47 protein-coding genes are annotated in these 56942 nt (G+C 69.3%); 20 read left to right on the top strand and 27 right to left on the bottom strand.

All coding sequences use genetic code 11. The features are described 5' to 3' along the window. Positions 1 to 43 precede the first annotated feature (43 nt). Both RUR49_RS05350 and RUR49_RS05345 read left to right on the top strand, forming a co-directional pair. Complete coding sequence (locus RUR49_RS05350; RefSeq protein ID WP_409145340.1) at positions 44 to 220, top strand: hypothetical protein; 177 nt, start codon at positions 44 to 46, stop codon at positions 218 to 220. A gap of 295 nt (positions 221 to 515) precedes the next feature. Beyond that, a complete protein-coding gene (locus tag RUR49_RS05345; protein WP_409145339.1) occupies positions 516 to 1760 on the top strand; it encodes a lytic murein transglycosylase in 1245 nt (414 codons plus the stop codon). 45 nt (positions 1761 to 1805) lie between these two features. On the opposite strand, the gene RUR49_RS05340 is transcribed toward RUR49_RS05345, so the two are convergent. Together RUR49_RS05340 and RUR49_RS05335 are read right to left on the bottom strand one after the other, a co-directional pair. After that, on the bottom strand, positions 1806 to 2585 hold the full coding sequence (locus tag RUR49_RS05340; RefSeq protein WP_409145338.1) for an alpha/beta fold hydrolase: 780 nt from the start codon (positions 2583 to 2585) through the stop codon (positions 1806 to 1808). 52 nt (positions 2586 to 2637) lie between these two features. Then, entirely contained in the window at positions 2638 to 3126 is a 489-nt protein-coding gene (locus RUR49_RS05335) for a YaiI/YqxD family protein (RefSeq protein WP_409145337.1), read from the bottom strand. A gap of 167 nt (positions 3127 to 3293) precedes the next feature. Here RUR49_RS05335 and RUR49_RS05330 point away from each other — a divergent pair, with 167 nt between their 5' ends. After that, the gene (locus RUR49_RS05330; protein WP_409145336.1) at positions 3294 to 4586 is read left to right on the top strand and encodes an NAD(P)/FAD-dependent oxidoreductase; all 1293 of its coding nucleotides are present in this window, start codon (positions 3294 to 3296) and stop codon (positions 4584 to 4586) included. A 206-nt stretch (positions 4587 to 4792) separates the two neighbouring features. Here RUR49_RS05330 and RUR49_RS05325 read toward each other — a convergent pair whose 3' ends face one another. The 6 genes from RUR49_RS05325 to RUR49_RS05300 all read right to left on the bottom strand — a co-directional run bounded on the left by RUR49_RS05325 (position 4793) and on the right by RUR49_RS05300 (position 15120). Further along, positions 4793 to 5101 (bottom strand): HlyU family transcriptional regulator, encoded by a 309-nt coding sequence (locus tag RUR49_RS05325; protein WP_409145335.1) that lies wholly within the window; start codon positions 5099 to 5101, stop codon positions 4793 to 4795. A gap of 49 nt (positions 5102 to 5150) precedes the next feature. Continuing rightward, positions 5151 to 7118, bottom strand: coding sequence for an RNA polymerase sigma factor RpoD (gene rpoD / locus RUR49_RS05320; RefSeq protein ID WP_409145334.1), 1968 nt, complete (start codon positions 7116 to 7118; stop codon positions 5151 to 5153). A gap of 432 nt (positions 7119 to 7550) precedes the next feature. Beyond that, on the bottom strand, positions 7551 to 10349 hold the full coding sequence (gene ppc, locus RUR49_RS05315) for a phosphoenolpyruvate carboxylase (protein WP_409145333.1): 2799 nt from the start codon (positions 10347 to 10349) through the stop codon (positions 7551 to 7553). A 281-nt stretch (positions 10350 to 10630) separates the two neighbouring features. Beyond that, positions 10631 to 12466 (bottom strand): caspase domain-containing protein, encoded by a 1836-nt coding sequence (locus tag RUR49_RS05310; RefSeq protein WP_409145332.1) that lies wholly within the window; start codon positions 12464 to 12466, stop codon positions 10631 to 10633. A gap of 144 nt (positions 12467 to 12610) precedes the next feature. After that, positions 12611 to 14572 (bottom strand): DNA primase, encoded by a 1962-nt coding sequence (gene dnaG, locus RUR49_RS05305; protein ID WP_409145331.1) that lies wholly within the window; start codon positions 14570 to 14572, stop codon positions 12611 to 12613. 98 nt (positions 14573 to 14670) lie between these two features. Then, positions 14671 to 15120, bottom strand: a complete 450-nt coding sequence (locus RUR49_RS05300) for a GatB/YqeY domain-containing protein (protein WP_409145330.1) — start codon at positions 15118 to 15120, stop codon at positions 14671 to 14673. Between the two features lie 324 nt (positions 15121 to 15444). Here RUR49_RS05300 and carA point away from each other — a divergent pair, with 324 nt between their 5' ends. Then, positions 15445 to 16659, top strand: a complete 1215-nt coding sequence (gene carA, locus RUR49_RS05295; RefSeq protein WP_409145329.1) for a glutamine-hydrolyzing carbamoyl-phosphate synthase small subunit — start codon at positions 15445 to 15447, stop codon at positions 16657 to 16659. Positions 16660 to 16682: 23 nt separating this feature from the next. On the opposite strand, the gene RUR49_RS05290 is transcribed toward carA, so the two are convergent. The 3 genes from RUR49_RS05290 to RUR49_RS05280 all read right to left on the bottom strand — a co-directional run bounded on the left by RUR49_RS05290 (position 16683) and on the right by RUR49_RS05280 (position 18684). Next, complete coding sequence (locus tag RUR49_RS05290; protein WP_409145328.1) at positions 16683 to 17237, bottom strand: DUF1003 domain-containing protein; 555 nt, start codon at positions 17235 to 17237, stop codon at positions 16683 to 16685. Positions 17238 to 17328: 91 nt separating this feature from the next. Next, on the bottom strand, positions 17329 to 18327 hold the full coding sequence (locus RUR49_RS05285; protein ID WP_409145327.1) for a neutral zinc metallopeptidase: 999 nt from the start codon (positions 18325 to 18327) through the stop codon (positions 17329 to 17331). Positions 18328 to 18546: 219 nt separating this feature from the next. Continuing rightward, positions 18547 to 18684: a hypothetical protein gene (locus RUR49_RS05280; RefSeq protein WP_409145326.1), complete on the bottom strand. Its 138-nt coding sequence runs from the start codon at positions 18682 to 18684 to the stop codon at positions 18547 to 18549. A 261-nt stretch (positions 18685 to 18945) separates the two neighbouring features. Here RUR49_RS05280 and RUR49_RS05275 point away from each other — a divergent pair, with 261 nt between their 5' ends. From RUR49_RS05275 to greA, 3 genes are all read left to right on the top strand, one after another. Next, on the top strand, positions 18946 to 19254 hold the full coding sequence (locus RUR49_RS05275) for a helix-turn-helix domain-containing protein (protein ID WP_409145325.1): 309 nt from the start codon (positions 18946 to 18948) through the stop codon (positions 19252 to 19254). A gap of 150 nt (positions 19255 to 19404) precedes the next feature. After that, positions 19405 to 22737: a carbamoyl-phosphate synthase large subunit gene (carB, locus tag RUR49_RS05270; protein WP_409145324.1), complete on the top strand. Its 3333-nt coding sequence runs from the start codon at positions 19405 to 19407 to the stop codon at positions 22735 to 22737. Positions 22738 to 22833: 96 nt separating this feature from the next. Continuing rightward, positions 22834 to 23319, top strand: a complete 486-nt coding sequence (gene greA, locus RUR49_RS05265; RefSeq protein ID WP_409145323.1) for a transcription elongation factor GreA — start codon at positions 22834 to 22836, stop codon at positions 23317 to 23319. Positions 23320 to 23493: 174 nt separating this feature from the next. Here greA and RUR49_RS05260 read toward each other — a convergent pair whose 3' ends face one another. Continuing rightward, positions 23494 to 24366, bottom strand: coding sequence for an EAL domain-containing protein (locus RUR49_RS05260; RefSeq protein WP_409145322.1), 873 nt, complete (start codon positions 24364 to 24366; stop codon positions 23494 to 23496). 323 nt (positions 24367 to 24689) lie between these two features. Then, entirely contained in the window at positions 24690 to 25166 is a 477-nt protein-coding gene (locus RUR49_RS05255) for an Lrp/AsnC family transcriptional regulator (RefSeq protein ID WP_409145321.1), read from the bottom strand. A 210-nt stretch (positions 25167 to 25376) separates the two neighbouring features. Here RUR49_RS05255 and RUR49_RS05250 point away from each other — a divergent pair, with 210 nt between their 5' ends. The 3 genes from RUR49_RS05250 to RUR49_RS05240 all read left to right on the top strand — a co-directional run bounded on the left by RUR49_RS05250 (position 25377) and on the right by RUR49_RS05240 (position 28391). Continuing rightward, the gene (locus tag RUR49_RS05250; protein WP_409145320.1) at positions 25377 to 26408 is read left to right on the top strand and encodes a mitochondrial fission ELM1 family protein; all 1032 of its coding nucleotides are present in this window, start codon (positions 25377 to 25379) and stop codon (positions 26406 to 26408) included. A gap of 86 nt (positions 26409 to 26494) precedes the next feature. Next, positions 26495 to 27184: a 2OG-Fe(II) oxygenase gene (locus tag RUR49_RS05245; RefSeq protein WP_409145319.1), complete on the top strand. Its 690-nt coding sequence runs from the start codon at positions 26495 to 26497 to the stop codon at positions 27182 to 27184. A gap of 34 nt (positions 27185 to 27218) precedes the next feature. After that, the gene (locus RUR49_RS05240; RefSeq protein ID WP_409145318.1) at positions 27219 to 28391 is read left to right on the top strand and encodes a 2OG-Fe(II) oxygenase; all 1173 of its coding nucleotides are present in this window, start codon (positions 27219 to 27221) and stop codon (positions 28389 to 28391) included. 40 nt (positions 28392 to 28431) lie between these two features. Here the strand turns inward: RUR49_RS05240 and RUR49_RS05235 are convergent, their stop codons facing one another. The 3 genes from RUR49_RS05235 to RUR49_RS05225 all read right to left on the bottom strand — a co-directional run bounded on the left by RUR49_RS05235 (position 28432) and on the right by RUR49_RS05225 (position 30616). Further along, positions 28432 to 29094 (bottom strand): hypothetical protein, encoded by a 663-nt coding sequence (locus RUR49_RS05235; RefSeq protein WP_409145317.1) that lies wholly within the window; start codon positions 29092 to 29094, stop codon positions 28432 to 28434. A 266-nt stretch (positions 29095 to 29360) separates the two neighbouring features. Next, the gene (locus tag RUR49_RS05230; RefSeq protein WP_409145316.1) at positions 29361 to 29777 is read right to left on the bottom strand and encodes a hypothetical protein; all 417 of its coding nucleotides are present in this window, start codon (positions 29775 to 29777) and stop codon (positions 29361 to 29363) included. Positions 29778 to 29938: 161 nt separating this feature from the next. Next, positions 29939 to 30616: a 2OG-Fe(II) oxygenase gene (locus tag RUR49_RS05225; RefSeq protein WP_409145315.1), complete on the bottom strand. Its 678-nt coding sequence runs from the start codon at positions 30614 to 30616 to the stop codon at positions 29939 to 29941. A gap of 384 nt (positions 30617 to 31000) precedes the next feature. Between RUR49_RS05225 and trxB the strand changes: the two genes are divergently transcribed. Then, on the top strand, positions 31001 to 31966 hold the full coding sequence (trxB, locus tag RUR49_RS05220) for a thioredoxin-disulfide reductase (protein WP_409145314.1): 966 nt from the start codon (positions 31001 to 31003) through the stop codon (positions 31964 to 31966). A gap of 27 nt (positions 31967 to 31993) precedes the next feature. After that, positions 31994 to 32884, top strand: coding sequence for a LysR family transcriptional regulator (locus RUR49_RS05215; protein ID WP_409145313.1), 891 nt, complete (start codon positions 31994 to 31996; stop codon positions 32882 to 32884). A 741-nt stretch (positions 32885 to 33625) separates the two neighbouring features. On the opposite strand, the gene RUR49_RS05210 is transcribed toward RUR49_RS05215, so the two are convergent. Next, positions 33626 to 35626: a tyramine oxidase gene (locus RUR49_RS05210; RefSeq protein WP_409145312.1), complete on the bottom strand. Its 2001-nt coding sequence runs from the start codon at positions 35624 to 35626 to the stop codon at positions 33626 to 33628. Positions 35627 to 35834: 208 nt separating this feature from the next. Here RUR49_RS05210 and RUR49_RS05205 point away from each other — a divergent pair, with 208 nt between their 5' ends. Further along, positions 35835 to 36737 carry a helix-turn-helix domain-containing protein gene (locus tag RUR49_RS05205; RefSeq protein WP_409145311.1) on the top strand — a complete coding sequence of 301 codons (903 nt, stop codon included), beginning with the start codon at positions 35835 to 35837 and terminating at the stop codon, positions 36735 to 36737. A 253-nt stretch (positions 36738 to 36990) separates the two neighbouring features. Then, positions 36991 to 37995 (top strand): hypothetical protein, encoded by a 1005-nt coding sequence (locus RUR49_RS05200; protein ID WP_409145310.1) that lies wholly within the window; start codon positions 36991 to 36993, stop codon positions 37993 to 37995. Positions 37996 to 38178: 183 nt separating this feature from the next. Here RUR49_RS05200 and RUR49_RS05195 read toward each other — a convergent pair whose 3' ends face one another. The 7 genes from RUR49_RS05195 to RUR49_RS05165 all read right to left on the bottom strand — a co-directional run bounded on the left by RUR49_RS05195 (position 38179) and on the right by RUR49_RS05165 (position 46691). Next, a complete protein-coding gene (locus RUR49_RS05195) occupies positions 38179 to 39000 on the bottom strand; it encodes an ABC transporter permease (protein WP_409145309.1) in 822 nt (273 codons plus the stop codon). After that, a complete protein-coding gene (locus RUR49_RS05190) occupies positions 38997 to 39962 on the bottom strand; it encodes an ABC transporter permease subunit (protein WP_409145308.1) in 966 nt (321 codons plus the stop codon). Before RUR49_RS05190 ends, RUR49_RS05195 begins: the two co-directional genes overlap by 4 nt. A gap of 53 nt (positions 39963 to 40015) precedes the next feature. Further along, on the bottom strand, positions 40016 to 41170 hold the full coding sequence (locus RUR49_RS05185; RefSeq protein ID WP_409145307.1) for an ABC transporter ATP-binding protein: 1155 nt from the start codon (positions 41168 to 41170) through the stop codon (positions 40016 to 40018). Between the two features lie 72 nt (positions 41171 to 41242). Then, entirely contained in the window at positions 41243 to 42352 is a 1110-nt protein-coding gene (locus tag RUR49_RS05180) for a polyamine ABC transporter substrate-binding protein (protein ID WP_409145306.1), read from the bottom strand. Positions 42353 to 42522: 170 nt separating this feature from the next. Further along, complete coding sequence (locus RUR49_RS05175; protein WP_409145305.1) at positions 42523 to 43824, bottom strand: NAD(P)/FAD-dependent oxidoreductase; 1302 nt, start codon at positions 43822 to 43824, stop codon at positions 42523 to 42525. Then, a complete protein-coding gene (locus tag RUR49_RS05170; protein WP_409145304.1) occupies positions 43821 to 45206 on the bottom strand; it encodes an aspartate aminotransferase family protein in 1386 nt (461 codons plus the stop codon). The genes RUR49_RS05175 and RUR49_RS05170 overlap by 4 nt, the downstream gene beginning before the upstream one ends. 87 nt (positions 45207 to 45293) lie before the next feature. Next, the gene (locus RUR49_RS05165; RefSeq protein ID WP_409145303.1) at positions 45294 to 46691 is read right to left on the bottom strand and encodes a glutamine synthetase family protein; all 1398 of its coding nucleotides are present in this window, start codon (positions 46689 to 46691) and stop codon (positions 45294 to 45296) included. 391 nt (positions 46692 to 47082) lie between these two features. On the opposite strand from RUR49_RS05165, the gene RUR49_RS05160 reads away from it, so the two are divergent. Then, positions 47083 to 49299: a hypothetical protein gene (locus RUR49_RS05160; protein ID WP_409145302.1), complete on the top strand. Its 2217-nt coding sequence runs from the start codon at positions 47083 to 47085 to the stop codon at positions 49297 to 49299. Positions 49300 to 49712: 413 nt separating this feature from the next. Then, on the top strand, positions 49713 to 50180 hold the full coding sequence (locus RUR49_RS05155) for a hypothetical protein (RefSeq protein WP_409145301.1): 468 nt from the start codon (positions 49713 to 49715) through the stop codon (positions 50178 to 50180). A gap of 122 nt (positions 50181 to 50302) precedes the next feature. Here the strand turns inward: RUR49_RS05155 and RUR49_RS05150 are convergent, their stop codons facing one another. After that, complete coding sequence (locus RUR49_RS05150; RefSeq protein WP_409145300.1) at positions 50303 to 50968, bottom strand: peroxiredoxin-like family protein; 666 nt, start codon at positions 50966 to 50968, stop codon at positions 50303 to 50305. Between the two features lie 110 nt (positions 50969 to 51078). Here RUR49_RS05150 and RUR49_RS05145 point away from each other — a divergent pair, with 110 nt between their 5' ends. Further along, positions 51079 to 51975, top strand: coding sequence for a LysR substrate-binding domain-containing protein (locus RUR49_RS05145; RefSeq protein WP_409145298.1), 897 nt, complete (start codon positions 51079 to 51081; stop codon positions 51973 to 51975). A 4-nt stretch (positions 51976 to 51979) separates the two neighbouring features. Here RUR49_RS05145 and RUR49_RS05140 read toward each other — a convergent pair whose 3' ends face one another. Next, positions 51980 to 52885, bottom strand: coding sequence for a hypothetical protein (locus RUR49_RS05140; protein WP_409145296.1), 906 nt, complete (start codon positions 52883 to 52885; stop codon positions 51980 to 51982). After that, a complete protein-coding gene (locus tag RUR49_RS05135; RefSeq protein ID WP_409145294.1) occupies positions 52882 to 53391 on the bottom strand; it encodes an ABA4-like family protein in 510 nt (169 codons plus the stop codon). Before RUR49_RS05135 ends, RUR49_RS05140 begins: the two co-directional genes overlap by 4 nt. Before the next feature lie 505 nt (positions 53392 to 53896). Here RUR49_RS05135 and RUR49_RS05130 point away from each other — a divergent pair. The 3 genes from RUR49_RS05130 (at position 53897) to RUR49_RS05120 (ending at position 56570) form a co-directional block, all read left to right on the top strand. Next, positions 53897 to 54637, top strand: coding sequence for a TetR/AcrR family transcriptional regulator (locus RUR49_RS05130; protein ID WP_409145292.1), 741 nt, complete (start codon positions 53897 to 53899; stop codon positions 54635 to 54637). Between the two features lie 105 nt (positions 54638 to 54742). Then, positions 54743 to 55477 (top strand): TIGR02594 family protein, encoded by a 735-nt coding sequence (locus tag RUR49_RS05125; RefSeq protein WP_409145290.1) that lies wholly within the window; start codon positions 54743 to 54745, stop codon positions 55475 to 55477. 103 nt (positions 55478 to 55580) lie between these two features. Beyond that, positions 55581 to 56570: an alpha/beta fold hydrolase gene (locus tag RUR49_RS05120; RefSeq protein WP_409145288.1), complete on the top strand. Its 990-nt coding sequence runs from the start codon at positions 55581 to 55583 to the stop codon at positions 56568 to 56570. Positions 56571 to 56942: the final 372 nt, after the last annotated feature.

The raw sequence follows: 56942 nt of genomic DNA, 5'->3' as shown, positions 1-56942 counted from the left end.
GGCATCCTCGCAGCCTAGACATTGATAGCGCTGAGGCAAGCCGATGTCCCCGATCCTCGCCGCCGTGCTCGCCCTGATCGCCCCGCATCGCCGGGAGCCCGAGTCCGCGAGCCGCCCCACCCGCCTCGATCCCGACCGCCTGTCGCCCCACCTCCGCCGCGACCTCGGCCTCGCCGACGGCCGGGACCGCCCGGACCTTGGTGAGCGGAGAGGTTTTTGAGGGGCGTGGGCCTGGCCCCTGACGCACGGCAGGACGCGTCCCTCCCCTGCCAGGGGGAGGGACAGGCGACCGCAGGTCGCCAGGGTGGGGCCCGTCAATCCGAAGTGCGGCGCCGGCGAAGTCGAGACCCTGATTCACGGGCCCCACCCTGACCGCTGCGCGGTCTGTCCCTCCCCCTGGCAGGGGAGGGACGAGGCGGCCGCCGTCCCGCCCACCCTACTGCCTGCCTCACCCCGCCCTTGCCCTCCCCCACCCCAACCGCGACACTGGCGGCCCCGCAACCGCTCGGATCGCCATGCTCGCCGCTCTTCGCACCGCCTTGCTCCTTCTCGCCGTCGCCCTCCCGGCCGTCGCGACGCCCGCCCTCGCCCAGTCGAAGGCGGCCGCCGAGGCCGCCTTCCGCGACTGGCAGCAGGCGACGGTCTGGCCGCTGGCGCGCCAGAAAGGCGTCTCCGAGGCGACCTTCCGGGCGGCCTTCGCCGGCGTCACCCTCGACTGGACGCTGCCCGACCTCGTGCCGCCCGGCACCACGCCGAAGCCACCGCAGGTGCAGTGGCAGGCGGAGTTCCAGAGCCCCGGTCGCTATCTCTCCGAGGACAAGATCGCCCCGCTCGTGAAGGGTGGCCGCGCGCTCGTGCGGGAGTGGGGCAAGACGCTCGCGGCGATCGAGAGCCGCTACGGCGTGCCGAAGGAGATCGTCGTCGCCATCTGGGGCCGCGAATCGGCCTATGGCCGCGCCGCGATCCCGAAGAACGCCGTCCAGACGCTCGCCACCAAGGGCTTCATGGCGACGCGGCGCGACATGTTCCTGCCGGAACTCGTCGCGGCGCTGGAAATCCTCGAGGGCGACCACATCCCGCTCGCCGAGATGAAGAGCTCGGTCGCCGGCGCCCTCGGCCAGCCGCAGTTCCTGCCCTCGAAGTACCTCGCCTATGCCGTCGACTTCGACGGCGACGGCCGCCGTGACATCTGGCGCTCGGTGCCCGACACGCTCGCCTCGATCGCCAACTACCTGAAGGCGCACGGCTGGCGGTCGGGCGAGGCGTGGGGCGTCGAGGCGGTGGTGCCTGCGGCCGTCACCTGCGCGCTGGAAGGCCCCGAGCAGGGCCATCCGCTGTCGGCCTGGACGAAGGCGGGCGTCACGCGGGTGGATGGCGCAGCACCCCCCGGCAAGGCCGGCGACACCCGCTTCCTGATGATGCCGGCCGGCCGGCTCGGCCCAGCCTTCCTCGTCTCGCAGAACTTCTACGTCCTGAAGACCTACAACGAGTCCGACCTCTACGCCCTGTTCGTCGGCCACCTCGCCGACCGGCTCGCCGCAGACGGCCGCATCCGCGGCGCCTGGGGCACCAAGGCCGGCTTCAGCCGCGGCGACGTGCGGGCGATGCAGCAGCGCCTCGAAAAGCTCGGCTACGACGTCGGCGGTGCCGACGGCCTCGTCGGCTTCAAGACCCGCACCGCGATCGGCGCCTGGCAGGCGAAGAACGGCCAGACCGCCACCTGCTTCCCCGACACCGGCCTGATCAAGACGATCCGCTGATCCGCCACGGATCCGTAGGCGCCGGCCTTTTCCGTCGGAGCCGCCTCAGCGGCACGCCGCGGTGTCGGCGCCGGCCGACTCGAGCACGGCGAGGACGGCGTCAACGACGGTCTCCGGCTGGTCATCCTGCACGGCGTGGCCGCTGCCCTCCGCGATCACCAGCCGCTCCTGTGGCGACAGCGCCGCCGTCCGCCGCTGCACGTCCTGCCAAAGCCTCTCCCGCTCCGGCGTGTCGGCATGGTCGGTCGCCGCGATCACCACGAGCGGCACGTCCGGGAACGGCGGTCCGGCGAGCATCGCCGCCTGGCTCGGCGCGACGCCGGCCTCCTCCGCCGCTTCGGCGGTGCCCGGCACCGGCGGGATGGTGGAGACGAAGACGCCCGGCGGCTCGAGCGGGCTCGCGCCGTCAACCAGCACCGCGCCGGCCGTCTCCGTCGGGTGGGCTCGCGCGAATGCCTGCACATACAGGGCCCCGAGCGAGTGGCCGACCAGCACGAAGGGCGGCGCCAGCCGCAGGGCCGAGAGCAGCGCGGCAAGGTCGCCGGCCGCGGCCTCCGCCATCACCGGCGCCACCGGCACGGGCCGGCTGTCCCCGATGCCGGGCCGGTCGTAGCGCAGCACGCGGCTGCAGGGGACGAGCCGTGGCACCACCGCCGCCCAGTCGGCACGACCCTCGCCGAGCCCGGAGACGAGCACGACGACCGGCGCGCCGGCCGCGCCCTCGAGCGTCACCGCGATCTCCGCCACGCCGCCGACAGAGGGCGCCGCGATGCGCACCGTCTCGGCGGCGACCGCGATCCCGCTCGCGAGCCCGGCGGACAGCACGGCCGCCGTAAAGCCGACGCGACACCGCGAGGGCCGTGCCGCCGCCAAGGCCTCAGGCACCGAAGCCGGCGCGCTTCAGGCGCACGATCGCGAGGTCGAGGGCGGAGAGGAAGGCGGAGCGGTCGCGCGGGGCGAACGGCTTCGGCCCGCCCGTCACCTCGCCAGCGGAACGCAGGTCGTCCAGCAGGTTGCGCGTGGCGAGCGCCATGCCGATCGAGGCCTCGGTGAAGGCGCGGCCCGTCGGCGAGATCACCGATGCGCCGGCCTTCACGCAGCGGTCGGCGAGCGGCACGTCGGCGGTGACGACGACGTCACCCTTCCCCGCCCGCTCGGCGATCCAGTCGTCGGCCACGTCCGGGCCGCCGCCGACGTGGACGCGGGTGATCCAGTCCTCCCGCGGCACCGCGATCGGCTGGTTCGCCACCACAAAGACCGGCAGCCGGTGGCGCTCGGCGACACGGTAGATCTCCGCCTTCACCGGACAGGCGTCCGCGTCGACATAGATCGTGATCGGGCGGGCGGGGGCGGGTTCGTCGGGCATGCGGCCATGCCGATGCCAGAGGGGCGGCGCGGATGCAAGCAGTGCCCGGTCCGCCGCGCCGGGGCGGCGGGCGGAACCCGGGGCGGCCGCGCGACGTTCGGTGCCCGGTGCGTCGCGCTCCCGGCAAGGGCCGATCCGGGCACGCGGTGACAACGGGGACATATCCGATGCGCGAAGACTTCCTCGCCGGCGCGGCAACCGCCGGCGCTCCCGACGTGGCTCACTCTCTCGAAACCCACGACGATGTCCGCCTGCTGCGCTCGGGCACGCCACCGTGGGCGATCGATCGCTTCCCGCTGCCGCACGAACCGCTTTCGGAGGATTGTCGCGTCGACGTCGTGGTCGTCGGCGCCGGCATTACCGGCTCGCTCGTCGCCGAGGCGGTGACGGCCACCGGCGCCTCGGTCATGGTGATCGACCGCGCCCTGCCCGGCCGCGGCAGCACCGCCGCGAGCACCGCGATGCTGCAGTGGGAGATCGACACCTCGCTCGTCGAGCTCGCCGGCCTCTATGGCTACGAGCGCGCAGCGCGCATCTACCGGCGCAGCCACGAGGCGGCCAGCGACCTCGGCCGGCTGGCCGCGGCGCTGCGCATAGACTGCGGCTTCGTCCCGCGCGCCACGCTCTACGTGGGCGGCGACGACGTCGGGTACGATGCTCTCGCCGAGGAACACGCGCTGCGGGAACGCGCCGGACTGCCCGGCGCCCTGCTCGATGCCGCGACGCTCGAGGAGCGCTTCGGCATTCGCCGCCCCGCCGCGCTGGTGTCGCCCGGCTCCGCCGAGGCCGACCCGGTGCGGCTGTCGCTGGGCGTGCTGCGCACCGCGCTGGAGCGTGGCGCCCGGCTCGTCGAGGATGACGTCGTCGCCTATGACAGCACGGCGGGCGCCGTCCACCTGGCGCTCGCGAGCGGTCGCCACGTCGAGGCTGGCCACGTCGTGCTGGCGACCGGCTACGCGATGCCCTCGTTCGTGCCGAGCGACCTGCACAAGGTCGTGTCGAGCTGGTGCATCGCCACCGCGCCGCAGCGCGAGGAGGACCTCTGGCCCGGCCGCTGCCTGATCTGGGAGGCCTCCGAGCCCTACCTCTACGTCCGCACCACCGGCGACGGCCGCATCATCGCCGGCGGCGAGGACGCCAGGACGGCAGACGCCGCCGAGCGCGAACGGCTGATGGCGGAGAAGATCGAGCGCATCGTCAAGAAGCTGCGGACGCTCTGGCCGCACGGCCACGGCCGCGTCTCGCACGCCTGGTCGGCCGAGTTCGGCGAGACCACCGACGGCCTGCCGCTGATCGGCGCCGTGCCCGGCCAGCCGCGCCTGCTCGCCGCCTACGGTTACGGCGGCAACGGCATCACCTACAGCTACATGGCCTCCCGCATGCTGGCCGCCGAGATCGCCGGCGAGCGTCGCGAGTGGTTCGACGATTTCGCGCTCGACCGAGACGGCCCGAAGGGATGACAGTCCCCGCGCCGGCGCGGGTCGGAGTTTCGGCAGGTCGTAGAAGTCGAAGTCGCGGTGGCGCCGCCGTCGGCTCCAGCCGGTCGCGGGCGCGATCGTCGCGGACGAGGGCATAGCCTGGTTCACGGCGCAGGGGACACAGGGACGGCAGGCCGCGCGGCGGCGCAGCGACGGTCTGTCGGAGCCTTTCGCCGCGTCTCCGACCCTCACCCTTCGCGGGTGAAGATCTTCTCGCCCTGCTCGTCGATGATCTGGCGGCCTTTCGCCAGCGCCACGTCGGCGGCGGCGTCGATCGAGCCGAAGCGGTCGGCGCGGATGAAGCGGTGCTCGCGCTCCACCCCGTCGACCACCTTCACGATGGCGCCGGCCGTCTGGTACTGGCCGCCCTCCTGGAAGGGCGCGGCGCGCACGGTGAAGCCCTTGTGCTCGATCTCCTTGACGGCCTTGGCGGCCGCCGGCTCGCCGGCGCTCTCGCTCTTAGCCCCGAGCCCGAACAGGGATTTCAGGAAGGACATCGTCGCTCCGCTAAAGCTGTGGCGCCGCCCGCTCGAGGCGGGCAGGCGCTCAGTTGTCGAGGAAGCTGCGCAGCTTGCGCGAGCGGCTCGGGTGCTTGAGCTTCCTGAGCGCCTTCGCCTCGATCTGGCGGATGCGCTCGCGCGTCACCGAGAACTGCTGGCCGACCTCTTCGAGCGTGTGGTCGGTGTTCATGCCGATGCCGAAGCGCATGCGCAGCACGCGCTCCTCGCGCGGGGTGAGCGAGGCGAGCACCCGCGTCGTCGTCTCGCGCAGGTTCGACTGGATCGCCGCGTCGATCGGCAGGATCGCGTTCTTGTCCTCGATGAAGTCGCCGAGGTGCGAATCCTCCTCGTCGCCGATCGGCGTCTCGAGGCTGATCGGCTCCTTGGCGATCTTCAGGACCTTGCGCACCTTCTCGAGCGGCATCGCGAGCTTCTCGGCCAGCTCCTCCGGCGTCGGCTCGCGGCCGATCTCGTGCAGCATCTGGCGCGAGGTGCGGACGATCTTGTTGATCGTCTCGATCATGTGCACCGGGATGCGGATGGTGCGGGCCTGGTCGGCGATCGAGCGGGTGATCGCCTGCCGGATCCACCACGTCGCATAGGTCGAGAACTTGTAGCCGCGACGGTACTCGAACTTGTCCACGGCCTTCATCAGGCCGATGTTGCCCTCCTGGATGAGGTCCAGGAACTGCAGGCCGCGGTTCGTGTACTTCTTGGCGATGGAGATGACGAGGCGGAGGTTCGCCTCCACCATCTCCTTCTTCGCCTGCCGGGCCTCGCGCTCGCCCTTCTGCACCATGTGGACGATGCGGCGGAACTCGATGATCTCGAGGCCGGTCTCGGTCGCCTGGCTCTGGATCTCCTGGCGCAGCTCGCGGATGCGGTTCGCCTCGCGGGAGACGAACTCGCGCCAGCCGCGGGCGGACAGGTTCGCCACCCGCCGCGTCCAGTTCGGATCGAGCTCCGAGCCCTGGTACTCGCGCAGGAAGCTGTCGCGCGACACGCCGTAGGATTCGGCGAGGCGCAAGAGCCGGCCCTCGTGCCCCATCAGCCGCCGGTTGATGTCGTAGAGCTGCTCGACCAGCGCGTCGATCCGGTGCTGGTTGAGCGATAGCTCCTTCAGCTCGGCGACGATGTCGTCGCGGAACTTCTTGAAGCGCCGCTCCTGGCTCGGCGATAAGAGCTTGCTCTGCAGGCGCTGCTCGACGTTCTGGTCCTGCAGGCGCCGCAGCTTCTTGTAGTTCTCGGCGATGACGTCGAAGGTGGCGAGCACCTTCGGCTTCAGCTCCGTCTCCATCGCCGCGAGCGACACGTTCGACTCGTAGTCGTCCTCGCCGTCGTCGCTGTCCTCGGGCGTCGGCACCGGCGCCTCGCCGTCCTCGCCCTCCGCCTCGCCGTCGGCCTTCGGCTCGACGTCCGGGCCGGCATAGGAGGCCTCGAGGTCGATGATGTCGCGGAGGAGGATCTTCCCTTCGATCAGCTCGTCGCGCCAGATGATGATCGCCTGGAAGGTCAGCGGGCTCTCGCACAGCCCGGCGATCATCGCCTCGCGGCCGGCCTCGATCCGCTTGGCGATGGCGATCTCGCCCTCGCGCGACAACAGCTCGACCGAGCCCATCTCACGCAGGTACATGCGGACCGGGTCGTCGGTGCGCTCGGAGGGCTCGCGGGTGGTCGTCGCGCGCACCACCGCGGTCGGCTGCGCTTCGACGAGCTCGCCGCCCTCTTCCTCGGCGCCGCCGGCGTCCGCCTGCTCGGCCTCCTCGGCCTCCTCGGCGTCGATGACGTTGATGCCCATGTCGTTGAGCATCGCCATCGTGTCCTCGATCTGCTCGGAGGTGACCTCCTCGGAGGGGAGCACCTCGTTCAGCTCGTCATAGGTCACGTAGCCGCGCTTCTTGGCGGCCTTGATCATCCGCTTGACGGCGGCGTCCGAAAGATCGAGCAGCGGCCCGTCAGACGTCTCGGCTGCGGGCTCCGGGGCTTCCTCGGTTTCGGTCGCCTTGGCTGCCATGTTCTGCTCCAGGTCGTCTTTGTCGTTTCAATGCGTCACGGCGGTCCGGGGCGACCGGTCCCGTCGGCGGCCGCTTTGACCCGGCCGCACCAGCCTCGCGCCATTCTCCCGACCTACAGGTAGGGTGCCACGCCCTTCCCCGCCATGCGGGGCCGGCCGTCCCAGTGGGGGGCTGGCCGGAAAAACGGGTCGCGGCGACGCAGGATCGCCAAACAATAAATGCGCCGAGGCGTTACCGCCCCGTCGCGCCTCGATCTCCCGCTCCGCCCCCGCACGCCGCCGGCGATTGAAGCCCGGGCCTTCGCGGCCTCTTGCGAACCAGGCCGAAACCTGTCTCGGGCCACGGTCGGCCGGGTCGCTTAGATAGCGTCTCGCCGCAAAACTGCAAGCTGTTCCAGAATGTCGCCGCGCGAGACGGGTCGGAGCGACCCGTCAGCCGGTGTTGCGCAGCCCGGCGGCGATGCCATTGATCGAGATCAGGATGCCGCGCTGCGCCTTCTCGTCGACCTGGCCCGCCCGCCAGCGCCGCAGCAGTTCCACCTGCAGATGGTTGAGCGGCGCGATGTAGGCGGAGCGGTGGGCGATCGAGCGGGCGAGCGTCGGGTTGTCGGCGAGGCGCTCGCTGGTGCCGGTGATGGCGTCGAGCGCCTTCACGGTGCGGTCGAACTCCGCCTCGATCGCCGCGAAGATGCGCTCCGCCAGCGCCTTGTCGGCGACAAGGTCGGCATAGCGGCGGGCGACGCCGAGGTCCGCCTTCGCCAGCACCATGTCCATGTTGGACAGCAACGCCTGGAAGAACGGCCACGAGGCCCCCATCCGCTTCAGGAGCAGGAGCCGCTCCGCCGGGTCGCCGGCGAGGAAGCCTTCGACGGCCGAGCCGAAGCCGTACCAGCCGGGCAGCGCCACCCGGCTCTGGCCCCACGAGAAGCTCCACGGAATGGCGCGCAGGTCCTCGATGCGGCGGTTCGCCTTCCGCGAGGCGGGGCGGGAGCCGATGTTGAGCTCGGCGATCTCGGCGATCGGCGTCGCCGCGAAGAAATAGTCGGTGAAGCCCTCCGTCTCGTAGACGAGGCCGCGATAGGCCCGCATCGACAGCTCCGACAGCGCCGCCGCCGCCTGCAGGAACTCCGGCGGCGCCGCCTCGCCGGGGGCGAGCAGCGTCGCCTCGAGCGTCGCCGCCGTCAGCGTCTCGAGATGGCGCCGGCCGATCTCGGGGTTGGCGTACTTGGCGTTGATCACCTCGCCCTGCTCGGTCAGGCGGATCTGGCCCTTCACGGTGCCCGGCGGCTGCGCCAGGATCGCCTGGTAGCTCGGCCCGCCGCCGCGCCCGACGGCGCCGCCGCGGCCGTGGAACAGGCGCAGCGTCAGTCCGGGCTTGGCGTCGAACAGGCGGGCGAGCGCGGTCGAGCCGCGGTAGAGCTCCCAGTTCGAGGTGAAGTAGCCGCCGTCCTTGTTGCTGTCGGAGTAGCCGAGCATGATGTCCTGCTCGGCGCCGGAGTTGCGCACCAGCGTCTCGATGCCCGGCAGGTCGTAGAAGGCGCGCATGATCGGCTCGGCGGCGCGCAGGTCCTCGATCGTCTCGAACAGCGGCACCACGATCAGGTCCACCGTGGCGAGCGAGGCGTCGGCCGGCGCGAGCGTGCGCGCCATCAGCCCGCACTCCTTCTGCAGCAGCAGCACCTCGAGCAGGTCGCTGACGCTCTCGGTGTGGCTGATGATGTAGTGGCGGATCGCCTCGCGGCCGAACTCGCGCCGCAGCGTCCGCGCCGCCTCGAAGATCGCGAGTTCGCCGACCGCGAGCTCCGAATACTCGGCGCCGCGCACGCGCAGCGGCCGCGGGTCCTGCAGCAGCCGCAACAGCAGTCCCCGCTTGTCCTCCTCGACAAGCGCCGAATAGTCCGGCTCGAGGCGCGCGACCGACAGCAGCTCGGCGATCACCGCCTCGTGCTTGTCGGAGCTCTGGCGGATGTCGGTGGTGGCGAGGTGGAAGCCGAACACCTCGACGGCGCGGATGAGCGGCGCGAGCCGCACCCCCACCATCGGCCCGCCATGATGGCGCTCGAGCGATTCCTTGATCACCGCGAGGTCCGCCAGGAACTCCTCCGGCCCGCCATAGGGCAAGGCCGGCGCCACCGCGTGGCGCAGCGCCTCGGTGCCGGTCAGCGCCCGGAGCGTGCCGGCGAGGCGGGCGTAGACGCCCGTCAGCGCGCGGCGATAGGGCTCGTCCTCGCGGTGGCCGTTGTCGTCGCCGCCACGGTCGGCGAGCGCCACGAGGTCGGCCGTGCAGTCGACGAGGCGGCGCGACATCGACAGCTCGGCGCCGAGTTCGTGCACCTCGACGAGATAGTGCCGCAGCACGATCTCGGCATGGCGGCGGAGCGCCATCGTCAGCGTCTCGGCGGTGACGTTGGGATTGCCGTCGCGGTCGCCGCCGATCCAGTTGCCCATCCGCAGGAACGGCGCCACCGGCCGGCCGACATGGCTCTCCAATTCCTCGTAGACGCGCGGGATCTGCTTCAGGAAGGTGGTGCGGTAGTAGCCGAGCGCGTTCTCGATCTCGTCGCGCACGGTGAGCCGCGTGTAGCGCAGGAGCCGCGTCTGCCAGAGCTGGACGATGCGCGCCTTCAGGAGCGCGTCGTTTCCGGCCCGAGCCCGCCCGCCGCGAAGCGACCGCCGGACCGCCAGAAGCTCGCCGATGGCGCGTTCCGCATCGAGCGTGCTCTTGCGCTGCACCTCGGTCGGGTGCGCCGTCAGCACCGGCGAGACGAAGCTGCGCGACAGCGCCCGCGCCACCTTGTCGGAGCCGATGCCAGCCGCCTTGAGGCGGGCGAAGGAGTTCGCGAGGCTTCCCTCCGTCTCCTCCTCGAGCGCCTCCTCGCGATTGCGCCGCTGCAGGTGATGGCAGTCCTCGGCGAGGTTGGCGAGGTGGGAGAAATAGCTGAACGAGCGGATCACCGAGACCGTCTCGGAGGGCGACAGCCGCGTCAGCAGCCGGTCGAGTTCGCGGCGGGCGGCGAGGTCGGCCTTGCGCTGGTCGGACACCGACAGCCGCCGGATCGCCTCGATCAGCTCGAAGGTCGCCTCGCCCTCCTGCTCGCGGATGGTGTCGCCGAGGATCTGCCCGAGCAGCCGGACGTCGTCCTTCAGCGGCTGGTCGGGATCGGTCTCGACGGCAGCGATGTCGACGGCGGCGATATCGACAGCGGTCTTGCGCACGGGATCCTGACGCACGGTGTCCTCGGAAGCTCGGTTCATCACGTTCCGTCTGGCAAGCCCCATGCCACGGCGGGGGCGGATTGTCGGCCGAGGCGGATGTGGAAGGATGACACCGCGCGACGACGCGATCATGTCCCCGGATCGGCGGCCTCGTCCGCTCGTCCGTCCGGTTCGTGTCGCGTCCCGCCACTAGCGGCATTCCGGAGACGGCACAACGCCCGACACTCACCCCGCCGCAGAACGGCGGGGTGGTTCACGCGCCATACCAGAGGGCTTCCGCGGCTGCGGGAGGGCCGTCAGCCCGAAAGCTGCGGCGTCGATGTGCCCGGACCGCCCCGACGCGGCCGCTTGTTCGCCTGGCCGGTGCGCCAGGGCACCTCGGCATCCATGTGGATGGTCGGTCCGAGGATCTGCGGGCGCTGGTCGTACTGCAGCTGGCTCAGGCGCTCGCCGACCTTGGCGACGAGATCCTTGTAGGAGATCTTGGCCTCCTCACGCAGCACACTCGCCAGGCAGAACGTGAAGGCGCCGTAGCTCGTCGCGCCGTGCCGGTACTCGTAGGACAACTCGTTCTCGCCGCACGCCTCGATGATGAGCGGGAGATAGGGCCCGACCGGCTTCTTCTTGGTGGCACCGGCAACGCTCCGGTACTGCTTCTCGCTGTCGCGCCGGAGCATGGCGGCGCGTCCCAGTCGGACGGTGGCCCGGTTTTCGCCGAAGAACTGGTCGTTGGCCTCCTTGTCCGGGCTGAAGGCAGCATTCAGCGGCGCGAAGTCGCGATCGACCCACATCTGCGTATCGAGGTGCCACTTCAGCTGGCGATGCCGGATGTCGTCCGGCGGAGAGATGCCGCGGGCCTTGGCGCCGCTCTGCCGGTGCATGCTGCCGGCGTGGCAGCAGTCGAACAGCAGCATGAACTGCGTCTCATAGGGAAGCTGGCTGTAGAGGCCGTAGATCTGCTCGTCGGAGATCGACCGTTCCGGCGTCCAGTCGAAGTCCCACGGAACCAGCGTCTCGGTCAGCCGGTCCGGCTCCTCGAACTCGCCGTACTCCGGCACGCGGGCGCCATGGCCGGAGTAGTAGAAGACCAGTTGGTCGCCGGGCTGGGCATCGTCGAGCAGCCACTCGAGACGCGAGAGAATGCCGCTCGCGGTCGCGCGGTCGTCGAGGCACGTGCGGATCTCCTCCGGCGCGAAGCCGCACTCCTGCAGCACCGCGCTCATCGTGAACACGTCATTGACGCAGCCGGCCAGCCGGTCGGACTCCCGCGGATATTCGTTGATGCCGACCAGAAGCGCCTTTCGCCCCGGCTTCGCGGTCGTCCGGCGGGGCACCGTCCGGGCCCAGGGGTCCACCGCCTTGCCGAGCGCCTTGGCCCCCGTTGCGACCAGCGCCAATGGCCGCCAGAGCGAGCCGATCGTGACGTTGTGCGTGAGGTAGGCCGTCGCCGCGTGATCGCCGACGCCGGGGATGTCGAAGGGCGTCAGCAACTGCGTGAAGTCGGCCACGCCCTGCAGGCGGATCTCGGCCGTGAACACGTCGTCATGCTGATTGTAGAGATGGTGCCAGTGGCGCACCGGCGGCATCTGGATGCGCCCGTGCGTCAGGTTGCCGACGACGAACGGGTTGCCGATCTGTGAGCCGAGGGTAACGTAGCGCGCCGCCTTCAGCGCCTTGGCGACCGCACCGCCCGCAGCCTCCGCATGGGTGAAGGCGTTGTAGGTCACGAGCGAGCCGAGGCTGTGGGCGAGGATCACGTCCGGCTTGAAGTCCCTCACGGTGTCGAGGACCAGCTCGCGCGTGCGGGCCTGAAACTCCTCGTCCTCCACCCACGCGACGACGTAGCCCGCTGTCCACCGCACGCGATCCGAGACTTCGCCGATGCCGCGCTGCCGGCGCGTCAGGCCGCCGAGGCCGCTCAGCCCGAGCTTCCAAAGCGCCTTCATCGTGTCGAGGAAGTCGAGGTCCGTGTCGTCGAAGATTTCGTCGTACTCGACGAACTCGAACTGCAGCGTCACTTCGGTGTCGGCATCGAAGCAGGCGCGGACCGCCGCCTGCCAGTCAGCCTTCCAGGACGATGTGCGATGATCGCCCAAGCCATGTACGCCGAGGATTCTGATCGTCTTCGCCATGTGCGTTCCCCCCTCACCGATACCGGTTGGCGGACGCCGACCGGCATCATGATGGATCATCACTCACAGGTTGTTCGACGCCAAATCACTAACGCTTTAGATGCAGCATCCCCGCGCCGAATCCACACCGGGAGGCGCGGCCGACTACCCGCCCGCCGCCTCGATGGAAAGGGTGGCGCCGGCGCCGTAGGCGGCGCGGATCTTGCGGGCCTCGTCGGCAAGCGCGCGCTCGTCGGCCTGGTAGTCGCCCTCCCGGCGGGCGTGCTCGGCGCTGAGCGCCAGGAGACGCTGCCACGTCTCCTCGTCGATGGTCTCGCCGGCGGCATGCGTCAGCGCCTCGATCTCCTCGGCGAGCACGGCGATCTCGATCTTCTCGATCAGGAGCAGCACGTACCTCTCCACGAAGTCGGCGCTCGGATGGAAGGTGAGCAGCCCGAACGCCCGGCGCAGCCCCTGGCCGCCGCCGTGCACCTCGCGCAGGATCTGGAAGAACGGCCCGTCGAGGCGGGCGAGCACCTCGCCGGCGGCGACATCCTCGTGCTCGCCGCCGCCGTGGGCGGCGTCGGCGACAACATCAAGCAGGGCGTCGCGGAAGGCGCGGTGGCGCTCGCTGCGCAGCGGCAGGTGGGCGATGCGCTCATAGTGGGCGGCGACGAGGCCGGGATGCTCGACGAGCAGGCCAAGCACCAGCCGGTCGACGGCACCCGGCTCCTTCGGCGGGGTCGTCAGCGGGCCATTCAGCGCGGCTCCGGGCGGCTCAGACGGGCGCCCCCGCTCTCCCCGCTGCTGTTGTCCACGCGCGGCCGCCCGCTCGCCCTGGCTGCGCCACAGCCGCTCCGACAGCCGGAGCTTCAGGGCGGCGCGGTACTCCCGCGAGACGCGGGCGTCGCGGATGGTGCCGACGAGTTCATCGAGCCGCTTCTCGAGCGCCGCCCGCCGCTCCGGCGTGTCGAGGCGGGCGCCGGCGAGCTCGCGCTCCATCATCACGTCGAACAGGGGGGCCGCCGCCTTCACCTCGGCGAGGAAGCGCGCTGCGCCGCCATCGGCAATGAGGTCGTCCGGGTCCTTGCCCTCGGGCAGGAAGGCGAAGTTGAACGAGCGCCCCGCCTCCACCAGTGGCAGGATGCGGTCGATGGCGCGGTGGGCGGCAGCGATGCCGGCCTTGTCGCCGTCGAAGCAGATCACCGGCTCCGGCGCGAGCCGCCACAGCGCGCGGATCTGTTCCTCGGTGAACGCCGTGCCGAGCGTCGCCACGACGCCGCGGATGCCCGCCTGCGACACCGCGATGGCGTCGAGGTAGCCCTCGACGACCACGACCGAGCCGCTCGTGTGCGCCGCCTCGCGGGCGCGGTGGGCGTTGAACAGCAGCGCCCGCTTGGAGAACAGCGGCGTCTCCGGCGAGTTGAGATATTTCGGCTCCTGGCCCGCGGCCAGCGCCCGCCCGCCGAACGCCACCACCCGCCCGCGGGCGTCGTGGATCGGGATCATCAGGCGGTTACGGAAGCGGTCGTAGACGGCGCGGCCGTCCTCGGGCCGGCCGGCGAGACCCGCCTCGACGATCGTCGCCTCATCGACGCCCGACGCGACGAGATGACGGGTCAGCGCATCACGGTCGCCGGGGGCGTAGCCAATGCGGAAGGCGTGCAGCGTCTCCGGCGAGAGCCCGCGCCGCTCGGCGTACTCACGCGCCTCGCGACCGGCACCGGAGCGGAAGCGCTGCTCGAAATAGAGCGCGGCGAGCTCGACGGCTTCCGCGAGCCCCTTGCGGCGCATGTCGCGGCGCTCGCTCTCGGCGTCGCGCGCCGGCAGCGGCACGCCTGCCTCGCCGGCGAGGCGCTCCACCGTCTCGGGGAACGACAGCCCCTCCGTCTCCATGACGAAGCGGATGTGGTCGCCGGAGGCCCCGCAACCGAAGCAGTGGTAGAAGCCCTTGCGGTCGTCGACGTGGAAGGACGGCGACTTTTCCTGGTGGAACGGGCAGCACGCCCAGAGATCGCCGCGCTGCGGCTGCGACTTGCGCTTGTCCCACGTCACCCGCCGGCCGACCACCTCCGAGAGCGGCAGCCGCGTGCGGATCTCGTCCAGGAGATGCTCGGGAAAGCGCATGGCTCCTCCCTATCACAGACGGGCGGACAGGCCGGCGTAGAACACGCCGGATGCACAGATCAGGCGTGGATTTCCACCGTCACGACGGCGGCTGCGCCCTACCGCAGCAGGTCCTTCACGACGCTGCTCGCCTGGCCGAAGTCCATGCGGTCGGGATAGCGCTCGCGCAGGCGGGCCATCGTGCGGCCGACGTCGCGCAGCCCATGGGCGCCGAGTTCGTCGACCACCTCCTTGCAGGCGGAGATGATGGCGCCCTCGTCGAGCTGCGGCGGCAGGAACTCGCGGATCACCTCGATCTCGCGGCGCTCTTCCTCGGCGAGGTCGAGCCGGCCGCCCTCCTCGTACTCGCGGACCGATTCCTCGCGCTGGCGGATCATGGTGAGCAGCAGCGCGCGGACCTCGGCATCGCCGATGCCGTCGCAGCCGCGCCCGCGGCTCGCCCCGTCGCGATCGCGAACGGCGGTGGCGATGAGGCGCAGCGTACAGGCCCGGCGCCTGTCGTCCGCATCGGCGGCGGCCTTCAGGGCAGCCGCGATCCGATCCCGCATGGAGGTCTCCGACCCACGTCCCGAAGCAGCAGAGTAGCGTGCAGCGGAGGGGCTGGCAAACCCGGAGATGTCACTCATCTCGTTGAAATTCCACCAACTTCAGGATCGCCTGAATTTTCTGCCGGCGCCGGCGGGCGTCCAGTCACCTGCCATGATGTCGACAAAGTTGCAAGTCGCCATCCGACCGAGACGACCTCGCGGGACCCGGGTCCGCACCGCGCTGCATTGCATCCGCGGCCGCTTTGCCCTATCGCCCTGTCCAGTCGGCCGGCCGTGCGCCCGCTTCGCGCCGTCGCGCCTCGTAGATAATCCTCGGGACGTGCCATGCAAGACTATGCCCCCGCCACCCCGGGCTGGCAGGAAGCGCCGACGACCGGCGTTCTCGTGCTGGCCGACGGCACGGTGATCGAAGGCGCCGGCTTCGGCGCCACCGGCAGCGCCGTCGCCGAGGTGTGCTTCAACACGGCGATGACTGGCTACCAGGAGATCCTCACCGATCCCTCCTATGCCGGCCAGATCGTCACCTTCACCTTCCCCCACATCGGCAACGTCGGCACCAACGACGAAGACGTCGAGACCGTCGGCATGGCCGACGTGGTCGGCGTGCGCGGCTGCGTCGTCCGCGCCCCCGTCACCGAGCCCTCGAGCTACCGCTCGATGCGCCGCCTCGACCGCTGGCTGGCGGCGCGCGGCATCATCGGGCTGTCGGGCGTCGACACCCGTGCGCTGACCAACCTCATCCGCGAGAAGGGCATGCCGAACGGCGTCATCGCCCACGCGCCGGACGGGGTGTTCGACCTCGCCCACCTGAAGGCGAAGGCCGCCGCCTGGCCGGGCCTCGTCGGGCTCGACCTCGCCAAGGACGTCAGCGCCCGCCAGACCTACACGTGGGACGAGACGACTTGGGCGTGGGACAAGGGCTACGGCCGCCAGGAGGCGCCGCGCCACCACGTCGTCGCCATCGACTACGGCATCAAGCGCAACATCCTGCGGCTCCTCGCCGACCAGGGCTGCCGCGTCACCGTGGTGCCGGCGACCGCGACCGCCGAGGACATCCTCGGCCACAAGCCCGACGGCGTCTTCCTGTCGAACGGCCCCGGCGACCCCGCCGCCACCGGCGAATATGCCGTGCCGGCGATCCGCGGCGTCGTCGATGCCGGCCTGCCGGTGTTCGGCATCTGCCTCGGCCACCAGATGCTCGGCATCGCGCTCGGCGGCACCACGGCGAAGATGCACCAGGGCCATCACGGGGCGAACCATCCGGTGATGGACCACACCACCGGCAAGGTCGAGATCACCTCGATGAACCACGGCTTCGCCGTCGAGCGCGGCAGCCTGCCGGAGGCGGTCGAGGAGACTCACGTCTCCCTGTTCGACGGCTCGAACTGTGGCATCCGCCTGAAGGACCGGCCGGTGTTCTCGGTGCAGTACCACCCCGAGGCCTCGCCCGGCCCGCGTGACAGCCACTATCTCTTCACCCGCTTCGTCAACCTCATCCGCGCCGCCAAGGGCGAGGAGACGCTGCCCGAGCGCGAGTGATCGCCGGGGCCGGCGCGGCGACCTCAGGTCGCCTGGTCGCCGGCCGCGGCGCGACCCTCGACCAGCCGGTCGAGCCGCTCGACCAGCGCGGCGATGTGCTCGGTGCGCAGCTGGTCGAGCTTGTCGTGCAGCGCCATGATCTCGATCTCGGCCTTCAGGTTGACCTCGTAGTCGTGGGCCGCGGCGAGGCGATCCTTCTCGGCCTGGCGGTTCTGCGACATCATGATGACCGGCGCCTGGATCGCGGCCAGCATCGACAGCATCAGGTTGAGGAAGATGTAGGGATAGGGGTCGAACGGCTCGCCCCACTGCGCGAGCAGCAGCGAGTTCAGTCCCACCCATCCAACGATCACCGCCCCGAAGCCGATGATGAAGCCCCACGAACCGCCGACCGCGGCCACCTGGTCGGCGAGACGGTCGCCGAACGACAGCTGCTCGTCAAACTGGGTGTTGACGTCGCGCGCGACCGACGTCCGCTCCGCGAGCTTGAGGATCACCTTGCGCTCGCGCGCCGTCAGTTCGCCGACGCCGGCGTCGAGAAGATTGCGGGCGAGCGCCCGCACGGCATCGTCACTCATCGCTGCGGCTCCGTCCTGCGGCGGCGCGACAATCGCCGCCCCGGCGCCGGCGGGCAAGCCGTGACCGCGGGGTCGCCCCGCGGGAGCCGCCTCAGATGCGGTCGGCGTTGAAGGTGTCGCAGGCGTCGGCGCGGCCGGATTCGAAGCCGGTGCGGAACCAGCGCGCCCGCTGCTCCGACGTGCCGTGGTTGAAGCTCTCCGGCACGACATAGCCCTGCTGGCGCTTCTGCAGCGTGTCGTCGCCGATCTGCTGGGCGGCGTTCAGCGCCTCGTCGAGGTCGCCGGCCTCCAGAAGCCCCTTCTGGTCGGTGTAGTGGGCCCAGACGCCGGCGAAACAGTCGGCCTGCAGCTCGACGCGCACCGACATCGCGTTCGCCTCCGCCGTGCTCATCCGCTGCCGCATCTGGTTGAACTTCGGCAGAACGCCGATCTGGTTCTGCACGTGGTGGCCGACCTCGTGGGCGATGACGTAGGCCTGCGCGAAGTCACCCGGCGCGCCGAAGCGGCGGTCGAGCTGGTCGAAGAACTCGGTGTCGAGATAGACCTTGCTGTCGCCCGGGCAATAGAACGGCCCGCTCGCCGAACTCGCGAAGCCGCACGCCGACGACACCCCGCCGGAAAACAGCACCAGCGTCGGTTCCTTGTAGCGCTGACCGGCGACCTTGAAGAGCTCGCCCCAGACGTCCTCGGTCTCGGCCAGCACCACCGAGACGAAGCGCTTCATCTCGTCGGCCGTCTGAGCTCCCGAAGCGCCGGTCGATCCCGGCGCGGGGGTCGTCGCCACCTGACCGCCGCCGCCGGCCTGCCCGCCCGGCGCCGGCGCCCGCGGCTGCGACTGCTCCACCGTCGGCCCCGTGTCGATGCCGAGCAGCACCAGCGGGTTGATGCCCATGAACCAGAGCACGACGCCGACGATCAGCAGCATCCAGATGCTGATGCGGCCGCCGCCGAGGATCGGCCCGCGACCGCCGCCGGTCGGCAGCCGGAAGCCGCCACCGCCCCCGCCGAAGCCACCCCGGAAACCACCGCCGCCACCAGCGCCGCGCTGATCCTCGACGTTCTGGCTTTCCCGCCGCCCTTGCCAACGCATCGGCCATGTCCCCGCGCCGCCACGTCCCCCTTCGGGCGCAGCCGTCAGCATAGCAGACGCTGCACGGACGATAAGGTTCCCGATGGCCCCTCGTGGGGCTGCGGAACGCTGACGCAAAAACGAGAGGGGCGCCGCGACGTCGCCGTCGCAGCGCCCCTCTGCGCCCCGTGCCCCGCCTGACCGCGAGGTCCGCCCCGATGGGTGCGGACGTCGAGCGTGTCAGGCGAACAGGGCGCGCAGCCAGCGTGGCATCGGCCAGCCCGCGGCGGCGACCACCTGCGCCTCGGTGGGCGTGTGGCTGCCGTCCAGGCGCTCGTCGATGACGACGGCACGCGCGAGAATGAGCGTGTTCAGCATCGCAGGGCCTCCTCGTGGTTGCTCGACCAGCTGTCAGCCGGACGGGGTTCGGCACGCGCGCGCTCGTCTGTCGCGGTGGGTGACAGAACGGCACTCCGTGCGCCTTGGTTCCGAATATGCGCACCGTGTGCGTCATGTTCAAGCAGAAAAGCGCATTCAGCGCGCCTTTTCGCGTGGCAGCCGCCCCGCCCCGCGTGCTAGGGCCGTGGAGCCGCCGGGCTCTCGCCGCGCGGACAACCCCGGATGAAAAGGAAGCGATCGATGGCACGTCGCCTGGACGACGAGGACACGGTCGACGAAGAGCAGGTGATGGCGCCGGAGCAGTTCCGCGCCTGGCGCAAGGCGCTCGGCCTCAAGCAGCGCGACGCTGCCGACCGGCTCGGCCTGAAGAAGCGGATGATCCAGTACTACGAGAAGGGCAAGCGCGACGGGAAGCCGGTGGTGATCCCGAAGACCGTGCGCCTCGCCTGCGCCGCCCTCGCCCACGGCGTCGCCGACTTCGACGGGGTCACCGAATCGCGCCTGCAGGACGCCGCGCCGCCGGTGCCGGAGCCCGCGCCCGCCGAATGAACGTCTGCGGCCGGACAGCGCGGCAAAACCCTTCCAGAGCCCGGCCGTTTCCCCTATAAGCCCGCGAGCCTAACGGCTCCCCTTCATGACCGCACCGACCGCGCCGGCGACGAGCCGCGACGGGTGGTGCGCGCACGGCCACGGGATCCCATGCCGAAACGCACCGATATCGACACCATCCTCATCATCGGTGCCGGCCCGATCGTCATCGGCCAGGCCTGCGAGTTCGACTATTCCGGCACGCAGGCTTGCAAGGCGCTGAAGGCCGAGGGCTACCGCATCGTCCTGGTGAATTCGAACCCGGCGACGATCATGACGGACCCCGATCTCGCCCACGCCACCTACATCGAGCCGATCACGCCCGAGGTGGTCGCCCGCATCATCGAGGTGGAGCGGCCGAACGTGAAGGGCGGCTTCGCGCTGCTGCCGACGATGGGTGGGCAGACCGCGCTCAACACCGCGCTGTCGCTGCGCCGCATGGGCGTGCTCGAGCGCTTCGACGTCGAGATGATCGGCGCCACCGCCGAGGCGATCGACATGGCGGAGGACCGCGAGCTCTTCCGCGAGGCGATGAAGCGCATCGGCCTCGAGACGCCGCGCTCCATCCTCGCCCACTCTCTCTCCGAGGCGCTGCCGGCCCTCGACATCATCGGCCTGCCGGCGATCATCCGCCCGTCCTTCACGATGGGCGGCACCGGCGGCGGCATCGCCTACAACAAGGCCGAGTTCATCGAGATCGTCGAGCGCGGCGTCGACGCGTCGCCGACCAACGAGGTGCTGATCGAGGAATCGGTGCTCGGCTGGAAGGAGTACGAGATGGAGGTCGTCCGGGACCGGGACGACAACTGCATCATCATCTGCTCGATCGAGAACATCGACCCGATGGGCGTGCATACCGGCGATTCGATCACGGTGGCGCCAGCGCTGACGCTCACCGACAAGGAATACCAGATCATGCGCGACGCCTCGCTGGCGGTGCTGCGCGAGATCGGCGTGGAGACCGGCGGCTCGAACGTGCAGTTCGCCGTCAACCCGGCCGACGGCCGGCTCATCGTCATCGAGATGAACCCGCGCGTCTCGCGCTCCTCCGCCCTCGCCTCCAAGGCGACCGGCTTCCCGATCGCCAAGGTCGCCGCCAAGCTCGCCGTCGGCTACACGCTCGACGAGCTCGAGAACGACATCACCGGCGGCGCCACGCCGGCCTCCTTCGAGCCGACGATCGACTACGTCGTCACCAAGATCCCGCGCTTCGCCTTCGAGAAGTTCCCCGGCGCCGACCCGGTGCTGACGACCTCGATGAAGTCGGTCGGCGAGGTCATGGCGATCGGCCGCACCTTCGCCGAATCCTTCCAGAAGGCGCTGCGCGGTCTCGAGACCGGCCTCACCGGCCTCGACGAGATCGAGATCCCCGGCCTCGGCCTCGGCGACGACAAGAACGCCATCCGCGCGGCGCTCGCCGTCCCCACCCAGGACCGCATCCTGAAGGTGGCGCAGGCGCTCCGGCTCGGCGTCGACCACGCCCAGATCATCGAATCCTGCCGCATCGACCCGTGGTTCATCGAGCAGATCCAGGCGATCGTCGATACCGAGGCGAAGGTGCGTGCCCACGGGCTGCCGCCGACGGCGTCCGGTCTGCGGTCGCTGAAGGCGATGGGCTTCTCCGACGCCCGCCTCGCCCGCCTCGCCGGGCTGACGGAGGCCGAGGTCGCCGCCCGCCGCGCCAGCGACCGCGTCCACCCCGCCTTCAAGCGCATCGACACCTGCGCGGCCGAGTTCGCCGCCCCGACCGCCTACATGTACTCGACCTACGAGACGCCCTTCGCCGGCGCGCTCGCCGACGAGGCCCGGCCGACCGACCGCCGCAAGGTGGTGATCCTCGGCGGCGGCCCGAACCGCATCGGCCAGGGCATCGAGTTCGACTACTGCTGCTGCCATGCCGCCTTCGCCCTGCGCGACCAGGGCTTCGAGGCGATCATGATCAACTGCAACCCGGAGACGGTCTCGACCGACTACGACACCTCCGACCGCCTCTACTTCGAGCCGCTGACTGTCGAGGACGTGCTCGAGATCCTGCGCGTCGAGCAGACCGCGGGCGAGCTCGTCGGCGTCATCGTGCAGTTCGGTGGCCAGACGCCGCTGAAGCTCGCCGAGGGCCTGCAGGCGGCCGGCATCCCGATCCTCGGCACCTCGCCGGACGCGATCGACCTCGCCGAGGACCGCGACCGCTTCAAGCGCCTGCTGGACAAGCTCGGCCTGCGCCAGCCGATGAACGGCATCGCCTATTCCGTCGAGCAGAGCCGGCTCGTCGCCGCCGAGCTCGGCTTCCCGCTCGTCGTGCGGCCGTCCTACGTCCTCGGCGGCCGGGCGATGGAGATCATCCGCGACGAGGCGACGTTCTCCGACTACCTCCTCGGCACTCTGCCGGCGCTGGTGCCGCAGGACGTCAAGGCGCGCTATCCGAACGACAAGACCGGCCAGATCAACACGGTCCTCGGCAAGACGCCGCTGCTGTTCGACCGCTACCTGTCGGACGCCATCGAGGTCGATGTCGACGCGCTCTGCGACGGCAAGGACGTCTTCGTCTGCGGCATCATGGAGCACATCGAGGAGGCCGGCATCCACTCCGGCGACAGCGCCTGCTCGCTGCCGCCGCGCTCGCTTTCGCCCGAGACGATCGCCGAGCTCGAGCGGCAGACGCGGGCGATGGCGCTGGCGCTGGACGTCGGCGGCCTGATGAACGTGCAGTTCGCCATCAAGGACGGCGTCATCTACGTCCTTGAGGTCAATCCCCGCGCCTCGCGCACGGTCCCGTTCGTCGCCAAGACCGTCGGCGTGCCGTTCGCCAAGATCGCCGCCCGCATCATGGCCGGCGAGAGCCTCGCGAGCTTCGGCCTGACGAAGAAGACGCTCGACCACGTGGCGGTGAAGGAGGCGGTGTTCCCGTTCGCCCGCTTCCCCGGCGTCGACACCATTCTCGGCCCGGAGATGCGCTCGACCGGCGAGGTGATGGGGCTCGCGCGCGACTTCCCGATGGCCTTCGCCAAGTCGCAGATCGGCTCCAGCACGCCCGTGCCGACCGAGGGAACCGTGTTCATCTCGGTGCGCGACGGCGACAAGGCGCGCATCCTGCCGGCCGCCGAACTCCTGGCCGAACAGGGCTTCAAGATCATCGCGACCAGCGGCACGCAGCGCTATCTCGCCGACCACGGCGTGCCCTGCGCCAAGATCAACAAGGTGCTTGAAGGCCGGCCGCACATCGTCGATGCTATCACCAACGGCGGCGTGCAACTCGTCATCAACACGACGGAAGGCGCGCAGGCCCTGGCGGACAGCCGGTCGCTTCGGCGGGCGGCCCTGCAGCACCGGGTGCCGTACTACACGACCGTCGCCGGTGCGGTCGCCGCGGCTTGGGGGATCGAAGCCTGGAGCAGCGGGGAGCTTGAAGTCCGTCCGCTGCAATCCTACTTCACCACGGCCGTATGAAGCTTTGGGTGGTGGCCCGCCTCGTTGGGGTGGACCGCCTATAATGGCTGTTGCCGCGGGCCGTGATCCGCGGCGGACGTGAGGGTCTGAAGGTCGATGGAAAAGGTCCCGATGACGGCCGCCGGTTTCGCCTCTCTCGAGGCGGAGTTCAAGCATCGGACTTCGGTCGAGCGCCCCCGCATCATCGCGGCGATCTCCGAGGCTCGCTCGCACGGCGACCTGTCGGAGAACGCCGAGTATCACGCCGCCAAGGAGGCGCAGAGCCACAACGAGGGCCGCATCGCCGAGCTCGAGGACAAGATCTCGCGGGCCGAGGTGATCGACGTTTCCAAGCTCTCCGGCGACACCATCAAGTTCGGCGCCACCGTCAGCCTCGTCGACGAGGACACGGAGGAGGAGAAGGTCTACCAGATCGTCGGCGACGTCGAGGCCGACGTGAAGCAGGGCCGCGTCTCGATCTCCTCGCCGATCGCACGCGCCCTCATCGGCAAGCGCGTCGGCGACCAGGTGGAGGTCGTGGCGCCCGGTGGAGCGCGCTCCTTCGAGATCGTCGCGGTGAAGTTCATCGCTGCCAACGCCTGAGCGACGGGCCGCGACGCCGCAGCCGCGCCGACGGCGCCATCTGCTTCGAGGCCCGTGCCGCGCGAACGCCGGCCGGGCCTTTTTCGATTCGTGGTACGGACGGCTGCGGTGCAGCGCCAGCGGCGCGCCCGCAGGGGCGCCCCGGCGCTTTGTCGCCGATGACGGCGACCGTCTCTATTCGAACCAGGACGGCCGGCGGATCGCGCGGAGAAACTCCTCGGGCGGCATCGGCCGGGCGAACAGGAAGCCCTGTGCCTCGTCGATGCCGAGGTCGGCGACGACCCGGAACTCCCCCGTCGTCTCCACCCCCTCGGCCACCACGCGGGCGCCATGATAGTGGGCGAAGTCGCGGACGGCCTTGAGGAAATAGCGGATGCTCGGATCCCGGTCGCAGCCGCGGATGAGGCCGCGGTCGATCTTGATCTCCGAGAACGGCACTTCCTTCAGGCGGGAGAGCGACGAGTAGCCGGCGCCGAAATCGTCGATCGAGATCGAGATCGCCTGCTGCGTCATGCGGTGGATGGCATCGTTCACCGCCTCGAGGCTGCCGATGATCTCCGCCTCGGTCATCTCCACCGTCAAGCCCGGCCAGTCGCGGTGGCGCGGACGGATGACGCTGAACAGTTCCGGCAGGTCTGCCGTCTCCAGCGTCGAGGGCGGCGCGTTGATCGACAGGCGGACGATCTCGCCGGCGTCGGCGAAGTGCAGCCAGTCGGCGATCGCCCGCTCGGCCACGAAGGCGGTGATCACCGCCATGTCGATGCCGGTGAGGCCCGGCAGGAAGGCGGCCGGGCTCAACACCCCGAGTTCGGGGTCGACCAGCCGCAGCAGGCCCTCCGCCCCGGCGAGCTTGCGCGTCGCCACGTCGATCTTCGGCTGGTACCAGAGGATCAGGCGATCCTCGGACCGCGCCGTCATCACATCACCCGCCGGCACGCTCGGCGTGGCCGCGATCGGCCGTCCGGCGAGGCGATAGCCCTCGGTGCGGGAGGAGTAGCCGGGAAGATCTGCCCTGCGGCCGAGGACGGTATCGCCGTTTATCGGCATGCGCGCCTGTCTCTGTCCGCGACGGAATTTACACGCGCCGCTGCTGCAGGCCGCGCACCGAAAGGCCGAAATCTGCTCAAGTGATCCCTCTCCGCGGCCGGCCGCTTCCCCAAGCGGCACGAGATGCGAGGCGTCGCTTACTGCGGCGAGCCATGCGCAGCCTCTGATTTCAGCGGGGCGGCAGAGCCTTACCGACCGAGCCGGCCGTGTCAATGCAACCGTGGATGAAGAACCCCGAGTTTCATGGTTATTTCGCCGGCAAGCAGAAGCGCCATCGCTTCGGACGGGTGCCGGCCCGCCACTACCCCACCGTGCGGCCGCGATCAGACGTCCTCGCCGATCGGCACCACCGGCGCGTTCTTCGACTGGCGGATGGTCAGGGCCGTGCGCACGCTCGCGACGTTCGGCGCCGAGGTCAGTTCGCCGATGACGAAGTCCTGGAAGGCGCGCAGGTTCGGCGCCACGCACTGCAGCACGAAGTCGATCTCGCCAGACAGCATCCAGGCTTCCCGCACCACCGGCCAGCCGCGCACGCGGGCCTCGAAGGCGGTGAGGTCCGGCTCGGCCTGCGAGTGCAGCCCGACGAAGGCGAAGGCCGCGACGTCGAAACCCACCTGCTTCTCGTCGAGCAGCGCCCGGTAGGCGAGGATGATGCCGGCCTCCTCGAGCGCCCGCACGCGCCTGAGGCACGGCGGCGCCGAGATGCCGACACGCTTCGACAGCTCCACATTGGTGATGCGGCCGTCGTCCTGCAACTCGCGGAGGATGCGCCAGTCGATCGCGTCGAGACGAACCTTCACGGCATCCTCGTCGCTGCGCGCGGGCCGGCAAACGGCCCCGCGGTCACACCCGGTCGAAAACGTGCCCGCTGATAGCACGCAGCCCCTGGATTCGGAACGCGACGCGACAGATTCTTTCGCCGGGCGCCCACCCCGTGAGCCTTGACCCCCGCTCCCCGCCGGCCTAAGCGGCGTCGCGAACCCCTCCCACAGCGGCGTCACCCGATCTCCGTGTCCTCCCCCTCCCCGCTCGCGCCGAGCCCCGCGCCTGTCACGGCCTGGGCGCTGACGCCCGGCAGCATCGGCCATGAGGTGCAGTGCATCGGCGTCGTCGAGGCGCTCGGGCTCGCCCCGGTGGTGAAGCGCGTCGACCCGTCGCCGCCGTTCCGCTGGCTGGCGCCGTGGGGACCGGCGGCCGTCGACGGCGCCATCGCGCCGCCGTGGCCGGACCTTCTGGTCGTCTCCGGCCGGCAGGCGATCCCGTATGCGCGGATGATCCGCCGCCATTCGGAAGGCCGCACCCTCGTCGTCTGCCTGCAGAACCCGGTGGCGCCGCTCTCCTGGTTCGACCTCGTCTGGACCAACGTCCACGACGGCGTCGCCGGACCGAACGTGCTGACCACCCTCACCTCCCCGAACACGCTGACCCGCCCGCGTCTGGACCTGGGCGCCGCCGCGCTCGCCGCCCGCCTCGGCCCGATGCCGCGGCCGTGGATCGGCGGCATCGTCGGCGGCACCAGCGGCGCCTATGCCTTCTCGGCGGAGGAGGCGACCCGCCTCGGTGCGGCGCTCGCCGATCTCGCCGGGCGCACCGGCGGCAGCGTCGTCGTCACGCCGTCGCGGCGCACCCCGCCGGCGAGCCTCGCGGCGCTGGACGCCGCACTCGCCGCCGCCCTGCCGGCGGAGCGCCGTTGGCTGTGGGACGGCACGACCGGCGACAACCCCTATTTCGGCATCCTCGGCGGCGCCGGCGTCCTCGTCGTCACCTGCGATTCCGTCAACATGCTGGGCGAGGCCGCCTACACCGGCACGCCCGTCTACGCCTTCCCGCTGTCCGGCGGCACGCCGAAGTTCGCCGCCTTCCACGCCGCGATGCTGGCGGCGGGTGCGATGCGCTGGCTCGATGACGCGGCGCTCGCCGCCGCCGTAACCGACGGCTCCCTTGCCGCGTGGACCTATGAGCCCTTAAATGCCAACGCCGTGATTGCAGCCCGCATCGCGGCGCTGCTCGCGGCCCGCGGCCACAGGGTCGCCGCCTTTTGAGGCGAGGTGCTCCATGCACCACGCGCTGCCGGCACGATCTCCCGGCTGACCGACGACCGGAGGAGCGGGATCGCCCGCGAGAGTCCATGACCCTTTCCAGTGAGCCCCGCGCAGACCGTCCGGCCGCCGGACCCAGCCCCGAAGTCGGCTTCCTCGACATGGCGGCGCTGGCGGCCACCCCGCTCGCCACCGACCCCTACGACCACATCGTCGTCCCCACCTTCGTGCGCCCCGAAGTGCTCGCCGGCGTGCTGGCCGACTATCCGGACGTGCCCGGCCCCGGTTCGCATCCGCCGTCGGAGCTCACCATCCGCGGCCGCTTCGCCGCCCTGATGGACGAACTCGACGGCCCCGCCTTCCGACGGGCGATCGAGGAGAAGTTCGGCCTCGACCTCACCGGCCGGCCGACGATGTACACGGTGCGCGGCTGGTGCCGGCCGACCGACGGCAAGATCCACACGGATTCGAAGACCAAGATCATCACCGTCCTCGTCTATCTCAACGAGGCCTGGGACGCCGACGGCGGCCGCCTGCGCATCCTGCGCAACGGCACCGACCTCAACGACTACGTCGCGGAAGTGCCCCCGCATGGCGGCACGCTGCTCGTCTTCCGCCGCTCCGAGACGTCCTGGCACGGCCACGAGCCCTTCGACGGCAAGCGGCGCGCCATCCAGATGAACTGGGTGACCGACGCCGACGTCGTCGCCTACGAGCAGCGCCGCCACCGCATCTCCACCGTGGTGAAGAAGCTCAACCCCTTCCGGAAGGCGGGGTGAAGCACGCCCCCGGCAGCAGCGAGGCAGCGACGGCATGAGCGAAGCGGCGGCAAACCAGACCACGACCGAGAGCCCGGCCCCTGCCGCCGCACCAGCCCCGCGCCCCTTCGCGGTGGTCGCCCCCGGCGACCCCGCGCCATGGTTCGACCAGCGCACGCTCACCAAGCCGACCTACGCCTTCGACACCGTCGCCGGCCGCTATGTCGTGCTGTGCTTCTTCGCCTCCGCCAGCGACGAGACCGGCCGCTCCGCCATCGCCGCCGCGATGGCGCGCACCGACGTCTTCGACGACGCCCACGCGAGCTTCTTCGGCATCACCCTCGATCCGCGCGACGAGGCGCAGGGCCGCCTGCGCGAGCGCTATCCGGGCTTCCGCTTCTTCCTCGACTATGACGGCGAGGTGAGCCGCCTCTACGGCGCGATCCCGAAGGACGCCGAGCCCGCCGCCGGCAAGTTCCCCGTCCGCCGCTTCTGGCTGGTGCTCGACCCGACGCTGCGGGTCATCCACGTCGCCCCGCTCGGCGGCGACGACAGCGCCGTCATCGACTACGTCGCCGCCCTGCCGCCGCCCGCCCGCCACGCCGGCTTCGAGATACCGGCGCCGGTGCTTGTGCTGCCGCGGGTGTTCGAGCCCGCCTTCTGCCGCACGCTGATCGACCTCTACGAGCGGCAGGGCGGCGAGGAATCCGGCTTCATGGTGGAGCGCGAGGGCAAGACGGTCGGCATCGTCGACGGCAAGCACAAGCGCCGCAAGGACGTGCAGATCGAGGACAAGGACCTGATCGCCGCCGCCCGCGCCCGCATCATCCGCCGGGTCGTGCCGGAGATCGCGAAGGTCCACCAGTTCACCTGCACGCGGATGGAGCGCTACATCGTCGCCTGCTACGCGGCGGAGGACGGCGGCCACTTCCGCGCCCACCGCGACAACACCACGAGGGGCACGGCGCACCGCCGCTTCGCCGTCTCCGTGCTGCTGTCGGACGACTACGAGGGCGGCGAGGTGGGCTTCCCGGAATACGGCCCGCGCACCTACAGGCCGGAGGCCGGCGGCGCGGTGGTGTTCTCCTGCTCGCTCCTGCACGCCGTCACGCCGGTCACCGCCGGCCGCCGCTACGTCTTCCTCCCCTTCCTCTACGACGAGGCGGCAGCGAAAGTGCGCGAGGAGAACGCTAAGTTCACGGATCGCGGGGAGAACTACAGGGCTTGAGGGGGGATATCTGGAAAGGGATCGCACCGGGCAGAGAAGATCAGACTGCTGAAGCCTCGTCAAAGACCAGCTGTATATAAGCATGCGGGTCGACCAGCAGACGGCAGCGGAGCAGCTCGCTCTCATATTTTGCAGCGCGCTCCATAGTATCGGAAGCGGCCTCCCCAGTTCGATACGAGAGATAGGCTATGTTGGCGATCCGCAAAGCAGCATTGGACTTGTACCATTCATAGGGGTACTCATCTCGCCACAGGAGCTGCAACAGGCTCCTGCATGTCGTCACCTCGGAAAGAAGCGGGAAAAAGTATGCGCGCAACCCGCGGTCGAGCATCGTCAATGCTTCCATATGACCAACTTCAGGCAGATAGATCCCGCCTCTGTTCGCCCACCCGACAGCATCGCCGAGCGAAATGGAGAGATGAGAGAAATTACTTCGAAAGTTACCAGCGCTCTGGTACAGACTGTCTCCATATTTTTTTAGGGACGAAATTCCGTATGCTTCCGCATTCGCGTTCGCCGCGGACACTCTAAACCATAGCAAACCCGGAACTTTAGTCCCAGAATTCAGGCTGATTGAGGCTCTTATTTCATCGTTAACGTGCTTGACGTAAAGATTTTTGTCTATTTGAATGAATCCGTGCGACTCAAAATAGTCTTCCATCATGTTTCTGAATATCTTTGTCTCGCTGACTTTTCTGTTCACCTGACCCGCCCCCCTGCGCCGCGCCAAGACGATGAACGCTTCACGTGCATGTCTGGGCGCCCCCACCTAACCACAGCGCAATGCCGCCACCAACGCAGCGAGCAGCAGGCTCCCGTCGCCAACCTGAACCATCGGCTCGCGCCCAGCCAGACCCGAGCGCCAGATGACGATCAAGCCGCCGGCCGGCGGCGCCGTGGTGTTATACTGCTGGCTGCTGCACGCCGCAGGCGCCCCGCAAAAACTCAGAAACTACGCCAGCTGATCCTTCAATTTCGCAAGTTTGACAAAAACTCCATCAAACTTGGGAATGCGAGCCTCCACGTACTAGGGTACTTGTTCCACGTATTATGAAAGACAGGAAGGCGATCAGGATCAGAAAAATCGATCACAATCGAAGATTCCTCCTTCTCTATAGAACCAATGATAACTATATTCTCAGCCGACAACTCCCCTTGGCGAATGCTTGCTCCACCAATTACAAGTGAGTGAGCAAATGCAACCTCGGGATCATACACCATCGAATTTTCAAGAACCAATCGGCTCGCAGAATAGAGAGCAATTTCAAAATCCTGCGCAATACCAAATCTTTCTTTCAGCAGGCCCGAACGGCAAGTGACAAAATAATGATCTTTGGAAATAAGCCTGAGAAGGATGAACGGAATTTCGTGTCCGTTTATGACCATCTCTGATCCTGCGCATGATGCCGGTCAGCGACCTGCCAAGGTGGCGAGGAGCCGCGCGCCAGGAAGCCCGCTCACCGCCCTATGGGCCGTCGCCGACTTCGCTCCTTCGGGACCAACGGCAGCGGCCGTGCGGACGCGCCCGCCGCCCCGCGGCTTCTCCCTCACCCCAGCCGCACGGGCTCCGTCGGGAAGCTCAGCTGTTCTCGCGCGCGCCAGTCGTTCGTCACGTAGTTGATGATCAGCGACTTGCGGACACCGGTGATCGGGCGCGGCTCGAAGCCGTGCCAGCTGTGGCCGGAGGGCACGAAGGCCATCGCCTTGTTGGCACCGAAGGGGGTGCGCGCCGCCCACGTCTCGGCGTCCGCATAGATGTCGGTGCCGAGGCCGTCGTGGCCCGGCTCGTCGGAGAGGTAGGCGAGCAGCGTGAAGCGCTTCACGCCGATGTCGGTGTGCGGCTTCAGCCAGAAGCCGTCGGTGTCCTGGGCATACTCGATGCGCAGGTACGTGCCGTCGAGGTCGGCGCCGGTCGCCTTCGCCAGCCGGCCGACGAGGGCGGCGTCCTGGAAGGCCTCCGAGACGGCGCGGCAGACGGGATAGGTGTCCTGGTTGTGCTGGTCGAAATAGACGCGCGTGCCGTTGTGCGCCTCGCGCGTGCCGGACACGCCGCCGAGCTCCGGCGCCGGATAGGGCAGCGTCTGCAGGGCGGTGAGGTCGGCGGCCGGGAACAGCCCCTCCATCAGCCAGTGCGGATAGGGCGTCTTGTGCGTCTCGCCGGTCTCGAGGGCGTCGAAGAACGCCGCCTGGATGGCGGCGGCGGCAGCGGAGGTCTCGCGCGTCATGCTTGTTCTTTCGTGCCGGGCGGGTCTTGGATCGGGCCGGGCGGATCGTGCGTGGCCAAGGTCCTGCGTTTCGGGTTTCACGGCTCGCGACGGGGACCAGGCGGTCCATCCGCGGCAACCCGTGATCTCGCGGGACGGACGGAGCCAGAGACCTGAGCCAGAGACTTAGCCCGGCCGGCGCCCGCGGGAGCGACCCGATGTCGGGTGCGTGACCGGCTCCCACCTTGACAACGGTTCGCACGTTCCGACATAGGCGAAGTTCGAACGGCTGTCGAGCGACATCGCGACCCGGCGTGTCGCCTCCGAATCGCCCCGATGGCGTCGAATGTGTGGCTCCGGGACGTGTGCCCGCGAGACCGCAGGGATACCACGAGGGGACGACTTATGGCCGAGACCGTCGACGTGAAGCTTCTCATCGTCGGCTCCGGACCGGCCGGCTACACCGCCGCCGTCTATGCCGCGCGCGCCATGCTCGAGCCGGTGATGATCGCCGGCATCCAGCCGGGCGGCCAGCTCACCATCACCACCGAGGTCGAGAACTATCCGGGCTTCGCCGACCCCATCCAGGGGCCGTGGCTGATGGAGCAGATGCAGGCCCAGGCGATCAACATGGGCACCAAGGTCGTCTACGACACCATCGTCTCGGCCGACCTCTCCCGCCGCCCCTTCGTGCTCGTCGCCGACAGCGGCACGGTCTACCGCGCCGAGACGGTGGTCGTCGCCACCGGCGCCCAGGCGCGCTGGCTCGGTTTGCCGAGCGAGGAGCGCTTCAAGGGCTACGGCGTCTCCGCCTGCGCCACCTGCGACGGCTTCTTCTATCGCGGCAAGAACGTCGTGGTGGTCGGCGGCGGCAACACCGCCGTCGAGGAGGCGCTCTACCTCACCCACCACGCCGCCAAGGTGACGGTGGTGCACCGGCGCGATTCCTTCCGCGGCGAGCGCATCCTGCAGAACCGCCTGTTCGCCCACCCGAAGATCGAAGTCGTCTGGCACGCGGTGCTCGACGAGGTGCTGGGTGGTGGCACACCGCCGGCCGTCACCGGCGTGCGCCTGCGTGACGTGCGCACCGGCGAGACGCGCGATATCGAAACGGACGGCGTCTTCATCGCCATCGGCCACAGCCCGGCCGTCGAGGTGTTCCGCGACCAGCTGCGCATGAAGCCGAACGGCTACATCTGGACGGCGCCGGACTCGACCGCCACCAACATCCCCGGCGTCTTCGCCGCCGGCGACGTCACCGACGAGGTGTTCCGCCAGGCCGTCACCGCCGCCGGCATGGGCTGCATGGCGGCGCTCGAGGCGGAGCGCTGGCTTTCGGCGGTCACCGAGACCGCAGAAGCGGCGGAATAGGTGCCCTCCCCGGCGACCCGTCCCGCGATGGACTGGGACAAGCTCAGGATCTTCCAGGCGGCCGCCCAGGCCGGCAGCTTCACGCACGCCGGCGACGCGCTGAACATGAGCCAGTCGGCGGTGAGCCGGCAGGTGAGCGCGCTCGAGCAGGAGCTCGGCGTGCCGCTGTTCCACCGCCACGCCCGCGGCCTGCTGCTGACCGAGCAGGGCGAACTCCTGCACCGGGCGGCGCGGGAAGTGACGATGAAGCTCGACGCGGTGCAGGCGCGCCTCGTCGACAGCCGCGAGAAGCCGTCGGGTGTCCTGCGCGTCACCACCACCGTCGGCCTCGGCACGACGTGGCTGACCTCGCGCGTGCAGGAGTTCATCGACCTCTACCCGGAGGTGCAGCTGCAGCTCCTGCTCGACGACACCGAGCTCGACCTCGGCATGCGCCAGGCCGACGTCGCCATCCGCCTGCGCCAGCCGACCCAGCCCGACCTCATCCAGCGCAAGCTGTTCACCGTTCACTTCCACCTCTACGCCTCGCCGGCCTACCTCAAGCGCTACGGCAGCCCGGCGACGATCGAGGACCTCGACCAGCACCGCCTCATCACCTTCGGCGAATCGGGGGCCACCTATCTGCGCGACATGAACTGGCTGGAGACGGCCGGCCGCGCCCCCGACAACCCGCGCGTCCCGGCGCTGAAGATCAACAGCGTGGTGGCCATCAAGTACGCCGTCCAGCGCGGCATCGGCCTCGCGCTCCTGCCCGACTACATCGTCGAGGCCGACGCGGGGCTGGTGCAGCTCATCCCCGAGGCCGAGCTGCCCGAGTACAACACCTACTTCGTCTACCCGGCCGAGCTGAAGAACACCGCCCGCGTCAGCGCCTTCCGCGACTTCCTCGTCAACAAGGCCGACACCTGGGTTTATTGAGAGGGGCGCGGGGGCACCCCCCTTTCCTCGTCATGCCCCGGCTTGACCGGGGCATCCATCCCACCCGCTTCGCTACCGTTTTCGCCCGTACGATGGATCGCCCGGTCAAGCCGGGCGATGACGGTGGTGAGGGCGGACATCACTTCGGCCCCCAGCACCCCCCCTCAGTCGTCATGCCCCGGCTTGACCGGGGCATCCATCACACGCGCATCGCTATCGTTTTCGCCCGCACGATGGATCGCCCGGTCAAGCCGGGCGATGACGGTTGTGAGGGTGTGCGTTGCTTCCGCAGACCGCGGCGCTTACGCAGACGCCGGCGAGAGGCCGAGGCCCTCCCGCCGCGAGAATGAGCACTCGCCACCTCTTCCCATCTTCCCACGCGCCGAATTCCGCGCCACTCTGCCCCGCATCCACACCCCGATCGCCCGCGAGACGTGCAGCCGCGCCCGTGCACACCATCCTTGCGCGGGGCTCGCCGGGAGGCGTGCGCAAAGTGCATAACTGACATGCACTCTTGCCGCTTGTTTGTGCATACCCGGAGCGTAAGTTTGGAGCGTGGTTGAACACGCGGTGACGTCATCCTCCCGACGGTAGCCGTTCAGCCAGCTGTTCCCCTCTGGAAGGTGTCGCGTCCCTCGGGATGCGACGACTGCCGGGCTCCAATCGAGCCCGGCATTTTTTTTGGCCAGACCGCCCCGGAGACGTGGGGCGCGGCGGCCGCAGCCGCCGCACCCGCCGCCGTCACTGCGTGGCGAACTTCGCCGGCGTGTCGATCGCCGGGCTGCGGTCGAAGAAGCCGAGCGGCCGAAGCTTCATCTCGTGCCACTTCGTCGACAGTACCGGCCAGTCCTCCGGCCGGGTCACGTGGTGGAAGCCCATCGTGTACCAGGCGACGATGTCGGTGTTCTCGATCGGCTGGCCGTCGGAGACGAACGCCGGCAGGCCGTCGCCGCCCGTCGACTGGTTCGGATAGGCGCCCGCCGCATGCCGCTCGTTGTCGGCATAGGCCGTGATCCACAGCGGCGCACCGGAGAACGCCGCCCGCTTCTGCGGCCAGTCCTCGGGGTCGAGCCGCGAGGTCGCCGAATGGTGCGCCTCGATCTGGTAGCCGGGGTGGTAGCCGAGCCCGGTGCGCTTCTCCGGGTTGACGATCTTCCACACCTCCGGCGCGCCGTGGTGGCCCTCCTCCACCGGCCCTTCGGTGGCCATCGCCACAGGCTCGAGCGTCCAGATCGAGCGGCGCGGCGTGCCGGCGTCCACTGCCTTCTGCACGATCGCCTCGCGGACGAAGCTGTTCACCGGCCCGTCGACGTCGAGGTCGAGGCGGAAGGAGATGTAGTGGTCGTGGTAGACGCCGACGATGCCCGGCGCGAGCAGCGCGCCCGTCGCCGTGTCGGCCGCCGCCGTCGGATCGGTCATCGACTGGGTGACGACGCCCTTCGTAGCGTCCATGCCGGTCGCGCCGACGCGGATGTCGAGCTCGCCGCGCTGGGTGAACACCCAGTCCATGACGTAGTCGTAGTTGCCGACCGTCGGCACGGTCCGCACCACCAGCTCGACCTCCGGCCGTCCCTCGTAACTCGCGTCGATCATCTCGGCGTGGCGCCACACCGGATTGCCGGTGGCGCGCTCGAAGACGCACATGATGTTGGGCATCTCGATCGGCGCGCCGGCGTCGTCATTGATGGTGGCGCCGAGGAAGGTCGCGTCCGCCGGGCAGTCGATGCCGGGCGTCAGCGCCGACGACAAGAGCCCGAAGCCGTACTCGCCGATGTCCATGTAGGAGCGGAAGTACCAGGCCTCGCTCGGGTCCATGTAGGGCACGAACATCTCCGCCGCGTAGCCCTCGTAGAGGATCGGCCGCGTGCCGCTGGCGTCGTTCCAGGAAGCGAGCGAGATCATCGTGCCGAAGCGCCGGTCGAGCTTCAGGCGGAAGCTCCAGCGGTCCCACGTCACCGCATGGCCGTCGATCCTGACGTTGCCGCCCTGGGGCGTCGCGATCGCCACCGGCTTCATCGCCGGCCGCATCGAGGCGGCCAGCGTCTCCTCGTCGACGCGGTTGGTGCCGGCCGGCGTCGCCACGACGCCGAGGTCGACGATCCGCACCACCTCGCGCTTGGCAAGGTCGATGATGGCGAACAGCCCCTCGATCGGCCGCCCGTGGATGGTCGTCTTCGTCCCCGTCAGGTCGTAGCAGGGCACGCGCAGCAGCCGCCGGCCCTTCTCCTCCTCGGTGTCGAAATAGCCCGTCGACAGCGGCGCGCAGAATACCGTGTCGAAGGTCTCGTAGCCGCGCTTCCGCATCGCCGCCTGCCAGTCGGGATGGGCGGTGGTGAGCTCGCCGGCGGCGATCCACTCGGCGAGCAGGATGCCCGGCTGCACCCCGTCCATGATCTCGACCTCCGGCGGCCCGCCCTCGGTGAGGTTCACTTCCGCCTCGAAGGTGTCGCCGTCCTGGACGAACACGAGGTGGGCGATGCGGGTGATCGGGTCGCCCGGCTTCCAGGCGAGCACGTCGGCCTTCGGCGGCAGGCGCAGCTCCACCGTCGGGAAGAACGTGCCGTCGCCGGCGTGGCCGGCGTCCTTCACCGCGGCGACGGCGGCGGTGATCTCGGCGGCGTCGAGCGGATCGAGCGGATGCTCGGCGGCGAGCGCCGGCAGGGTGGTGGCGGCGAGCAGCGCGGCGAGGCCGCAGGCGGCGGCCGTTCGTCCCCGCCGGGGCCGTGCGTGGTGGTCGGTCATCTCAGTCCCCTCTCGTTGACACCACGCCCGCGCGGGCGCCGTGCGTGAGGGCAGCGTGACAGAGCCGCCGGGACCGCCTCTATCCGTTTCGCGAAGCACCGCCACGATGGTTGCGCCGGCGGCCGCGAACCGGCACGCTGCTTGCCTCGGCCAAGGCACGCTGGAAAAGCCACGCCGGGGAGGCGCAGCGGGCGGGGAGGCCGTCGCAGTGTCGATCGTCGCCGTCACGACGCGGGATGCGGACGAACAGGCGAGCGCCCTGCCCGGCTGGTCGCAGACCTATGCCCAGGTGACGCCCGGCCGCTTCGCCGGCCGTCTCGAGCTTGCTCTAGCGGGCACCGGCTCGGTCTTCCGCGAGACGATCAACGTCGCCCACATCGAGCGGCTGGTGATCCCGGAGGCGACGGTCGCGCTCGCCTTGGTGCGCTCACCGGCAGGAATGCACGTCGATGGGCGCCACCTGCCCGGCGGCTTCCTGATGGTGACGCCCGCCGGCTCTGCCCATGAAATCACCAGCGGCCCCGGCCACGAGCTGATGGCGATCTCGATCGACGCCGGCGCGCTGCCGGAGAACGAACGGCCCGACCCCCGCCACGGCCACCGGCCGGTCGCCGACGCCGGTCTGGCGGCGCGCGCCGCGGCGATCGTCGAGGCGATGCTCGCTCACGCCCACGGCGGCCCGCTGCCGGCGTCCGCCGGCGCCACGCTCGCCGATGTCGTGATCGCCACCCTCGGGGCGCTGGAGCCGGCCCGCGCGGAGGCTGCGGCCTCGCTCGAGCGCCTCGCGCTGGTGCGTGCCTATGTGCACGAGCACCTCGAGGAGCCGCTGTCGGTGGGCGACCTCGCCCGCGTCGCCGGCGTGTCGACCCGCGCGCTCGAGGCGGCCTTCGCCCGCCACCTCGGCGTCGGCCCGAAGGCCTATCTGCAATCGCTGCGGCTCGCCGCCACGCGCCGGGCGCTCAAGCAGGGCGCCACGGGCGGCGGCCCCACCACCGTCACCGACATCGCCTACCGCTACGGCTTCTGGCACCTGTCGCGCTTCGCCGAGCACTACCGCACGATGTACGGCGAAAGCCCCCACCAGACCCTGCGCGGCGCCCGCCCGCATTGAGGGCGCTGGGGTCAGACCTCTATCGGTTGGATCATTCCAACGGACGCTTCTGACCCCATTTCAAACGTTCAAACGACCACGGCCATTTCCTATGAGTTGCCGTATCGGATACGTCTGCCATAACTTTGCGCTCTCTTCAGACGGCACCTCACGATCGGACATAGGAATACGCTTGGTAGGTGCGGGCAGAATTACGACTTGGCGCTCCAGAATCGAATGAGATAGCGTTGGATGACTAGGGGGCGCTGATTGGATGAATGATCTCGAAAAGGCACGACGGCGACGGGATTCCGCCTTCTCGCTGGAACTTGACGACGTGGAGCGTGATGGCAAGATTCAGGAGATGATTTCACTTCCTGATGGTCTCTATACGGTGTCTGAGCGTGCGATCTATCGAACTCAACTCGCCGATATGATCGATCCGGATCTCGCGCATCCCAATACACCCCATGTCAATCAGCGTTTCGCGAGTGCCGGCTCCGACAACCCAATCGTCGGCCGAACGTTCCTGCAGGCCCACCGACTTTTTAGCAAACCGCACTTCGACGAGGAAAAGCGCTGTCTGGTTATGACCGCTGTGCTTGCAGGGATGCAGGAAATTCTCGGTGCCGAGGACATCCTGACGAAGTTGCAAGCCGACCTATTGGCAGCTGAGAAAGATCTGCCCAGCCCCCATAAAGGCGCCATGGCCCTGCCGGCCGTCGGCGACATCGAAGCTCGAGGCAAGGCTTTCGTGCAGCGCTCGGAGCATGCGCTCCAAGCGATCTTCCGGCTGGCCGTCATTTTCTATGGCGACACGCGTAAACCAGGTTTCTTTGACGGAATAGCAGCGCACGTGCGGGAGACTTTCGGTGAGGATGAAAATTTCGTAGCCTTCGCCGACAGCATGGCCAGGTTTGCGAAATTGATCCGTGGTTTGCGACACTCGATCGAACATCGGAAGCCCAACCAGAAGATTGATTTCCTGGACTATCATTTCGAAGGCGGACAACTGCTCCGTCCGACCGTGCGCATCACGCACCCGGACGTCCCGTTTAACGCCATGCCGCTCAACGAATTCTTGCGATTTATCGTCAAGAACCTCATTGAATCTCTAGAAGCACTGATCGTCTATCTTGCCGCCAGCAACGTGTCCTATTTCGGCAAGATGCCTATCGCCGTGGGCGAGCACCCGCACTTTGGCCAAGGGCACGTAATGGTCAAATATACCTACCTCATCGGCATAGGCGACCCGCCAGAATGGCACCCTCTCGGATAACCATATTTTGGCGTCGCGGCACTCACTGAAACCCACGCCTGTGAACGACAGCTTTGCCGACTTCTTCGGCCAAAACCTGCCTGGCCGCATTCCACCCCTCAGCCGCCCTTCAGGCGGCCAAGTCAACCAAGTACAAACAACCGGGCGGAGCGCTCACACGCCACCGGCGCCACCCCGCCCCCCTCACCGCCCCGCCGCTGCCATCTGCTCCGCCCGCCGCCGGTCCGTCTCGGCCCGCTTCAGCTGCAGCGAGGCGACGATGGCGCCGAGGGCGACGACGGCGATGATGATCGTGCAGATCGCGTTGATCTGCGGCGACACGCCGAGCCGAACCTGGCTGTAGATCTTGATCGGCAGCGTCGTGGCGCCCGGGCCCGTGGTGAAGCTCGCGATCACCAGGTCGTCCAGCGACAGCGTGAAGGCGAGCATCCAGCCGGAGATCACCGCCGGCAGGATGAGCGGCAGCGTGATCGAGAAGAAGGTGCGAAGCGGCGGGCAGCCGAGGTCCAGCGCCGCCTCTTCCAGCGTGCGGTCGAACGACACCAGCCGCGACTGCACCACCACGGCGACGTAGCACATGGTGAAGGTGATGTGGGCGATCGTCATCGTCCAGAAGCCGCGGTCGAAGCCGATCGACACGAACAGCAGCAGCATCGACAGCCCGAGGATCACCTCCGGCAACACCAGCGGCGCCGACACCATGCCGGAGAACAGGCTGCGCCCGAAGAACCGGCCGTGGCGGACCAGCGTGATCGCCGCCATCGTGCCGAGGATCGTCGCGACGGAGGCCGACAGCAGGCCGAGGCGGATCGTCACCCAGGCGGCGTCCAGCATCTGCTGGTCCTGCCACAGGGCGAAGTACCACTTGACCGACCACCCCTCCCAGATCGCCACGTTGCGGCCGGCGTTGAAGGAATAGATCACCAGCAGCACGATCGGCAGATAGAGGAACGCCATGCCGAGCGTGATCGAGGTGAGGTTGAACCAGCTCGGGCCCTTGTTCATCGCCCGGCCTCCTGCGCCTTGGCCTGCTGGTTCTGGAACAAGACGATCGGGATGACGAGGATCAGGAGCAGGATCACCGCCACCGCCGAGGCCACCGGCCAGTCACGGTTGTTGAAGAACTCGGTCCACAGCGTCTTGCCGATCATCAGCGTTTCCGACCCGCCGAGCAGGTCGGGGATGACGAACTCACCCACCGACGGGATGAAGACGAGGAAGCAGCCGGCGATGACGCCCGGCAGCGACAGCGGGAAGGTCACCTGCCAGAACGCCCGCCACGGCGTGCAGCCGAGGTCGGCGGCCGCCTCCAGCAGCGTCTCGTCGAGCTTCTCCAGCGAGGCGTAGAGCGGCAGCACCATGAACGGCAGGTAGGAATAGACGATGCCGATGTAGACCGCCGTCGTTGTCGACAGGATCACCAGTGGCTGCGCCGGGTCGACGAGGCCGATCGAGATCAGCAACTTGTTGAGCAGGCCCTCGCGCGACAGGATGCCGATCCAGGCGTAGACGCGGATGAGGAAGCTCGTCCAGAACGGCAGGATCACCATCATCAGCAGCATCGGCCGCCACTCGCGCGGGCTGCGGGCCATGCCATAGGCGAGCGGATAGCCGATGGCGAGCGTGATCACCGTCGACATGCCCGCAATCCAGACGCTCGACAGATAGCTGCGCCAGTAGAGCGAGTCGGTCGTCAGGAACTCGTAGGTCGCGAGAGACAGCTCACCGAGCTTGGCGATCGTGCCGGCGATGCCGTCCACCGCGAAGTCGAACACCGGTGTGTAGGGTGGAATGGCGATCGCCGTCTCGGAAAACGAGATTTTCACGACGATGAGGAACGGCACCAGGAAGAAGAACAGCGTCCAGGCGTAGGGGATGGCGAGGACGAGCAGCCGCCCGAGGGCCGCCGTCCGGGCTCCGGTTTCGGCGCCCGTCGCCGCAGGCGCCGCCACTTCGATCGCCGCCATCGCGTTCCCCTCTTCCCCCGCCACCGGCTTGCCCGCGCGCCGGCGCCCCGCACTCAGCCCTGCAGCACCACGCCGGCGTTGCGGTCCCAGCTCAGCCACACCTTGTCGTCCCAGCCGATCGGCTTGTCGACGATGCGGCTGATGTTCGCCCTGGTCGCCGTCATCACCTGGCCGTTGGCGAGCTTGACGTGGAAGATCGACATGTCGCCGAGATAGGCGATGTCCCACACCTCGCCGGCGACCGCGTTGACGCCGTCATCGTCGGCCGGCCTGTCGGAGGTGAGGCGCACCTTCTCCGGGCGCACCGCGAACCACGCCGCCTCCCCCGCGGCGGGCTTGTGGCCCCCCTCGCTCTCGATCGCCATGCCGAGCGCGCCGCACTCGATGCGGGTGATGCCGTTTTCCGTCGGCACCGTCTTGCCCTCGAACATGTTCACATCGCCGATGAAGGAGGCGACATAGCGTGAGTTCGGCTGCTCGTAGATCTCCGAGGGCGTCGCCACCTGGATGATCTTGCCCTTGTCCATCACGGCGATGCGGTCGGCCACCGTCATCGCCTCCTCCTGGTCGTGGGTGACGACCAGGAAGGTCATGCCGAGTTCCTGCTGCAGGTCCATCAGCTCGAACTGCGTCTCCTGGCGGAGCTTCTTGTCGAGCGCGCCGAGCGGCTCGTCGAGCAAGAGCACCTTCGGGCGCTTGGCGAGCGAGCGGGCGAGCGCGACGCGCTGGCGCTGGCCGCCGGAGAGCTGATGCGGCTTGCGCTTGGCGAACGGCTCGAGCTTGACGAGCTTCAGCATCTCGGCGACGCGCACCGCGATGTCGGCCTTCGGCATCCCGTCCTGCTTCAGCCCGAAGCCGATGTTCTGCTCCACGTTCATGTGGGGGAACAGCGCATAGGACTGGAACATCATGTTGACCGGCCGGCGGTAGGGCGGCACGCCCACCACCGACTTGCCGTCGAGGATGACGTCGCCCTGCGTCGGGTTCTCGAAGCCCGCCAGCATCCGCATCAGCGTGGTCTTGCCGCAGCCGGAGGGCCCGAGCAGCGCGAAGAACTCGCGCGTGTAGATCTTCAAATCGAGGTTCTCGACGGCGACGAAGTCGCCGAAGCGCTTGGTGACGCCGCGGTACTCGATCAGCGGCTTTGCCGCCGGATCATCCCACGGCGCGAACGATCGCCGGATCGGCCCGATCGCCTGTTTCGACACGCCCCACCCCCGTTCGTCGGCCGCATGACGAGAAAGCCCGGCGCAGAGGCCGGGCTTTCCGTGTTGATGCTATCAGCTTCCGCTCTTCACCGTCGTCCACGCCCGGCTCAGCACGCGCTGCGCCGCCGGCGGGTAGGGGCTGATGGTGAACAGCTTCTCCACCACCTCCGGCGGCGGGTAGATCGCCGGGTCGTCCAGCACTTCCTTGTCGATGAACTGCTGCGAGTCCTTGTTGCCGTTCGCATAGAAGATGTAGTTCGACGCCTTGGCGATGACTTCCGGCTGCTGCAGGTAGTTGAGGAAGGCGAGCGCATTGTCGACGTTTTTCGAGTCGGCGGGGATCGCCATCTGGTCGAACCACATCAGCGCCCCTTCCTTGGGGATGACGTACTTGATCTCGTTGCCGTTGTTGGCCTCGACCGCACGGTCACGCGCCTGCAGGATGTCGCCCGACCAGCCCACCGCCACGCAGATGTCGCCGTTGGCGAGCGCGTTGATGTATTCCGACGAGTGGAACTTCTGCACGTAGGGTTTGATCGTCGCGAGGAACGCCGCCGCCTCCTGGATGTCGGCGGTCTCCTTCGAGTCCGGGTCCTTGCCCTGGTAGTTCAGCACCGCCGGGATGATCTCGTCGGCCGAGTCGAGCACGTGGATGCCGCACTTCGCCAGCTTCTCGGCGTTCTCCGGCTTGAAGACGAGGTCCCACGAGTCGACCGGCGCCGCATCGCCGAGGATTTCCTTCACCTTGGCGACGTTGTAGCCGATGCCGGTGGTGCCCCACATGTAGTTGACCGAGTATTCGTTGCCGGGGTCGTACTTGGCGACCCGCTCCTGGATCTGCGGCCACATGTGCTTGAGGTTCGGGATCTTGTCCTTGTCGAGCTTCTGGAAGACGCCGGCCTGGATCTGGCGGGCGAGGAAGGTGCCCGTCGGCACGACGATGTCGTAGCCGGTGCCGCCGGCGAGCAGCTTCGTCTCCAGGATGTCGTTGGAATCGAAGACGTCGTAGACGACCTTGATGCCGGTCTGGGCGGTGAAGTCGGTCAGGATCGACTCGTCGATGTAATCCGACCAGTTGTAGATGTTGACCACCTTCTCCTGCGCCTGTGCGGCAGCGGCGAAGCCGAGTGCCGCCGCGGCGGCGACGCCGGCGAGCAGGGAGGTGCGGATCGACAGACGCATCGGTTGGGTCCCCTCGTTTGTGGCCCCGGCCCTTCGGCGCCGGGCTTCTCGTCGCTGGGTCTGAGGTTAGGCGGGCGTCGGCGGCGGCTCAACCCCGAATCGGCGGCAGTCTGGCGCACAAACGGGCACGCCGTGCGATTGGGCCGGACGCCGTCGCCGCACCGCCGCCGTCACAAGCGGTCGCGCAGGGCGAACCACGTCATCGCCAGCGACAACAACGGTGCCCGGAAGCGTCGTCCGCCCGGAAAGCGCGGCACCGGCAGCCGGGCGAAAACGTCGAAGCGTCCGGTGTCGCCGGCGATCGCGTCCGCCATCAGCTGCCCCGCCAGCACCGCGATGCTCACCCCCTGCCCGGAATAGCCGCCGGCGGCGTAGAGCCCGGGCCGCTGCCGTCGCAGGAACGGCGTCCGCGTCTGGGTGATCCCGAGAGTGCCGCCCCAGGCGAAGTCGACGCGCACGTCGGCGAGCTGCGGATAGACCTCGACCATGTGGTGGCGCACGAACGCCTTCATGTCCCGGGGGTCGCCGAGCCCGAACGTCTCGCCGCCGCCGAACAGCATCCGCCCGTCGCCGCTGAGCCGCCAGTAGCGCACCACGAAGCGCGAATCCGACACCGCCTCGCGGTTCGGGATGAGGGCGTCGCAGCGCTCGCGGCCGAGCGGCTCGGTGGCGAGGATGTAGTTGCGGATCGGCAGCACGCGCGCCTCGGTGTCGGGGTCGAGCCCCGACAGGTAGCCGTTGCCGGCGAGCACCACCGTCTCCGCCTCGACCCGCCCGCCGCCCTCCGTCTCGACGCCCCGCCCCTCGATGACGCGGACGACGCGGGTGTGCTCGTGGAGCACCGCCCCCGCCGTCTCCGCCGCCGTGGCGAGCCCGAGGGCAAAGTTGAGCGGGTGCAGGTGGCCCGCGCCGCGGTCGCGGAAGCCGGCGAAATAGCGCGGCGTGCCGATCGCCGCCGCCACCTGGTCGCGGTCGAGCCCCTCGATCTCCTCGTAGCCGTAGTCGCGGCGGAGCTTCTCCGCATAGGCGAGTTCGTCGGCGGCGAGCGAGGCCTTGTGGACGACGTCGATGAGCCCCGGCACCCAGTCGCAGGCGATGGCATGGCGGTCGATCAGCCCGCGCACCAGCGCCTTGGCGTCCTCGCCGAGCCGCCACAGCCGCCGCGCGTCGTCGAGCCCGACCCGGCGCTCGAGCCAGACCTGGTCGCGCCGCTGGCCGGAGTGGAGCTGCCCGCCGTTGCGCCCCGACGCGCCCCAGCCGACCTGGTTCGCCTCGACGAGCACGACCTTGCGCCCGGCTTCGGCCAGATGCAGCGCCGCCGACAGCCCGGTATAGCCGCCGCCGACGACGCAGACGTCCGCCTTGACCGTGCCCTGCAACCGCGGCCGCGCGACGAGCCCGTTGGCGGTCGCGGCATAATAGCTCGGGGCGTGGGCCGGGGCCCCCGCCTCGAGGTCGAGCGGCCCGCTCACGCCGCGATGCGCCCCTGCCGCTTCAGCTCGGCCCAGGTCTCGTCGAGCGTCTTCGTCGCCCGGGCGATGAGGTCATCCGCCTCGCCGTGGGAGAGCACCAGCGGCGGCGACAGGATCATCGAATCGCGCACCGCCCGCATGATCAGGCCGTTCCTGAACGAGATGTCGCGGCAGAGCGTGCCGACCTGGCCGACGGGCTCGAACTTGTCCTTTCGGCTCGGCTTGTTCGGCACCAGCTCGAGTGCCCCCATCAGCCCGACCATGCGCGCCTCGCCGACCAGCGGATGCTCGCCGAGCGCCTTCCAGCGCGCCTGCAGATAGGGGCCGATGTCGTCGCGGACCCGGTCGACGAGGCCCTCGCGCTCGATGATCTCGAGGTTCGCGAGCGCCGCCGCGCACGCCGCCGGATGGCCCGAATAGGTGTAGCCGTGGTTGAAGTCGCCGCCCTGGAAGACGACGTCGGCCACCCGGTCGGCGATCATCACGCCGCCGATCGGGAGGTAGCCCGACGACAGCCCCTTGGCGATCGGCATCAGGTCCGGCTTCAGCCCGAAATGGTCGGAGCCGAACCACGAGCCGAGCCGGCCGAAGCCGCAGATCACCTCGTCGACGACGAGCAGGATCTCGCGCTCGGAACAGATGCGGCGGATCTCCGGCCAGTAGCTGTCGGGCGGGATGATCACGCCGCCGGCGCCCTGGATCGGCTCGGCGATGAAGGCGGCGATGGTGTCCTCGCCGAGCGCGTCGATGACCGCCTCGAGGCCGCGCGCCGCCTTCAGCCCGAACTCGTGGGACGAGAGGTCGCCGCCCTCGCCGAACCAGTAGGGCTGCTGGATGTGGACGATGCCGGGGATCGGCAGCCCGCCCTGGGCGTGCATCGGCCCCATGCCGCCGAGGCTCGCCCCGCCGATCGTCGAGCCGTGATAGCCGTTGCGGCGGGAGATGATTGTCTTCTTGGTCGGCTTGCCGGCAACGTCCCAGTAGGTCCGCGCCAGCCGGATCACCGTGTCGTTCGCCTCCGAGCCCGAGTTGCAGAAGAACACCCGGTTGAGGTGCGGCTGCGTCAGCTGCGCGAGCTTCTCGGCGAGCGCGATCGCCGGCGGGTGCGAGGTCTTGAAGAAGGTGTTGTAGAAGGCGAGCTCGCTCATCTGCCGGTGGACGGCATCGGCGATCTCGACGCGGCCGTGGCCGATCTGCGTGCACCAGAGGCCCGCCATGCCATCGAGGATGCGGTTGCCGTCGGAATCCTCGAGCCAGACCCCCTCCCCGCGCACGATCACCCGCACCCCTTCGGTCGCCAGCGCGGCCGAGTCGGAGAACGGATGCCAGTGATGCGCCGCATCACGCGAGCGCAGGTCGGCGGTGTCGTAGGTGTTCCTCATGATGGCTCCGGCTGGGGTCTTCCTTGCCTGGCGGCGGCGCCTCCCCCGGGCGGCCGTCGCGGTCCCGCGGCCTAAAGGCCTGCGGGCTCACACGTTCAGCAGCAGATACTCCCGTTCCCACGGGCTGATCACCGCCATGAAGGTCTCGAACTCGGCCTGCTTGATCGCCTGGTAGGTGGCGACGAACGACTTGCCGAAGATCTCGACGAGTTCCTCGCAGTCGGCGAACAGCTCCACCGCCTCGAGCAGGCCGCGGGGCAGCTGGAACGGCAAATGCCGGGCCGAGCCCTCGACCGGGTCGTCCGGCGACAGGCCGTTGACGATGCCGATGTAGCCGCAGGCGAGTGACGCGGCGATGGCGAGATAGGGGTTGGCGTCGGACGAGGGCACGCGGTTCTCGATGCGCCGGCCCTGCGGCGAGGAGTTCGGCACGCGCAGCCCGACCGTCCGGTTGTCGTAGCCCCAGTGAACGTTGATCGGCGCTGCCGTGCCGCGCGCGAGCCGCCGGTAGGAGTTGACGTAGGGCGCCATGATGCACGTCACCGCCGGCAGGAAGCGCTGCTGGCCGGCGATGAAGGCGAAGAACTCGCGCGTCGGCGAGCCGTCGACGTCGGAGAAGATGTTCGCCCCGCTCTCCGCGTCGACGATCGACTGGTGGATGTGCATGGCCGAGCCCGGCTCGCGGCTCATGGGCTTGGCCATGAACGTCGCGTACATCTTGTGGCGCAGCGCCGCCTCGCGGATCGTCCGCTTGAACAGGAACACCTGGTCGGCGAGCTCCAGCGGGTCGCCGTGCAGCAGGTTGATCTCCATCTGCGCCGCCCCCTCCTCGTGGATGAGGGTGTCGATCTCCAGCCCCTGCGCCTCGGAGAACTCGTAGATGTCGTCGAACAGCGCGTCGAACTCGTTCACCGCGGCGATCGAGTAGGACTGCCGGCCGATCTCCGGCCGGCCGGAGCGGCCGATCGGCGGCTTCAGCGGGTAGTCGGCGTCGGTGTTCGGCTCGACGAGATAGAACTCGATCTCCGGCGCCACCACCGGCTTCCAGCCCTTGAAGGCGTAAAGGTCGAGGATGCGGCGCAGCACCTGGCGCGGCGCGATGTCGACCGGCCGGCCGTCGCGGTGATAGGCGTCGTGGAGGATCTGCGCCGTCGGGTCGCTCGCCCACGGCACCACCGACAGCGTGTTGAAATCCGGCTCGAAGACGAGGTCACCGTCGGTCGGGTCGTGCTCGAAGCCGCCGCCCTCTTCCGGGTAGTCTCCGGAGATCGTCTGGGTGAAGATCGAGGTCGGCATCGTCATCGACGGGCCGTCGAGGAACTTCGACACCGGCATCATCTTGCCGCGGGCGACGCCAGCCTGGTCGGGGACGATGCACTCGATGTCCTGCAGGCCACGGCGGGCGAGCCAGCCACGCGCCGCCTCGGCGTCGGCGACGCCGCGCGCCCGCTCGACGGCCTCGTCGCCCTTCTTCTTCTTCGCCATGACCCCCCCGCTCGCCGCGCACCACCCGCGTCCGCGGGCGTCCCGATGGTGGACGAGGCGACGGCGGACGCGCAAGGGGGGTCGGTCGGGGGCCACGGGCAAGGCAAAGCGGCGCCGGCCGGTCTGGCTGCTACCGAATGCCCGCTCTCCACAGCCCGGCCGGATGCTGATTCGGAAGAAATCGGAATATCCGGAAACTTCCGGTGGCAGCGAAGGCTTCACGCGATTTAATTGTGAATCCAGACCACTACATTGCCGCGACGGGCGATATTGCATAGTGTTTTGTCATTGCGCGGGTCGCAGGGAGCGACACCACCACCGAGCGTCTCGCCGGCGAAGTTCGTCATGGGACGACGAAGACGCAGGACACCGCGCGCAGGGGTAAAATGCGATGCAGACCTTTTTCGCTCTGACGAAGGCGTTGCCGGCGGCAGCGCTGCTTGCGTCCACCGCTCTCGGCGCAGCCACGCCGGCCGTGGCCCAGGCGGACTATCCACGGATGACGATCGTCATCTACAACAACTCGCCGGACTACAACATCTACCCCGTCCTCTCGACGGGCGCGGCGACATCCGGCCAGTGGCTGCAGGCCTACATGGAGGTCCCGAAGAAGGACCTCAAGACCCGCACCTACGAGAAGGTCGGCCAGTTCCGGCTCTATCTCGCGGCGAAGGGCAACGGCATCCCGCCGAAGGGCGAACTGCGGCTGACGCTGCCGGTTGCCACCCAGCTCGTGAAGAACGCCGACGGCACCAAGCCGAACCAGCTCGCGGACTGGTGGGGTGGCGGCCGCATCGAGATCTTCTCGGCGCCCGCTGCGGACGGCAAGCCTCCGGCGGCCCTCCTCGACGCCATCAACAATCGCCCGGGCCAGACCAAGGTCAAGCCGCTCAAGGGCGCCGAGCTTCCCGACTGCGTCAAGGGCTGCGGCTCCGGTGCGCTGCAGATCTATCACGATCCCGCCGGCCTCGGGCACAATCTGCCGCTGCAGCTGACCGAGTACACGCTCGGCGCCGTCAACGACAAAAAAGACCCGATGACGATCAACCCGTTCAACGTCGATTACGACGTCTCCTATGTCGATTCCACCTTCCTGCCGGTGGCGATGGAGCCGTTCGACAACGAACAGGTCGGCTACGTCGGCATGGTCTCGTCGATCGACGACTTCAACGACGCGATGGACCGCTTCCTGACCGACTATCCGGGCTGGCCGCTGTTCGTGAACAGCAAGGTGCCGGACTTCGTCAAGATCCCGGCGCCGCTCAATGTCTTCGGCCGCGACCTGACCAACACGCAACCCGACCTGTCGGACCCGCCGTGGGCGCCGCTCGACAAGCTCGTCGACAACTACAAGGAGTGCGTCAACAGGAACAAGGACGGCGCCTTCTGCGACAAAGTCCGCGAAGTCCAGACGATGTTCAAGAAGAACCTCGGAAACTACAATCAGAATTTCGACAAGTGGAACTGCAAGGAAAAGAGCCGCGCCTCCGGCGACGTGATGAGCATGGTCGGCCACATCTACGGCTTCACACCGTTCAATGACGGCTGCGGTGATGCCAAGCTCAACCTCCTGGAGAACACGGCCGGGTACCGCGACGACAATTACAAGGAATTCCGTCGCGTCAAAGGTCTGTTCGACGACCTGCAGCTCGCGCCGGAGGGCAAGTTCGATCCCTACGTGCTGCTCATCCACGACAAGAAGTATCTGAATGCGCCGAACGTCTACGCCTATTCGGTGGACGACGCGCTCGGCAACATGCAGGTCGACGGCAGCGGCCTGATCCTCGCCGTCGGCGGCGCCGATCGCCTGCCCAATCCGGACCCGGCGACGCCGCCCGTGCACGTTTCCTTCGGCTACGACAAGGGCGCGAAGGTCAAGTACACAAACTATCGGATCTGCAACAAGGGCAAGAAGCGCGACGTCAATCCCGACTTTGCCAGCTTCGACATCTCGGTCAACAACATCAAGGGCTGCGTCCTCACCCTCTGGGACGACAACAAGCGCGTCTACCAGTTCAAGATCACCCAGCAGCCGCCATTCCCGGAAGATCCCGAGTACAACGACAAGACCAAGAAGATGGTCGACTGCAGCCCGACGAAGGATGCCGCGGCGAAGCTGACCTGCCAGCAGAACGCCTTCGGCTACACCCGCGTGCTGCCGCGCGAGGAGATCCACACGATTTCCTTCCCTGGCCCGGTGCAGCCGGCCGACAAGTCCTTCGACATCGCCGTCGGCGGTGACCCGAAGGACAAGAACCGGATCGTCAAGCGCGGCCAGTGCACGGACAAGCCGAACAGCCCCTTCCAGAGCCCCGGTGCCTTCAAGCTCGACTTCGACAAGGCGAAGGGCTGCACGATCTCGCTTCAGGACGAGACGGGGCGCGTCTACATGTTCCAGGTGAAGATGGACAAGGTGCCGTTCCCGAAGCAGGCCTCCACCGACGTCATCGACTGCAGCATGAACACCGATGCCGACGCGAAGAAGCTCTGCCAGACCTTCGCCGTCGGCTACTCGGAAGGCTCCGGCGACCAGACCGTCAACAAGGTGATCTTCCCGGGCCCGATCCAGGGGGCCCAGAAGAAGAAGCGGACCGCCGCGGTGAACTGACGACGCAGCGAACTGCGCGGCCCCTCGGGACCGCGCGGACGCTCGACCACGACAAGGCCGCCCGGCGCTCCCCGCCGGGCGGCCTTTGCTTTGCGGAGGACGAGACCCCGGCCTCGGCGTCGGGCTCCATGACCGCGGATGGACGGCCCGCCACCGACAGCAGCGCCGCAGCCGGGCCTGCATCTCGTCGGACAGACCGGTTCACACGTGCGGTTTCGCAACGGGGGCCGGCATCATTGCGGCATCCCCTGCAAGACGAGCAGAAGTCTATCTGGCGATGTTCTGCTCACGCCGGATCACGGAAAGCTCAACGTCCGTTGCACAACCGATGTGGCATCCTGCCGGACAGCTCTGCCGATGCAGGGACAGCGGGGGCTGTCGAAGCACAGGACGATCCGATGACCCACGCACCAATGCTCGCCGGCCTGCTGACGTCGCTTTCGATCGCCGCCACCGCCGCCTTGGCCGCCGACGATCCTCTCGTGGCACAACCGGCGGCACCGATCGAGCGCGCCGGTCCCACAGCCAACGGCGACGCCAAGCCGTTTCGTGCCTTCGATCAGGCCGATTGTGAAGGCAGCGTCTGCGTCGCCGATTTCGGCAAGAAGGGAAACAAGGTCCGGACGATCGAGTGGGTCAGCTGCGGCATCAACACGAACGGCGGCATCCTGCAGCTCGCTCAGGTCCTCTTCACCGACACGGATGTTCCCGTCGCCTTCATCCCCGCCGTTTCGCGCGCCGTCAACGTCGCGGGTGAGGTCGCCATTCTCGAATTCACGCAGACGTTCCAGGTCCCGGCGGGCGAGTTTTTCCGTGTGCAGATGGTCACCGACGGCGATGCCCTCGGCAGCCAGTGCATCGTCGCCGGCACGATCGGGTAGTCCGGCAGGATGAAGGCCTCGGCGACCGACGGTCCGCAGTCCCGGTCCGTCGGACGCGATCTCAGGCGGACAGCTCGGACGGCCCCGGGCCCGCCCCTCCACCGGCCCTGCCGGCGGCGCCCTCAGGCGGCGCTGGCGCGCCGCAGGCGGTCGAGCGTGGGAAAGAGGTCCGACGGCTCCGGCCGGCGGGTGTAGTCGGGATTGACCTCGGCGTAGGCGATGATGCCGTCGCGGCCAATCACGTAGCGGGCCGGCATCGGCAGCGTCCAGGCCGTGTCGTCGTTGAAGACGGCAAGGTCGAGGCCGAAGCCCGCATAGACCCGCTTCAGGTCCTCCGGCAGCGACCAGCGCAACCCGAAGGCCGCCGCCACCGCGCCGCCGGCGTCAGCCAGGATCGGGAAGCCGAGTTTGCCGGTGCGCTGCGCCTTGCGGCTGTTCGCCGGCGTCTGCGGCGACACCGCCACGAGGCTGGCCCCGCGCGCCTCGATCTCGCCACGCGCCGCCTCCAGCGCCGCGAGGTCGAAGTTGCAGTAGGGGCACCAGACGCCGCGATAGAAGGTCAGCACCAGGGGCCCCTGCGCCAGCAGGTCGGCGGACGACACCGTCACGCCATCGGGGTCGGAGAGCCTGAACGCCGGGGCGCGGTCGCCCGCCTTCAGCGCCCGCTCCGCCTGGCCGGTCGCGACGAGATCGGCTGTCGCCCGGTGCATCACCGCCACCACCTCGGGCGGGGCCTTGTTGGTTTCGAAGTCCGCCTTGTAGGCGTCGAGAGTGGCTTGCAGGCTCATCGTCCGTCCCCGTCGTCGGCCGCCGCGGCGGCAGTGATGAGGACAGTGATCGTTCATTCCGTTGCCGCGCTGTAGCCGGCAGAACAGGCTTTGAGTTATTCATCCTTGCCATGAATGACCGGCTCGCGGCCCTGCGCCTGTTCTCCCGCGTCGCCCGCCGCGGCAGCTTCACCGCGGCCGGACGCGAGCTCGGCATTCCACAGCCGACCGTGTCACGCATCATCGCCAGCCTCGAGCGCGAGATCGGTACGGCGCTGTTCGTCCGCACCACCCGCGCCGTTGCGCCGACCGAGGCGGGGCTCGAATTCCTGCAGCGCCTCGAGCCGATCCTCGCGGCGCTGGAGGAGGCCGAACACGCCGTGCGCGGCACCGGCGAACTGCGCGGCCTGCTGCGCGTCGGCCTGTCCTCGAGCCTCGCGAGCCGCGTCGTCGCCCCGGCCCTGCCGGCCTTCACCGCCCGCCATCCGGGCCTGCGCGTCGAACTCGCCACCAGCGACGTCCGCCAGGATCTCGTCGGCGAGGGCGTCGACGTGGCGCTGCGCTTCGGCAGCCTGCCGGACTCGACCGCCATCGCCCGCCGACTCGCAACCTTCCCGCGGCTCGCGGCAGCGGCCCCGCGCTATCTCGCCAGCGCGCCGCCGCTGACCTGCCCGGCGGACCTCGCTGCCCACGACGTCATCGTCGGCCCCTCGCTCGCCGGCCAGGCGTGGTCGTTCCGCCACGACGGCAAGGCGGTATCGGTGCGGGTGGAGGGGCGCGTCGTCACCAACAGCAACGAGGTGTCGATCGCCGCCGCCGTCGCCGGCCTCGGCATCGTCTCCGCCTCGCGCCTCGCCATGGCGTCCGAGTTCGCCGCCGGATCGCTCGTGCCGGTGCTGACGGAATGGGACATGGGCACCGTCGACCTCTCCGCGGTCTTCCCCGCCCAGGCGATCGCCAAGCCCGCCGCCCGCGCCTTCGCCGACTTCCTCGCGGCGCACCTGGCCGACGAGCACCCGTCGCCCTGACCCCTCACCAGCCCGCCGGCACCACCGACTGGCCCGAGAGCGCCACGACGAGCGCCCACACCGTCAGCCCCGTCAGCGCCAGCGCCATCACGAGCACCGCCCAAGGCGACGCCCGCGGCGCCAGCCGGTCCGCCGCCCAGCCGACGAGGGGCAGGATCTGCATGACGTGAAGCCCGACGAAGTGGGCGGCGCGCAGGTCGCCGACCTCGCGCGACCAGCCGAACACCGGGATGCCGCCGAGGTCGTTTCCCGGCATCGCGCCGGCTGCAGCGACGAAGTGGCCACCGTTGCCGCCGATCGCAAAGCCCGTGACGATCCCCAGCACGAACGTCAGCCCGAAGCCGAGCACGAGCCCGAGCCACAGCCCGTTGCCGAGCCGACCCGGTCCCGCCCGCCAGACCAGCACCGCCGCCACCGCGGCACCCGCCGTCAGGATCACCGCGAACATCCCCATCAACTGGAAGGCGACGATCTCCCAGCGACTTGAGAGGTTGAAGTGCGAGGCCTCGCCGCGCGCTGCCTGGAAGCTGATGTAGGCGATCTCCAGAACGGCCGAGACGATCACCAGCCCGACCGCCCCCCGCACCCAGAGCCGGCGGCGGTCATCGGCGCGCGCGAGCCCGAAGCCGATCGCGTAGGTGGCGAGCAGCAGCGCGACGGAAGCGTCGAACTTCAGCGGCTTGATCCAGACGTTGAGCCCGGCGAGCGTCCGCGTCTCGACCGTGAGCGCGACGATCGTCGGCAGCGCCAGCGCAAGGATCGCGAACGTCGTGATGACGAGCGCCCTCTCCCGCCGCACCGCCCCCGCGATGAGCGCGAGCGGGCCGTAATCCCCTGACGTGCCTGTGGAATTTGCAACGCCGGTCGGAGCCCGGGCGACGGCGTGGCTGGCGGAGGACGGGGCGGTCATGCCGGGGCTCCTTCGGTGCGACCGGCGAGGCCGCGGAGGAAGCGGAGGGCGAGGAACATCAACAGGCCGACGGGGCCGAACAGGAAGGTCATCAGCAGGCACGGCACGACGAGGAGGTGGGGGATCGCCTCCGCCCGCGCCGTGCGCACCTCCCAGGCGCCGACGAAGAGGTCGAAGGCGAGATAGTGCACCCAGCCGGCGAGCAGCAGCCCGCGGACGGAAAACAGCGCCGCCACCTCGTCTAGCGAGCCGAAGCCGCCCGGACTGCCGGCCCAGAAGGCGAGGATCAGCCCGGCATAGAGGACGCCGAGCGCCGCCGGCACGCCGAGCCCGACCAGCCGGTCGGTGACGAGCGGGCTCCGCGGAAACACCACCAGCGCCAGCCAGCCGGCCATCGCCAGCGTGCCGGCGAGCGAGAACCAGGTGTCGAGCGGGACGAGGGCGGCGAGCGACAGCGGGGCGTCGAGCGTCCCGAACGCATCCGCCGGGGCGTCGGGAGGGGCCAAAGTCGGCGCCGCACCCGGTGGTGCAGCGGTCGTGGGGAGGGGGACAGGCGACGTCGACGGCATCGGGAAGCCTCGGTCTTGACGGCGTCAAGATGGAAGATGGCGCGAATATCTTGCCGCCGTCAAGATGGGTCGCTCGCTCAGCCCGCCCTTATCTTGCCATCGTCAAGATGGGCGCCGCCGAGGGTCTCACCGCGGCCGCAGCGCCGTGGCGCCCCCGGTCTCCTGCGCTACCGGTTTGCAACGACTGGCTTTTCTGCCCGCAACGGGGCGACCGCCGCTGCCTATGTTTTCACTGTCAACATAGGTGGCGTGCACGGTCGCGGCAGCGGCGGTGGCGTCATCGACGCCCCGCCCGTCCGCCCATCCCCTTGCGCCGTCTCGGCTTTCCGCCCCGCCGCCGGGCTTCGCCACCGTCGATGTTGACGCCGTCAGGATTGGCCTTGACGCCGCCGCCCGCGCGGGCGAAGGGGTCGGCTCGTCCCGCTCACCGACGAGGCCCGCGATGGTGCCCGACCCCGACGACTGGTCCGCTCACCGGACCACCGAGCCCCCGCCCGGCCCCTCGGCGCCGGTCGCCTCTCCCGCGACCGACCAGCCCCCCGCCGACGCCCCCCCTCGCCCCGCCGGGCCGAAGCCGCGGCGGCCGTACCACTATCACCACGGCGACTTGCGCACGCAGCTCCTCGCCGCCGCCGAAGTGGTGCTGGCCGAGCGCGGGCTCGAGGGTTTTACGCTCCGGGAATGCGCCAGGCGGGCCGGCGTCTCGCACGCCGCCCCCGCCCACCACTTCGGCGACGTCACCGGGGTCCTCACCGCGATGGCGGCGATCGGCTTCGAGCGCCTGCACGCCTCGATCGCCGCCCACGTCGCGGCCGCCCCCGACGAGCGCACCGCCCGCTACGCCGCCGCTGCGGCCGGCTACATGGCGTTCGCCCGCGAGAACCCGCAGCACTTCGCCCTGATGTTCCGCCACGCCGTGCTCGACCACACCGACGAGGCCCTCTGCACGGCGGCATCCGCGGCGTTCGAGCAGCTCGTCGGCCTCGTCGCCGAGTTGCGCGGACACCCGGACCCGCTCGGCCACCCCGAGACGCGCCTCGACGTGGCGATGACCTGGGCCACCATCCACGGCCTCGCCACCCTCGTGCTCGCCGGCCACTTCCCCTTCCCCGTCGAGCGCGAGAACCGCGAAGCGACGATCGCGGCCACCGTCGAGGCGGCGTTCCGGCGGCTCGCCGGCTGAGCGCACCGCCGCACGGCCACCCGCTGCCGATCACCGGAAATTGTGTTTTCCGAGTAATACAACCATTAGTAACATTCCGTCCTCGATACACGCGGGGAGGGGAACATGTCGGTCAACGTGCGCGCCGTTCAGGTGCGGCTGATGGCGCTCGGCTACAAACTCGGCGTCGGCGGGGCGGATAACATCCTCGGGCCGATGACGAAGCGCGCCGTCGCGGACTTCCAGGCCGACAGGAAGCTGCCGGTAAAGTGGCCCGGCACCATCGGGCCGATCACGCTTGCGGCGCTGTTCGAGGGCGCCGAGGGTGCGGCCGAGGCCGGCGCGCTCGCCCCGGCGCTCAACCTCGCCGTGCCGTGGTATGCGGAGGCGACGCGCCGCCTCGGCCTGCACGAGAGCCGCGACCGCACGTCCCTGATGGACTGGCTGAAGAGCGACGGCGAAACCCTGGGCGACCCGACGAAACTGCCCTGGTGCGGCGACTTCGTCGAGACGGCGATCGCGCTGACGCTGCCGAACGAGCCGCTGCCGGCAAACCCCTATCTCGCCCGCAACTGGCTGAAATTCGGCGTCGAGCTCGGCTTCCCGGCGCTCGGCGCCATCGCCGTGTTCTGGCGCGGAGCGAAGACGGGCATCTCCGGCCACGTCGGCTTCGTGCGCGCCACCCGCCAGTCCGACGGCGCCATCGTCGTGCGCGGCGGCAACCAGGGCAACGCCGTCACCGACGCCCTCCTCGCCGACGAGCGCCTGCTCGGCTACCGCTGGCCCTCGACCTTCGAGCTGCCGACCAGGCGCGCCCGCGAAGTGGAGACGATGCAGGAGCTGTCGACCGACGAGGCGTGAGCCGCGGCGACGCCGCGGCGACCCGATCCTCTGCATCCGGGGGTTGCGCCCGGAGCTCCTGACCGGCATGAGGGGGCCGACCCCGAACGGCCGAGGAGCGCCCATGGATCGGATGATCGACAGCCGCGGCGTGCGCCTCGCCACCGAGAGCTTCGGCACCCGCGGCCCCGCGCGCCCCGGCGCACCCGCCCACCCGGCGATCGTCCTCGTCATGGGGGCGACGGCGTCGCGGCTCGGCTGGCCGGACGCGCTGTGCGCGGGGCTCGCGGCCGCGGGCCGCTTCGTCGTCCGCTACGACCACCGCGACACCGGCGCCTCGACGACGCGCCCGCCCGGGCATGCCGACTACACCATCAAGGACCTGGCGGACGACCTCGTCGCCGTGCTCGACGCCTACTCACTGCCGTCGGCCCACCTCGTGGGTATGTCGCTCGGCGGCACCCTTTCGCAGATGGTGGCGCTCGACCACCCGGTGCGGGTCCGCTCGCTGACGCTGATCGCGTCGGAGCCCCTCGGCTGGGACGGCCCGCCGCTGCCCGGCCTGTCGCCGGCGATCCTCGACCACTTCGGCGCGCTCGCCACCCTCGACTGGTCCGACCGGGCGGCGGTGGCGGCCTTCCTGCTCGCGATCGACCGGCTCTGCGCCGGCCCGCGCCACCCGTTCGACGCCGCGGGGCCAAGCCGCCGGATCGACGCGGTGCTGTCCCGCACGGGTTCGATCGCCAGCGCCTTCAACCACGCAACCGCCCCGGTCGCGCGCGACTGGACCGGCCGCTTCCGGTCGATCACCGCCCCCACCCTCGTCATCCACGGCAGCGCCGACCGGGTGCTGCCGCCGGAGAACGGCCGCGCGCTCGCCGAAACCGTCGGCGCCCGCCTGCACCTTCTGGAGGGCGTCGGCCACGAACTGCCGGAGGCGGAGATCGCGGGGCTGGTGGGCGGTGATTGCGGGGTTTACGGGGGAGGTGGGCAAAAGGTCGAACAGGAGCAAGTTCGTCCCCCTTATATTTTCGGGGGAGGAGGTCGGCTCCTTCGACAGCTCAAATGCCCTAAATTTATTCGCCCCCTCCCAATGAGCCGGCTTTCAACTTAGAGTGTGCGTCAAGGGGGAGGCACATGGTGAGGAATGCCGTAAGAAGGGCGTGCCAGCCGCGTGAGTTCGGGGGGGCGGCTTGGTGACGGCCCCACCTGCAATCGACTTTGAGGCATTCGTTACGGAGGCCCAACGACAATTCGGCGACGGTCTGGTCACGGTCGTCGGTTCTGGACTGTCCTGTGCCGAGGGCCTGCCCGGCATGGCAGCCTTGGCCGCTCACTTGGATGCTGAGGTTCCTAAGCTAGTTTCTGGAGATGATACGACTCAATGGGCTGAACTTGCGACCGAAATCGCTGCAGCTGGCCTTGAACCAGCACTACTGAGGAAGCCACCGTCAACCTCCTTGGAGGCCGCTATAGTCGCGTGCTC

The organism is Pseudoxanthobacter sp. M-2, from assembly GCF_046156265.1.
In the GTDB taxonomy this organism is placed as follows: Bacteria; Pseudomonadota; Alphaproteobacteria; order Rhizobiales; family Segnochrobactraceae; genus CAMDHY01.
Note: the sequence above shows the minus strand (reverse complement) of the source record. Positions and strands in the feature narration are given on the sequence as shown.

What these genes read in the sequence shown, in the direction of transcription:
- RUR49_RS05350 (WP_409145340.1), top strand. Translation starts at nt 44, where the DNA reads ATGTCCCCGATCCTCGCCGCCGTGCTCGCCCTGATCGCCCCGCATCGC.
- RUR49_RS05345 (WP_409145339.1), top strand. Translation starts at nt 516, where the DNA reads ATGCTCGCCGCTCTTCGCACCGCCTTGCTCCTTCTCGCCGTCGCCCTC.
- RUR49_RS05335 (WP_409145337.1), bottom strand. Translation starts at nt 3,126, where the DNA reads ATGCCCGACGAACCCGCCCCCGCCCGCCCGATCACGATCTATGTCGAC.
- RUR49_RS05330 (WP_409145336.1), top strand. Translation starts at nt 3,294, where the DNA reads ATGCGCGAAGACTTCCTCGCCGGCGCGGCAACCGCCGGCGCTCCCGAC.
- RUR49_RS05325 (WP_409145335.1), bottom strand. Translation starts at nt 5,101, where the DNA reads ATGTCCTTCCTGAAATCCCTGTTCGGGCTCGGGGCTAAGAGCGAGAGC.
- rpoD (WP_409145334.1), bottom strand. Translation starts at nt 7,118, where the DNA reads ATGGCAGCCAAGGCGACCGAAACCGAGGAAGCCCCGGAGCCCGCAGCC.
- RUR49_RS05310 (WP_409145332.1), bottom strand. Translation starts at nt 12,466, where the DNA reads ATGGCGAAGACGATCAGAATCCTCGGCGTACATGGCTTGGGCGATCAT.
- dnaG (WP_409145331.1), bottom strand. Translation starts at nt 14,572, where the DNA reads ATGCGCTTTCCCGAGCATCTCCTGGACGAGATCCGCACGCGGCTGCCG.
- RUR49_RS05300 (WP_409145330.1), bottom strand. Translation starts at nt 15,120, where the DNA reads ATGCGGGATCGGATCGCGGCTGCCCTGAAGGCCGCCGCCGATGCGGAC.
- carA (WP_409145329.1), top strand. Translation starts at nt 15,445, where the DNA reads ATGCAAGACTATGCCCCCGCCACCCCGGGCTGGCAGGAAGCGCCGACG.
- RUR49_RS05290 (WP_409145328.1), bottom strand. Translation starts at nt 17,237, where the DNA reads ATGAGTGACGATGCCGTGCGGGCGCTCGCCCGCAATCTTCTCGACGCC.
- RUR49_RS05285 (WP_409145327.1), bottom strand. Translation starts at nt 18,327, where the DNA reads ATGCGTTGGCAAGGGCGGCGGGAAAGCCAGAACGTCGAGGATCAGCGC.
- RUR49_RS05280 (WP_409145326.1), bottom strand. Translation starts at nt 18,684, where the DNA reads ATGCTGAACACGCTCATTCTCGCGCGTGCCGTCGTCATCGACGAGCGC.
- RUR49_RS05275 (WP_409145325.1), top strand. Translation starts at nt 18,946, where the DNA reads ATGGCACGTCGCCTGGACGACGAGGACACGGTCGACGAAGAGCAGGTG.
- carB (WP_409145324.1), top strand. Translation starts at nt 19,405, where the DNA reads ATGCCGAAACGCACCGATATCGACACCATCCTCATCATCGGTGCCGGC.
- greA (WP_409145323.1), top strand. Translation starts at nt 22,834, where the DNA reads ATGGAAAAGGTCCCGATGACGGCCGCCGGTTTCGCCTCTCTCGAGGCG.
- RUR49_RS05260 (WP_409145322.1), bottom strand. Translation starts at nt 24,366, where the DNA reads ATGCCGATAAACGGCGATACCGTCCTCGGCCGCAGGGCAGATCTTCCC.
- RUR49_RS05245 (WP_409145319.1), top strand. Translation starts at nt 26,495, where the DNA reads ATGACCCTTTCCAGTGAGCCCCGCGCAGACCGTCCGGCCGCCGGACCC.
- RUR49_RS05240 (WP_409145318.1), top strand. Translation starts at nt 27,219, where the DNA reads ATGAGCGAAGCGGCGGCAAACCAGACCACGACCGAGAGCCCGGCCCCT.
- RUR49_RS05230 (WP_409145316.1), bottom strand. Translation starts at nt 29,777, where the DNA reads ATGGTCATAAACGGACACGAAATTCCGTTCATCCTTCTCAGGCTTATT.
- RUR49_RS05225 (WP_409145315.1), bottom strand. Translation starts at nt 30,616, where the DNA reads ATGACGCGCGAGACCTCCGCTGCCGCCGCCGCCATCCAGGCGGCGTTC.
- trxB (WP_409145314.1), top strand. Translation starts at nt 31,001, where the DNA reads ATGGCCGAGACCGTCGACGTGAAGCTTCTCATCGTCGGCTCCGGACCG.
- RUR49_RS05215 (WP_409145313.1), top strand. Translation starts at nt 31,994, where the DNA reads ATGGACTGGGACAAGCTCAGGATCTTCCAGGCGGCCGCCCAGGCCGGC.
- RUR49_RS05210 (WP_409145312.1), bottom strand. Translation starts at nt 35,626, where the DNA reads ATGACCGACCACCACGCACGGCCCCGGCGGGGACGAACGGCCGCCGCC.
- RUR49_RS05200 (WP_409145310.1), top strand. Translation starts at nt 36,991, where the DNA reads ATGAATGATCTCGAAAAGGCACGACGGCGACGGGATTCCGCCTTCTCG.
- RUR49_RS05195 (WP_409145309.1), bottom strand. Translation starts at nt 39,000, where the DNA reads ATGAACAAGGGCCCGAGCTGGTTCAACCTCACCTCGATCACGCTCGGC.
- RUR49_RS05190 (WP_409145308.1), bottom strand. Translation starts at nt 39,962, where the DNA reads ATGGCGGCGATCGAAGTGGCGGCGCCTGCGGCGACGGGCGCCGAAACC.
- RUR49_RS05180 (WP_409145306.1), bottom strand. Translation starts at nt 42,352, where the DNA reads ATGCGTCTGTCGATCCGCACCTCCCTGCTCGCCGGCGTCGCCGCCGCG.
- RUR49_RS05170 (WP_409145304.1), bottom strand. Translation starts at nt 45,206, where the DNA reads ATGAGGAACACCTACGACACCGCCGACCTGCGCTCGCGTGATGCGGCG.
- RUR49_RS05165 (WP_409145303.1), bottom strand. Translation starts at nt 46,691, where the DNA reads ATGGCGAAGAAGAAGAAGGGCGACGAGGCCGTCGAGCGGGCGCGCGGC.
- RUR49_RS05160 (WP_409145302.1), top strand. Translation starts at nt 47,083, where the DNA reads ATGCAGACCTTTTTCGCTCTGACGAAGGCGTTGCCGGCGGCAGCGCTG.
- RUR49_RS05155 (WP_409145301.1), top strand. Translation starts at nt 49,713, where the DNA reads ATGCTCGCCGGCCTGCTGACGTCGCTTTCGATCGCCGCCACCGCCGCC.
- RUR49_RS05150 (WP_409145300.1), bottom strand. Translation starts at nt 50,968, where the DNA reads ATGAGCCTGCAAGCCACTCTCGACGCCTACAAGGCGGACTTCGAAACC.
- RUR49_RS05145 (WP_409145298.1), top strand. Translation starts at nt 51,079, where the DNA reads ATGAATGACCGGCTCGCGGCCCTGCGCCTGTTCTCCCGCGTCGCCCGC.
- RUR49_RS05140 (WP_409145296.1), bottom strand. Translation starts at nt 52,885, where the DNA reads ATGACCGCCCCGTCCTCCGCCAGCCACGCCGTCGCCCGGGCTCCGACC.
- RUR49_RS05130 (WP_409145292.1), top strand. Translation starts at nt 53,897, where the DNA reads ATGGTGCCCGACCCCGACGACTGGTCCGCTCACCGGACCACCGAGCCC.
- RUR49_RS05125 (WP_409145290.1), top strand. Translation starts at nt 54,743, where the DNA reads ATGTCGGTCAACGTGCGCGCCGTTCAGGTGCGGCTGATGGCGCTCGGC.
- RUR49_RS05120 (WP_409145288.1), top strand. Translation starts at nt 55,581, where the DNA reads ATGGATCGGATGATCGACAGCCGCGGCGTGCGCCTCGCCACCGAGAGC.